The following is a 57,671-nucleotide window of genomic DNA, read 5'->3' on the forward strand; positions in this document are numbered from 1 at the left end:
CTTCCGGAATGAAAGCCGCTACTGGCGAAAATCCGAAAAAGTATCACGGAGACAAAGGAAGGATGCCGGTGACCCGGATGGGCGTTGCGGCATTGATACGCGAGAAATTGATAGAAGCGCAGAATTACATAAATGGAGAAAAAAAAGAACGGAAGCTGGACATGGAAAACTTGGCGAAAGTGCTGAACAAAGAAATTCCATTGCGGGTCCACGCTCACCGGGCGGATGACATTCTTACTGTTCTTCGCATCAAGCGTGAATTTGATATCGATGTTACGATTGAACATTGCACTGAAGGACATCATATCGCCGACTATATTGCAAAACACGATGTGCGGGTTTCGGTTGGTCCGACAATGTCGACTCGCTCAAAAGTGGAACTGAAAGATAAAAATTGGACGACGATCAAAACATTGATAGATGCTGGCGTGCCTTGCTCGTTAACGACGGATCATCCTGTCGTCGGCATTGAATATCTAGTGACGAGTGCCATTCATGCGATCAACCACGGCATCACCGAGCAACAGGCGCTGACCGCCTTGACTTCTGATGCTGCAAAGCACTTGGGAGTGGAAGATCGGGTCGGTTCCATTGAACCGGCTAAAGATGCGGATTTCGTCATTTGGAGCGGCAACCCGTTTGAACTTTCAAGCAAAGTGGAGAGCGTCTATATCAACGGCGAAGCAGTCCATTGAACGAATAAAAGCAGCCTCTCATTCTCAAGAGGCTGCTTTTATTATTTATGAGGGCCTTTAAGGAGCCAGATCCGAATTATTCAGGGCACTTTTCGAATTGAGTGCTTCCATTAAAATCCGCAGACCGATTTCGTGGCCGTCCATGACATGTGGCAGCTCTTCAGGTTCAACCCAAATGCGGCATGAGGATTCATTTTCTCTCAAAAACGGCAAACTCTCTTCAACGTCTACTCGATAAAACAATTGATAGCCAATCCTCGGGTACGGACCGGATTCCCAAAAATCAGGGTTGTCTGTGTGATCCACTTCAATGGCTCCTATGTAGCTGGCCCTCCCCTTAATATAAGCTTCTTCATATATTTCCCTATGCAGCGCCCCTTAACATGGACCAGCAACACTTTTCCTCCACTGAAACAATCGGCATGGACACTTGTGATAATATCTGCTGCGCTGATTTTCGTTGCAGCATGCCACCGCAGGCAAACTTTTTGCCCTCCCCAATTCCCATAGATATCATTGGCCATTTCTCTTCTCTTCAATCCAGTGCCCGTTTTTCTGTTGGAATGTATATACATCCCCACCCTCGATGGACGCCAGTTGTTCGTCTTCAAAATACATGCCGGCTTCATCATCTATTCCATAGCCGGCTGCAGCACCTGTTTTGGCAATGGCTGCTTTCAAATTTTCTTTTTCTTCCCAATAGGTGTAATGGACGCTAACGACACAGTCCTTTAAAAGCCCCAGCCCCTCCAAAAATAAATGTTCGTTTCTTGCATTGTCAATCGGCGGAATAACGCAAACTTCCGGGCTGATCAAAGCCCCAGCCGAAAAGCCGGCAACCGGAACTCCCTGTCCGTACCGTTCTTTTATAACGGCCCCAAGCACCGTACCAGCGATATAATCCCGGTAACGTTCTGTGTCGCCTCCGCCGATAATGATACCGGTACATGTCTGCAGCTCTTCTATATCTTCCTTGGATGGCTGAGGGGTCAACAGCAAACAAAAAAAGTCCTTTATTCCATTCTCCTTCAAAACATCAGTGTATTGGGGCAAGTAATTCTTCCATCCTTCACGTTCTACAAGCAGAATGGCCACTTTTCCCCTGTCTTTCAAAGACAGTTCAGCAAACTTTGCGCCAAATTGCGCTTCAAACGGCGGGTTGCCGCCTTGCAGGAATAAATGTTTCCCCCCCATGCCCTCTTCCCCTTTCCATTGTTATTCCAGGATATATTCAAGCACTTCGTCTATATAACTGCTGAGCGGTTTGCCTGAATCGATCACCAAGTGTTCAACATTAAGCGGCTTTTCGCTGCTATCGACGGCTACAGAAAATACTTTTTCCGATAAAACTTCTTGGATCTGGCTGGTTTTTCGGCTCCGATTTTTCAGGCGCTCGTTTATTTTCTGGAAATCATTCAAATAACATTCAACATATTTATATTTCACGTTATACTTTTCCGCTAGCCTCATGCCGTTGCCAAGCATTTCGGCATACAGGCAGGGGCTGTCAAAAATAACGGCATGGCCAAGTGAAAGATGGAAATCTATCAAGGACCAGTCGACTCCATAAGATATTTTGCCGGCTGTTTTGGCATCCATTGTCTGCACTTCCATGAATTCCATCAACGCTGACTTCACCACATCATGATCAACAATGACCGCGCCGGTCCTTCTTGCGAGCATGTGGGCCAACGTCGATTTTCCGGAGCCCGGAAATCCGGACATTTGAAGAAAAAACATAGCAGCAGCCTCGCTTTTTTAAGTTATTTAGGAGGATTTTCTCCTATTTTATCTTTTTCGAATATTTTAACGTGTTCTTTACTTTGCGGCGATATACTAGGTGGAAAGAAGACGATTCCATTCAGAAACAGAAAAAATTGGCAATGCCCGCTTAAACTAAAGGAGATGGACTATGCAAAAATTCATGCCTTACATGTTCTTTATAGCTTTGTGCCTTGTCGTAAGCACAGCTTCTCATATAACCTACCTTTATGAATGGACGCAAGGCCGGTTCATGGCAGGAAATAATGATGGCTTGTCCCAAATGCTGCCGTTCAAAAACCATTTATACCATCAATACACTTCCGGCGAGTTTTTCTATTCGACGCAATTGGGGTTGGGAAGCGGAACTCTAGGCTGGCTTTCCTATTATTTCGCGACATCGATTTTTTTCATCCTGACCGTCTGCCTGTTCTACTTGCTGGAATTGGGCGGCGTTATACCAGAACCCGACATCCTATTCTGGGGCCGGGCGGCTGTTTTCATTAGTATCATCCGCCTTGCAGCAGTCTTGGCTATTGCCTCCGCCGTTTTTCGCTATATGAAATTCAAGCCGATTCCAGCTTTTCTTGGCTCCTGTGTTTATGGAATATCCGGCATGTATTTTAGCCATACCGCATATTGGGAATTTTTTGCTGATTCTTATTTATGGCTTCCCCTGCTGCTGTTCGGGGTTGAAAAGATTTTTCGGGAACGGCGTTCTGGCTGGTTCTTGTTTGCTGTCGCGCTGTCCATGTTCGACAACTTCTATTTTGCTTATATCAATCTATTAGTAACAGGCATTTATACAGCTTTCCGCTTTGTTATGCCGCTCGAAAAAAATGAAACGCCCAAAAGCTCTGCGATCAAACAGTTTTTGATCGCAGGGTTGGTTGGAGCCGGCATCAGCGCCGTCTCTTTTGTTCCGGCAGCCTACTCCTTTTTCAATAATTACCGTCCGCCCTATGCACATGAAATCAGCTGGTTTGACTGGATCGACAATATTCTATTCACCAGCAGTTACCTTGTTTTGCCAGCTGCTTTTGTCTTGATGGTGTTTGCACTTCCCCTTTACAAGAGCGCCCGGTTCCGCTTTTTTTCCTTGCTTGTGCTGCTAGGGGTAGTGCTTCACTATAGTCCGTTGATGGCAAGTGCCTTCAACGGCTTTTCCGCTCCTCAATACCGCTGGGAGTATTTCGTTTCTTTTGCGGCGGGAGGAGCGGTGGCGGCTGGGTTCAGCAAGTTGCCGCAGCTGAAAGCAAATCATATTGCAATCGCCGGAGTACTTGGATTGGCAGCTTATTTCTGTTTCGCAATCCTGGATCCTGAACGCGATGTTTCTATCCCTTTCCTTACAGTGATTTTTGGAATTGCGTTGTCCATTTTCTTTTTGTATACCCGCGCTGTCCAGAAAAATTCTATGACAGGGCAACTCATGGTCTTAATCATTATAATAATGGTAATTTCAGTAAGCGGTTTTCGGTTTATCAAGGCAATAATGGAAAACAATTTTGATGTCCGCCTTCCACTATACATCGGCGTTATAGGGGTCGCCCTTATTACTTTCATGCTGTTTACACGAGCTGTGAGGGATAGCGCAAAAGTGGCGCAGCTGGTTGTGTTTGTAGTATTTGCGTTGATTTTGGCAGCCAACGGCTTTCAATATGTCATGCTTGTCACTAGCGGAAACACGCATAAAGTTTCAGAAGAGCTTATTACTGGCCCGGATTATGACGATCCTGAAATAGTGAATCTTCTAACCGCTATAGAAGAGCGCGCAACCGATTCCGTCTACCGGGTCGAATGGATGGAAAGCCAGCGGAACAATACGCCTCTCGTCCAAAACTTCAGGGGATTGAGCGCTTATTCTAGTATCTTGAATGATGAAGTGGTGCACTTTTATTTGAACGACCTCGAGATCGATATGGCGCGCGAAAGCGTGAGCCGTATAACGACACTTGGCAAACGTACAAATCTGCATAGTCTGCTGAAGGCCAACTATGTGATTTTACGCCCAAACAACAAGAATATACCTGCCGGTTTTGAACAGGTGCTGGCCGGCGAAAATTTTGCGGTTTTTGAAAACCGTTATCCGCTTCCGTTTGTCCGGGCCTCGCCACTTGCCTACAGTGAAAAGGAATTGGAGCAGGAACCGATTCTTCTGCGGGAGCATGCAATGCTCAAGGGTATCGTTTTAAACAATCCCAAAACCCCTGCCCCGCTTCCTCCTGCGCCTAAAAAGCTGGCGTACACTGCCGTAGAAAACAACGCAAGTTTTGATGGAAGCATCCTTGACGTGACCGGCGACTCGGGCGGTCTGGATTTGGCATTGGATGAACCTGTACCGGAAGGAAGCGATCTGTATATATCGTTTCATTTGATCAACCAAAAGCCGGATGACGGGTTTACGCTTGAAGTCAATTCCTATAAAACTTCACGGAAATGGAGCGGCTCCGTCTATAAAACATACATTGACGATTTGACCATCCGCATTCCAGCCGATGATACAATCCGTATTCAAGTGCCCCGAGGAGTTTATGAATTGACGGAGTTGGAAATCTATGAAGAACCGTATGAGGTGCTGCGCCAAGAAGTTGAACAGGCAACGCAAGAAACGAAAGCAGAATGGAATGGCAGCCGCCTCCATGCTGAGTATGCAGCCGCTGAGGAAGGCGATTTCCTTGTAATGCCGGTTCCCTATGAAATTGGATGGAGTGCGAAAGTGAACGGCAAGAACACAGATGTTCTGGAAGCAAATTACGCCTTCTCGGCAGTCGCAGCTGAGGAGGGCTTCAACACAATCGAACTTACTTATCGGCCGCCTTATTTTTACCGTTCCCTTTTCGTTTCTCTCCTCTCGCTGGCAGCCGCGTTTTTCTGCATCCGAAAAGAAAAAAGGATTAGAAGGAAAAAAACTGGGTAAACCGTTACTAGCAACTTCAGCAACTATCTTAAACCAGGAGGGAATCGCATGGCAAAACAACTGGCTATCCATGAAACACTTGAAGTCCATGAGGTGCTTATTTTCAAAACAGCATGCCTCGCAAAAAACAAACTATTTGTTGACATGGTGCAAGACAAAAAACTGAAGGAAATTATCGAAGAAGATACCGAGTTATCCACAAAAGCGGTCAAAGACTTGCGTAAAATCCTAGCTGATGCCAGCAAACAATCGAGCGGGGAGGAAGCGTAATATGACAAAAAAAGAAGAAGAAAAACAGTTGGAAAACGAACTGCAAAATGTGCCTGACGGTTTGATCGATGATATGGTCATTGCGACCGACCTGCTGGTGTCCGCAAAAGCCGGTGTCCGCAATCTTGCCGTGGCCATCACGGAAACCGCAACTCCAAGTGTAAAGAAGGTTTTGCGCCGTGAATTGGACAACGCAATCGAGCTTCATGACAAGCTTGCCCAATACATGATCAAAAACGAAATGTACCATGCTTATGATATAGACGAGCAGCTCGAACACGATCTTAAAAAAGCGGATACCGCACTTAAACTCAGCAAATAATCGTTAATCGAAAGAAGGCACCGGCAAATCTTCTTATTTGCCGGTGCCTTCTTTGGTTGAAGAAGTTTGGTGAATCCAGCTTCCTTTAAAATTCCGCACTTTCCAGCAGCTTCCCTTGCGACTCATAGTCTTTCATGTACTTGATCCGCCGCTGCGCAGATGTCTCGCTGACCTGTTCGTCAGCGTGGTAAGAAGAACGCACCATGGGGCCGGCTTCACAATGCTTGAAACCTTTTTCAAGAGCAATTTTCTTCAGTTCCGCGAACTCATCCGGGTGGTAATACCGGACGACATCCAAATGTTTTTTTGTCGGCTGCAAGTACTGGCCGATTGCCATGATGTCCACGTTATGTGCAAGCAAATCGTCCATCGCTTCCAAAATTTCCTCTTTCGTTTCTCCGAGGCCCACCATGATACTTGATTTTGTCGGAACATGAGGGGCAATTTCTTTTACGCGTTCCAGCAGCTTCAGCGACCGGTCATACATTGCGACAGCCCGCACACGCTTCGTCAGGCGGCGGACGGTTTCAATATTGTGGTTGAAAATATCAGGCTCACTGCCCATTAATGTATGTAAGCTTTCGTAATCGCCTTTCATATCGGAAGGCAAGATTTCCACGGTGCAGCCGGGTACTCTCCGGCGGATGGCCCGGACAGTTTCAGCAAAAACGGCGGCACCGCCATCTTTCAAGTCATCTCTCGCCACGGCAGTAACCACCACATGCTTCAATCCCATAATTTCAGCAGATTCGGCGACGCGTTCCGGCTCCCCCCAGTCAAGTTCGTTCGGCAATCCCGTTTTGACCGCGCAAAAGCGGCATGCCCGTGTGCATGTGTCGCCTAATATCATGAACGTCGCTGTTTTCCGCACGCTCCAGCATTCATGGATATTCGGACATCTGGCTTCTTCGCAGACAGTATTCAATTTTTTCTCCCGCATCAGCTTTTTCAGTTCAGTATAGGATTCGTTGGTGTTCAACTTGACTTTGAGCCATTCAGGTTTGCGCACGTATTCCTTGTTCCTTGTCATGATTGCCGCACTTCCTTTCTTCCTCTTGAATAGTTCCACTCTTCGCTTTTATACTTCTCTTCCAATTCCTGTGCCTCCGCCAGTAAAAGAGATGGCAGTTCAAACGGAATCAATTCAACATCCAGCCCTTGCTCAAAACCTTTCTTGAAGGCCGCTTTTGCCTCATCAAAACTGATGGGATGCGGCAAAACGTCATTTATGGCAACTGCACGGTTGCCGAATGCCTCCCTTGCCCGTTGTTTCACTTCTTCATTTGGGTATAAGAACAAATCAAACAATTTGTTTTCATCTATTTCGAGCGGGATTGACCCATGCTGAAGAATAACACCACTTTTGCGTGTCTGGGCGCTTCCTGCCGCTTTCTTTCCATCGATCACCAATTCGTACCAAGAAGGTTCTTCAAAACAAACCGCCGACCCTTTTTTCGCCATTTCGCTTTTCGGCATTGCAAATTCCGCTTTGATCCCAAGTTCCTTATAGCCTTCGAATAACCCTTTGGATAATACCAGATAAGCCTCCTTAACGGTTTTCGGCATATCCGGATGCTCTTCCGAAACTATGACGCTATACGTCAATTCGGAATCATGCAGCACCGCTTTGCCGCCAGTCTGTCTGCGCACAAGTTCAACTCCGTAGTTCCTGGCCCCTTCCAAATCGATCTGCCCATCCACTTTTTGAAAAAAACCGATTGAAATGCCGGCCGGCTTCCAACCATAAAAACGTAAAACCGGCGGTATCTTGCCCGCGCTGTGCCAATTCAGCAAAGCTTCATCAAGCGCCATATTAAATGCCGGCGAGCAATGGCCGGAATCCACCAAAAACCATGTATCTTTCATTTTTTCCCTCCTTTTTGAAAATAAAAAGCGCCGCTTCCCATGGGGGAAGCGGCGCATGCAGTCGCAAAAAGAAGCATTCGCACACTACTTCCCTCCGCTGGCATGGTCCAGATCAGGTTCAAAGGGTCCGAGCAATGCCCGTCTCAGCCAATATGCGGCTCCCCTAGTAGTCAACTTTTATTTTCAATTGTTAAAATCTTATCACACTCTCCATATGAGAACAATAAACAGTAAGAAAATTGCTCCTTTTTATTCCATTTTACTTCCACACAACTCTTATCCTATTTTCGCAGGATTTCTTCGATCTCATCCATCAGCTCGGATTCAATCCGTATTTCCGCAGCCGCTATATTTGACTGCACCTGCTCCGGCCTTTTGCCTCCCGGAATGACGGCATCGATGCCAGGCTGTTCAAGCAGCCAGGCAAGCGCCAGATTGGAGACGCCTGTCCCTTTCTTGTCCGCGATCTTTTTCAACTGCTCCACTTTTTCGATGTAATCCCTGAAATTCCCTGACTGAAATAACGGCGAACTATTGCGCCAGTCCCCTTCTTCCAGCTGAAAATCTTTTGAGTATTCTCCACCAAGAATACCATATGCCAGCGGCCCGTATGCAACGACCGAAATATTGTTTTGAACGCAATACGGAAGCAAATCCGCTTCAATCTCCCTTTGGAACATATTGTATTGCAGCTGGACAGCAGAAATTTCAAGGCTGCTATTGGCTTCTTTCAACTGTTCGAGCGAAACGTTCGAAACACCGATCGCCTTGATCTTCCCTTCCTGTTTTAAACCGGACAGCTCGGCCACCGCTTCTCCAAGAGGCGTTTTTCCGTCTGGCCAGTGAATATAGTATAAATCCACATAATCCAGCTGAAGGCGCTTCAAGCTTTCTTCCAAGGCACCGCGCAGATAGGCCGGACTATTATCTTTTGTCCCGTTCCGCCAATCGCTTCCGCCTTTTGTGGCTATAACATACTGGTCCCGCCGATACTCCTTCAATACTTCACCGACCAATTCTTCCGAACGGCCTTCGCCGTAAACATCAGCCGTATCGACAAACGTGATGCCCTGATCCAATGCAGCGCGCACAAGATTTTTCCCATCTTCTTCGTTCAAATCCTGATAAAGGTTGTGTCCTCCTACTGCATTCGTTCCGAGACCCAAGACAGAAATTTGAAAATCGGTTTTTTTCATTGTTGAAAATTTCATCTAAACACCCTTTCTTGTGGATTGAAGCGTTCAGGTAAGCCGGCCTGCTCCATCATCTCCCAAGAAAAACCGCCCGCTTATCCTATCAGTAGTCTCTTTACCCTTTCCCCCCAAGTTTATGTCCACCCTCTAAAAATGATTAACTTCCTGATAAAGGGGAAATGCAGAAGAAATACCTTTTTTGAATGGAGGAAATGGAATGGACAAATACACGACCCTGAACATCCTATACGCCGGAATTGCGGCGACCAGCATTTACCTATTGCTGCAAAATTACAAAAAACAAAAAAATACGTATTGGATCTATAAAGACCATGATATTCGAAATAGCGCAGAAGTCGACCGCCGGGAAAGTCCAAATGCTGCCTATGACGACGCGGAAATCGGACTTACGGAACTTGATGCCGCGTATCGCGCTGAATGGACGTCTATGGGCTATCCTCTCACCCACCGCGAACTTGAGGAAAATGACAATAAATACAGCTGAAAGAGGAGCCGACACCGCTCCTCTTTCAGCTGTTCTGCTTTTACCAGGTATCTCCGCCTGAAGGAGGCGGCCAGGCTCCAGACATTCTCCGGACCATGGCAACTTGGCCCGCATGATAAGTATTGTGGAGAGCGATTCCCATCAGCCATTCCGCTCGTGTTCTCCCTTTGCCAGCCGGACATTTTTCCATCAAATCTTTTGCCCCTTCCTGTTCGGCTTCCTGCAAGCTTTTCAAAAACCGTGAGACTGCGCCTTCCCATTCTTCCTGACTGGCTGGAGCCGATGAATCAGGCCATGATTCCATGGCATGTTCCGGGCTTTCGGGCACTTCCCCCTTTAAGTAGGCCAACATGAAATCCTGCCAGTAAAGCATATGGTTCAGAAGCTCCCACACCGAATGCGGGCAGTGCTCCCTCTTTTCACCAGCCAGCTGCCAGGCCAGGCCATCAAACACAGTTGCTGTATCAACATGCGCTCCTTTGCCATGCAAACCATTTTGAAAAAAGTTCTTGTCCATAGCAATCCTCCTCAGGCTTCCGGTTTTATCAAGCTGTTTCCAACGGAATCCGCTGAAAATGGTTCTCTGACCCTTCCCGACAGCCAGTCAATAACCAGCGGATTCTTTCCTATTACCATTCAACGCACGTGCAAAAAAGCCTGCTTAGAAATCGCTCGATTTCTTAGGCAGGCTTTTTCTGTTCAATTGTATGACTGATTTGTTTTCCATCCGTTTGTTGGCATGTGCACGGGAGTAATATTCCTGGACCAAGTAAACGGGTCTGCCTTTTGTTTCTTGAAAAACTTTTCCCAAGTATTCGCCGATAATGCCCAGCGACAACAATTGGATGCCCCCAAGAAATAAAATGACCGCCATCAATGATGGATAGCCAGGAACAGAATCATTGAAAAGAAGAGTCCGGACTAATATGAACAGCATATAAAGAAATGCGCAAAGCGAAACCGCCATTCCCATGAATGAGGATACGCGCAGCGGTGCAATTGTCGATGCCGTGATGCCATCGATAGCCAAATTGAACAATTTCGGATAGTTCCATTTTGTTTTCCCGGCCACCCTCGCCTCCCTGTCGAATAATATCTCTTTCTTGTTATAGCCGATCCAGCTGAACATCGCTTTCGTGTAGCGCTGCGTTTCCCGAATCTGGTTCAGCGCTTCAATACATTTGCGGTCAAGCAGCCGGAAATCGCCAGTATTGCTTTGGACAGGAATGGATGACAATTTCCCCAGCAAATTGTAATAGGATTCGGATGACCATTTTTTGAACCATGTCTCTCCCGCCCTGCTTCTCCGTCTCGCAAAAACATCATCATAGCCTTGTTCCCAGTAATGGAGCATCTGCGGGATCAATTCCGGAGGATCCTGCAGGTCCGCATCCAGAATGATGACCGCATCTCCACGTACATGGTCAAAACCGGCGAGCATGGCAATCTCCTTTCCGAAATTCCGGGACAAGTTGATGTAAGAAATTTCCGGATGGAACATCGACATCCCTTTCAGCATTTCCAGTGTACGGTCAGTACTCCCATCATTGACGAACAAATACTCGAAGCGATATTGCGGAATTTGGGATGTCACTTGTTTCAACCGCTCCAAAAGGACCGAAAGCACCTCCTCTTCATTATACGCGGGAATAAGTATGGTTATTAGCTTCATTCTCCGTCACACCTTTCACGTCATCATGTCTTCTCTAGGTGGAATCATGGTTTAGGGGCTTGCTTTGAAATCAGGGGTGGCTATGCTATACTTTCGATAGTTTTTCCCCTTATACCAAGTGAAATTTACAAGGAAGGAGCAGCCCATGCCAGAACAGTTACTATCCAAATGGATTCAACACATCAAACCCCACTGGAAAACGGCTTTTCTTTCCACAGTGGTTATCGGTTTCTTGACGCATATGTATATATTTACGAATGCGATTCCAAACCACGACAGCCTGATCAATATATACACTCCTCAATTCAATTTTAATCTTGGCCGCTTTTATCTATCCCCGTTCAGCGGAATCAGCTCTTATTTCGATTTGCCATGGATCAACGGGCTTCTGTCTATTTTCTACTTGGCAGTATTTGCTGCCATGATTGCCGAACTGCTGGATTTGAAAAAGGCCCTTTCCATCATTTTAACTTCGGGCCTAATTGTCGCTTTCCCGGCAATAAGTGCCATTTTTTCGTATATGTTCACAGCAGACGGCTATATGGCAGGTTTTTTGCTTACCGCATCCGCTTTGCTTCTTACAAAAAAATACAGTTACGGCTTTTTGCCCGGCTCGCTGCTGTTTTATTTCGCGGTAGGAATCTACCAAGTCAATTTACCGTTGCTTTTAACATTGACTACCCTTTTCTTGATTAGTGAAATCCTTTATAAAGGGATATCACTAAGAAAATTTTTTACATACGCCTTTCGTTTTTTTGCATTAACTGCCATCGGCATGGCGCTTTACGCCATTACTTTCACGCTTTACCGGAATTTCTTCGCAGGCGAGGTGAGAGATTATCAAGGGCTGAATGAAGTAGGCAGCGCATTCAGTTTATGGGACCCCATCATCCGGGTCCGAAATGCCTTTTCACACTTTTTCTTCCGCGGCTTTGCCCCGGACATGCCGGCCAATTTGTTTGAAGTTGCCAACGTAGCCGTTTTTGCGCTGCTCCTGCTGGGATTTGCGATGTTCATCAGGCAGCGCAACCAAGCTGTAGCAAAACCGATGGCTGCCATTGCAGCTGTTTTAATCTTAAGCCTGCCTTTTTCTGCTTACAGCCTTTATTTTGTTTCGCCTGGCGTGAATTATCATATGCTGATGATGCTGCCGCTCGTTCCAATCTATTTGCTGCCTGTTCTTTTCTATGACAATCTCGCAGCTGCAACCCCGAAAACAAAGCTGTTTTCCTGGGCGACCGTACTGGCAACAGCACTTGTTGTCTTCAATTTCGCCTTGATTGCGAATATCTCGTATTTCAATATGAATTTGAAATACGAAAAATCGGTTGCGGCAGTCAATCGCATCGCCAATCGCATGGAACAGACAAGCGGCTACGAAAACGCCAGTAAGCTGGCAGTATTCGGGGAAATCTCCATGGAATCCAAAATGGCAACTGAGTATGTGCCTGAAAGCATTCCCCGTATGACAGGAGCGCTTGGAGATACGTTCTTGAGGTTCCCGAGCCATTATCAGTACATGATGGAAAATTTGTATGGCATCTCATTCGAGTTGGTGACTCCCCAGGAATACGAAAGCATCCTGGAAAGCAGTGCCTATGCAGATATGGACAGCTGGCCCGCCGCTGACTCGGTCCGGATAATCGACGATACGGTCATCATCAAGTTAAGTGAAGAACCCGAATAATCCATTTGTCAGCTTTTTTCGCCGGCGCCTAACTCCAGTGTTCCACTGATTTCGATTCCGTTCAATGCTTGGGTCGCCAGCCGGTCCGCTTCCCCATTCGATTTCCTCGGCACCAGTTCGTACTCCGGCTGGATGCCGAGGTTTTTCAGTTTTTCGTCAATCCGATCAGCCCATCGCGACAAATCAGCTTCAAGCGCCGGCCATTCTCCGGCCATTTGGTTGATCACCACTTTGGAATCCCCGATAAACCGCACCGGCATATGGTGCACATCCAACAGTTCCAATTCCTGGACGGCTAAATATAGTGCGGCGTACTCCGCTTCGTTGTTTGAAGTGAGTTCGGAAGAAGGCGCGTTTTGGCGCAAACGGTATGACTTGCCATTCTGCTCATAGTAAATGGCACATCCAAGCCCTGAATGCTTGGTCGCCACATCAAACCCTCCATCAAAAAAGACTTCAATATTATGCGGTTCTGTTTCAATTCCTTTTATATATCCTCTCAGTTCTTTTAATGTCCACGTGCTGTCGAACCGGTCAACAAACTGCAAACTTCTAACCCGACCTGTACGTTCGATATCTTCAGCCAGCAATACCGCTTGTGCAGCCGGCATTTCTCCTGAACGAAAAAAAGTTTCCGTCCCTTTCGGCGTCCGGTAAGCCCATTCGATTCGGATATTCATCGCTGCTCCCCCTTCTTCTGTCCGTATACTTGTCTTATTTCCTTTTCAGCGTTCCATAAACTCCTTGCTGCCAGCCGCCTTGTTAACTTACATCACAAAAATTTTTAAGGGGAATTATATTTTGGCGGACTTTATTTTATAATGAAACAAAACGCTTTTTCTTAAAGGGGAATGAAGAATGCAGCAGCCAGCAGTTGAAAAGCCCAAAAATCAGTTGCTGCCTTGGTTTGTTTTAATCGTCGGCGGATTGTTTATGATTCCTACATTGCCGTTCACTTTGCTTCTGGTACTCATGCCATTATGGAAACCGGATGAAGTCAGTTTTTTTTCAATGCTATTCACTTCGATTCTCGCAGGCTTATGCATATTGGCAATTAGGGCAATGCGGCGTGCTTTCAAAAGCCTTCGGCCATCCAAAACAGCCGATGAGAAAATTGCAATTCCGCACCCGGAGGCACCTGTCCATAACGCCGCACCGGCACAGCCCACAGCAAAAAAGCCTTTATGGCCCTGGATGATTATCGTTCCTGGTGCTTTGCTGTTGATCGCCTCAGGTCCCGGAGCTATGATGCTGCCCATCATGCCGTTGTATTTGGCGGCTATGTCCACTGATTCCGGAACAACGCCCGATCACGTGCCAGCGCTCATCATCGGCATTGGTTACGCACTCCTTTCCGGATACATCTTGCTGCTCGTAAAAGCGGTGAACGCGCTGCGGGGGAAATAACAAGAAAAACAGGATCCTTTTTCAAGCAGCTGCTTGAGAAAGGATCCTGTTTTTTGTCTATTTATCGTTTATTCGATTACTACAACTGTCTCCCAGCCATCGTATTCTCCCTGGTACCTCGCTGAAATTTCCACCAGGAAGTCCGTCAATTCATCGATGGCATTGTAGGTGACAAAATCGACTCGTGATATGCACATAACGTAATTGCCTTCATCATCTTTTTCGAAAGAACCTTCCTCAATCGTGAAGCCTTCCTGTTGAATGCTGTCCGCAAACCGCTTCATTGTTTTTTCACTTTGAAACAAGACAAAATGCTCTACCCGCCGCGGCGCTTCCAGATCATCGCCCGACATCGCAAGCGTTTCCAGCACTTCGTGGTTGCCCATATGCTGAAATTGGAAAGAATCCGGATAAAGGAATTCAAAATAAAAATCCCAGCTCTGGGTTTCCTCCAGCTTGAAAACTTCCACTTCGTAGCCGGCTAAGAAATACAGCCGGTTCGCAATCAGCGCAAGTTCTTCCTCTTCTTCATGCGGCGAATAGAAAAAGATATCCCGATTGCCGTCGGTCGTCAGTTTTCCGACGTTGGCGTATCCCTTAAGTTCGGCGGCTTCAAGAAGCTCTTCTTCGACAATCGTCAGCCGATCTGCTTCCGCTCCCGCATGCAAGCCGTCTTCGTTGGGCTTTTTCAGCGGCAGCCGCACCGCAAAGGCATTCTTATACTCTTCCATATCAAGTTCTTGCGAAACCTCCATATCCAAAACGATTGATGCCGGTTTGCCATCAATTAAATCCACATACGCATTCCAGTATTCCGACATTTCAATCCCTCCACTCTATGGATAATTTCTCGGCCGCTAGAGGCCGCTCATTTTCAACTCTAATAGTAAGAGTTGAATTTATTATACTTTTTTTCAAAGGAAATGAAATAAAAATTTTCTGACTTCTGAAGTTTTTTGATATTCTTCTGTTGTATAATCAGAAAAAAAGGAGTGGTGTATCCGTGAAGATGGTTCAATCAGGAACCGTTTACCAACTGACATTCATGCCGCGCTTTTTCCCTGTGAGCTGCTATTTGGTCGAAGAAGAAACCGAATTGACTTTGGTCGATGCCGCGCTTCCCTTCAGTTGCAAGGGCATTTTGAAAGCGGCCAGGAAAATCGGCAAGCCCATTACCAATATTATTTTGACGCATGCCCACAGCGACCATATCGGTTCGCTCGATTCTTTGAAGGCGAAGCTGCCGGAGGCCATGATATCAATCTCATCGCGGGATGCGCGCTTATTGGCCGGCGACAAAAGCCTGCTCCCGGAAGAAGCTGGGCATCCGATAAAAGGCGGAGTTCCAAAAAACATCAAATCCAAGCCGGATATCCTTCTTGCTGAGGGTGATATCATCGGTTCTCTGGAAGTGATTTTTTCACCCGGCCACACACCAGGCTCCATCTCGCTTCTCGACCGGCGCACCAATAGCCTGATTGCGGGGGATGCACTCCATACAAGAGGCGGAGTTGCTGTTTCAGGCACTTTCAAACCGCTGTTTCCTTTTCCTGCACTTGCCACTTGGAACAAACAGGCCGCGCTTGCAAGCGCTAAAAAGCTGCAAAATTTCCAACCGCGATTATTGGCAGTCGGACATGGAAGAATGATTGAAAATCCTGCGAAAGCATTTCAAAAAGCTATAAAGGAAAGTGAAAAAAACTTAAGATGAAAAGCAAAGCCGCTTTCCCGGAATTTCGTATTTTTCGGAAAGCGGCTTTTCATATAAAACAAAGTGAAGTATCAAATCCATTTTTTGGATTCCGGCCCAATGGCGTTCAACCCTTTCCGCAGGAAACTCCTGATTGCAAAATACCAGTAAATCCACTCCACTTTTCTGGCTTCAAGCAAGTTCCCGACAAGCCTTTTTTCAAAATTTCCTGCCGCAAAATAATGCAGTTGCTCGTTCACGCGTCCATCCCACATGATTTTCAATATATGTTTTTTTATTTGGCGTGAAGATAAGGTGCTGCGGGGATGGAAAAGATTCGAAAAACAGGCTATGATTCGGGTCGTATAAGACTCTTCGACCAAGTCGGCATTCCTTCCAGCATAAGCATGATTTCGCCATAGGAATTCCCTTGTCCGCTGAAAAAGCAGCTGCTGGTTCTCAAACAGGTCGGGACGGAAAGTGCTGGTGATTGATCCGCTGTTTGATGTCATATAATTGTAGAAGGGATTTTCAATAATTTTCACATGGCTGCATTTTTCCAAATAGCCAAGATTGAATAGCATGTCTTCTCCGCGGATTACATCGCAGTCAAACCGCAAGCCGTTTTCTCTGATGATTTCCGATATATAAATTTTGTTCCAGTTGAAATGGATATAATAGTCCCGATAAAGTTCGCCAAAGAAGCCCAGCAACTCTTCTTTTTCAAAACTGCCGGTCTTATAAAAACAAAAAATTTCATCGCTGATCACTTGATCACTGCATTCGAGCATGTTCTTGAACCCGCAAATGACCAGCTGATGCGCTTCTCCGAGCGCATTCACCATACTTTTAGTCATATGCGGTTCAATCGTATCATCGCCATCGACAAACTGGATATACGTTCCTTTCGCGGCATCAATCCCTCTATTCCTGGCCGCTGATGGTCCGGCATTTTCCTGATGCAGCACTCTTATCCGGCCATCCCTTTGGGCGTATGCTTCGCATACTTTGCCACTTCCATCCGCAGAACCGTCATTTATAAGAAGCAGCTCAATATTTCCATAAGTTTGCTGCAAAATGCTTGTTATGCAATTGCCGATAAAGGTCTCCGAATTATAGACAGGGACAATGATGCTGACCAACTTTTCCCCCTTCAAAGTTTCCCCTCCTTTTCGCTATGCGTCCAGGCCACTCGCCCTTCCTTTAATCGTTTTATTCTCTAAAGAATGTACTATCTCCTTCTCGGCAGTCTCCCACAGGAATCCATGCACCGGCTGATGCCATATCGGGTCAAAAGCGCAGAATAAGAAGGTCCCTCTCTTGGCTGGAGAGGGACCTTCTTATTTTATTCATCTATATAACTGGCATACACAAGCAACCTTTCCTCGCGTGTGCCAAGGGAATGGTTGTATGTGCCGGAACATGTGATCAGAACCAATTCCGGCGAAGAAGTATAGCCGAAAATTGCAGATATATCGGCTATTTCAAGCTGTACCGACTCCATTGCACGCACTTGGAACGCCAGTTTCTCCCCTCCTCCTTCCACTATTATCCGATCTCCTTGCCTCAATTGCGACAGGTCCCAAAACACGGCCGGTCCGTCCATTCCATCCACATGCCCCGCAATAACGGCACGCCCATTCTGTCCTGGCCGATACCCCGGTTCAAACCAGCTAACCTCTTCGATATTGTCCGGTACAGCCATTGTCCCGTCTTTTGCAATGCCCAGGTGTTGGACAACCGCTTCGACTCCTATGGCCGGAATGGATATTTTTTCTGGATTAATGCTTTCCCGTTTGATGGCGTTGACTGGATTTTCTCCGGCAGACTGATGTGAAAGCGAAACTGCCGGCGGGTTTTTTACAGTAAAATCGACATCTTCACTCCGGATGCTTACTTCATCTTCTGCACTGCTGCATCCAGCTAAGAAAACGATTGACAGGAAAATCAGCTTCTTAGTTTTGAACGCGTTTTTTCCAAACAAAGCCGCTCGCTCCAACTACTAAAATAAGCCCCCCCATTACTAATAACCAAGAATTTTGAAGCGGATCAGGAGTGCCTAGGCCGGTAGTCGGCATACCATTCGGAGAACCTGCACTTTCATAATCCACTAATGCCAGCACTTCAAGCTCATCCGCACTGTTCACGGCAAAAATGCTATAGACTGTGCCTGCTGCCAGTTCCGTTCCTCCAAGCGGCAGGACTTGCGTACCATCAGGCAAACGAATCTCAAGATCATATGTGCCGGCGTCCAATTCTGCATAATCTGTAATACCAGGGAACTCAGCTCCGCTGAAGAGTGCGTCTCCGCCTACCAAACCGACATCAACTGCCGGGGCATCCGGCGATAAATGGCCGACACGGACTTTTGCTTTTCCTTCTGATACTTCCATCGAATCTTCGGCAACCACAAATTCCAGTGCGTCAACAGTATTGGCTGCAGCCACTGTATAGGCTTTTCCTGCTTCAACTGCCAAATCGGCTTGCAGCACCCCTTCGCCTTCGGCATATTCAGAACCGTTCGCAAAAACTTCCACGTCATGCGTCCCGGCTGGAACATCCAAATACCCGGAATTCGCTTTAAAGGCCACGTTTTCTAAGGCTAATTCGCCATTGACGTAAACATCGACTGCCGGTGCATCGGGTGAAGCATGGACGACCCTGACTTTTCCTGCATCCGCTGCATAGACTCCTGAAACAGTTGTAAAGCCCAAAGCGAAAGCAAAAGCCAGCGAAGCAAATACCTTCTTCATTTTAACCTCTCCTTTTGTATAATTTTTATATAATTGTTATGCAATTTATTTATACTACTTTTTTGACTATATGGCAACTTTTTATTCTGATAATTCAAAAAACACTCATGGGATTATGATTCCTTCCAGACTCCTGAAATTTATGAAGTTAAATCATTCGGCTTACGGGTAAACAGAAAATTAGAAGGCGAAGACAAGAAGATTGCTGTGCTTTAAACGCAAAAAAAGATGCTGCCTCCGGTTAAGCGGGACAACATCCAACAGATTTTATACAAAACTTATATTCGGTTATAGTTTTCTGCTGTCCAAACGCATGATCCATCTCCGCATTGTGCGGCGCTGGCGTTTTTCCTGCGGCAGTATTTCTTTTGCTTTGCTTAATAAAGCTTCGATCTTTTCTTCGATGGCGTTATCTTCGTGCCAGCTGTATTCGTATAAAAAATAGTGGAGCAACCGGATAGCCTCTATGCAGCTAGACTTATCATGAGGGTTCAAGAGGCTGATATCATCCAATATGATCGAGGCCTCATCGTCCTCCTCCAAGTCTTCCTTCTTAGGTCCATATTCATCACAGTATTTCAGCATCTCTTCGTAGAGCTTTTGCAGTTCCTCCGGGATTGCAGCGGACATAAAAGATTCGTATGGATTGATCAACATCTTCTTTCCCCCTCTTTATTCTGCAATTTTAATACAGCTTAACTATTTTTCTTTTGGTGACTTCTTTCTTCTGCCTGATTTTTTAAATTCGACAAAACCTTTATAAAATCCTGCATATTTATTTGTAATACCGAATATTTTTTACAGCACAATTCTATCGGTGCCAGATAAATCATGTTACTTATGCTTACCTGTTTTAAATTTTTTCAAACTTGCATATTTCTTATGCAATATTAAGGAGCGATTCAAGATGAAGCAAAAAGTATTGGTCATCGGAGCTGGCATAGGCGGGCTGACAGCTGGCGCTTTGCTTGCAAAGCATGGATTTGAAGTCACCCTGCTTGAAGCTTCTTCAGAATTCGGAGGCAGTGCAGGAAAGTTCAAGCGAAAATCGTTTTTGTTTCCAGCAGGAGCTACGCTTGGCATGGGGCTGGAGCCTGGCGGCATCCATGAGCGCGTCTTCCGTTATTTAGAGAAACCTATGCCGCTCAAGCCGCTTGAAACTGTCATGGAGATGGTTCATCCGGGAAAAACATTTGTTTTCCTGAGAGACCGGGATCACCATATCAGCCAAATTTTCCGTTATTTTCCTGAACACGAAAAAAGTTTGCGAGATTTCTATCAGGAAATCTATAAAACCGCCTTCCTAGTCCGAACGCTAATGGGACCGCTGCCAGCCTTGCCGCCTGCCAATATCAAAGAGTGGACTGGCTTGTTGCGCTCGCTTCGGTTAAAGCATGGCCGCCTCTTGCCTTTATTCAACAAAACGCTCGGCCAAAGGCTGAAAGTCCATCGCTTGGACGGGCTTGCCCCTTTCCGCAAAATGCTTGATGGCTTATTGATTGACAGCATGCAAACGGACAGTGAACATGTGTCTTTTTTGCTTGCAGCTGTCGCACTCGATATCTATCATGAAGGGGCTTATTATGTTCCGGGAGGTTTATATCAGTTCGCTGAATTGATGGCAGAGAGCATTCAGGAAAACGGCGGCATGTTAAAAAAGCGCCGGACCATCACTAAACTTGAACAAAACGGAAGCCAATGGCTGGCAACGGACCAGCGCGGAAATTCTTATGAGGCGACAGATGTTGTATTGAATGTACCGATTCAACAATTCTCCTCTCTTATGGCGCCTGATTTGATTGCCGGATTAAAAAAGCCGCTCCGCACCGGGATGCAGACGCCAACTTGGACAACTTTGACGCTTTATATCGCAGTGGACGCAAATAAACTGCTGGCCCCTTTACCGCCGTTTCGGCAAATCTCCACCGGTTCAGGTGATTCCCTTACAGAAGGGGAGCATTTCTTCATGTCCGCTTCTCGTATCGGGGATCTTCTTCGGGCTCCGGAAGGATATCAAACCGTAACAGTTTCCACCCATTCTAAAGCACAGCTCTGGGATACAAAGGAAAAATATGATGCCATGCGCGAAATATTGACAAATCGAATGCTGCTGGCGATTGAGCAAGTGATTCCCTATTTCCGGGATGCTATTGTCCACTTGGAAACAGGAGCCCCTAAAGGCTGGGAACGCTATACCGGCCGGCCAAACGGCTATGTCGGCGGATTTCCGCAAACGCTGGATAATGCATTGTTCCGTTCCATTTCCCATCATTCGGGATTGCCCGGTCTTTACGTTTGCGGCGACCATATTTTCCCTGGCGGCGGCACTATCGGCGCAGCGGCGAGCGGGATCCACGCTGCCCGCTCCGTATCAGGGAACCGGCTTGTTTAATGGGCCATTCAAAAACAGGAATCCACACATATCGTATACCAATATAATTATAATTTTTTCTTTTATACAGGCTTTAGGAAACTTCACTTAAAAAACCTTCTTTTGTGAGTAATATAAAATAACTCCCATTGAGTTTAGTAGTTTAAATGAATGGGTAAATCTATTTTTATATAATTTATAAGAGGAGGACCCAAGATGGATCAATATTCAACGGGAGCTGATAAACCAGACAGCCCCAAAAAATCTGTTAGAAAAATCGCTATAATATCCACGTTCGGCGGGCTGCTCTTCGGATACGATACAGGAGTCATAAATGGCGCTTTGCCATTCATGTCCAGAGAAGACCAACTCAATCTTACCCCTTTTACTGAAGGCCTCGTTACAAGCTCGCTTTTGTTCGGAGCGGCGTTCGGCGCTATGTTCACCGGAAGGCTGGCTGACCGGTTCGGACGCAGGAAAGCCCTCCTTTTTCTTGCTATCTTCTTTTTGATAACAACGCTCGGCTGCACGTTTGCGCCGAACGTGCCAATAATGATTGCGTTTCGCTTCTTGCTCGGCCTTGCGGTTGGTGGAGCTTCAGTAACAGTTCCAACTTTCCTTGCTGAAATGGCGCCAGTTGAGCGCAGGGGGCAAATTGTTACCCAAAACGAACTGATGATTGTCTCCGGCCAATTATTGGCTTATGTAACCAACGCTATCCTTGCCAATGTCTTTGAAGATTCCGGGCATGTGTGGCGATATATGCTTGTTCTAGCAACCCTTCCGGCAATTGCGTTATGGATCGGAATGTTTATCGTTCCTGAAAGTCCACGCTGGTATGCAACCAAAGGCAAATTCGGCGAAGCACTGAATGTTTTGCGCAAAATACGGAGTGAACATCATGCACAGTCAGAAATAGAAGAAATCAAGGATTCGCTCGGCGAAGAATCGAAAGTCCAAAAAGCTTCATTCAAAGATTTGACCATTCCCTGGATCCGGCGCATTGTTATTCTAGGAATCGGGCTTGGGGTCGTTCAGCAAATTACCGGTGTCAATTCCATCATGTATTATGGAACCCAAATTCTTGAACAGTCCGGCTTTTCGACGAAAGCAGCCTTGACGGCGAACATTGCCAACGGAGTCATTTCTGTGCTCGCTACCTTTGTCGGCATTTGGCTTCTCGGCCGTGTTGGCCGCCGCCCGCTGTTGCTTGGCGGACTGATCGGCACCACTGCCACCTTATTGCTGATCGGGATTTTCTCGAATGTTCTTGAAGGGTCGGCTATTTTGCCTTACGTCGTACTGTCATTGACGGTCACATTCCTAGCGTTCCAGCAAGGCGCAATTTCCCCGGTTACTTGGCTTGTTTTGTCCGCCATTTTCCCTCTTAAACTGCGCGGCATCGGCATGGGAGTGGCAGTGTTCTGGAGCTGGATTACAAATTTCGCAATCGGCTTTGCATTTCCGATTTTGCTTGATGCAATCGGCTTGTCAAGCACGTTCTGCTTCTTTGCAATTTTCGGTGTAGGTGCCATTGCCTTTATCTACAAATTCATGCCGGAAATCAAAGGCCACACTTTGGAGGAAATCGAACATCATTTCCATAGCCATAGCAGAAGTACAAAAATCAAGAAAAATCCGGCCAACACCCTTTCCAGCACTTAAATTGAAATACTCCTGTCCCGCCTTCCTGGCTGGCGCAGGAGTATTTTCTTTTATCCTGGATATGCTTTTTCTTCTGTCATGCTTTCACTGCATTCCCTTCTGACAAACCTCAGTATTTGATAATAAAACTGCATTCTTGCATATTTAGGCTTATAATAGTACTAATGAAAGTTTTTTAATTATTCAAAAATCTTTTCGCTCTGTTGATATTCCTATCATTTTCATATTTGAGCAGAACTTTTATATTTATGCGTCCAATTTGCCGAGGAGGGGTCATGTTGAAAAAGTATGTACTGGATTTCCAAGATATCGAAAAAGAAGATTTATCGCTTGTAGGCGGAAAAGGGGTGAATCTTGGGGAAATGGCAAAGATCCCGAGAGTGCGGGTGCCCATAGGTTTTTGTGTGACAACCGAGGCCTATAAAAAAATGTTGGAACAATATCCCGAAATCAACGAACTGCTCGAGCATCTCACTCCTTTGACTGCCGAAGACATCGAACAGATCCGGGAACTGTCGCAAGCCATAAGGGAGACAATTGAAAAAACGGTCATTCCTCCTGATGTGCTGGAAGATATACTTCGGTTGTTCCTGAATTTCGGAGAAAATTTCTTTTACGCAGTCCGCTCGAGTGCAACGGCAGAAGACTTGCCTGCCGCTTCATTTGCCGGGCAGCACGATACGTACTTGAATGTCCATGGCCAGCGGGCCATCTTGCACCATATCCGGAAGTGCTGGGCTTCCCTCTTTTCGGAACGGGCTATTGTGTATCGGATTCAGAATGGTTTTGACCACCGTAAAGTTTACTTGTCAGTAGTCATTCAGCAGATGGTCTATCCTGAAGCTTCAGGAATTCTTTTCACTGCAGATCCCATCACCTCAAACCGCCACGTGCTGTCCATCGACGCCAGTTTCGGTCTTGGCGAAGCCTTAGTGGCAGGTATTGTGACCGCAGATAATTACAAAGTCCGCGAAGGGAAAATACTTGAAAAAACACTGGCTGAAAAAAAAGTGGCGATTGTTCCGTTGAATAATGGCGGAATTGACAAACGGGAAATTGCCACTTCCCAGCAAAAAAACCAAACCCTCACTGATGAACAAATTTTGCACTTGGAAAACTTGGCAAGGAAGATTGAAGGGCATTTCCGTTCACCGCAGGACATTGAATGGTGCCTGGCCGATGGTGTTTTTTACTTTGTCCAAAGCCGCCCTATCACGACTTTGTATCCGCTGCCGGACAAAATGGACGGCAACCTTCGGGTTTACCTGTCGTTTGCCCACCAACAAATGATGACCGACCCTATCCGTCCGCTCGGTATATCTTTTATCGAGCTTCTTCATGCCCATAACCTGAATCGCGCAGGAGGGCGAATATATATTGATGTGACACATGACTTGGCTTCTCCCCTTTCCCGAAGAGCTTTACTTGGTTCGTTCCGTAAAAATGATCCCTTGACACATAACGCTTTAGTTGCCTTTCGGGAGCGTAAAATACCATTGCCTAAGGGAAAACGAATGTTTTCAATGGGCGGCGGCAGGTTTTCTTGGGGTCTGCCCGCTGAGCTGATCAAATTGTACCGGAATAACGACATGCTGCTGGCCCAGCAATTGATCGCAGAAAACGAAGCATCACTCAAACGACTGGAAAGTGAAATCCAGAAGTTCTCAGGCGATGAACTGTTTGCTTTTATCGAGCAGGACCAAACCGAACTCCTTAAACTTCTGAGCAACAAAAAAAGCATGGCTGCCATCTTCCTTGGTTTATATGCCGCTTCCTGGCTTAACGATAAAATGGATAAATGGCTGGGGGAAAAAAACGCAGCTGATGTACTGAGCCAATCGGTTCCAAACAATGTTACTTCGGAAATGGGCTATGCTTTGCTTGACGTCTCGGATGTTGTAAGGCAATCTCCAGAGGCAGTGGCGTATTTGGAAACTGCGGAAGATGAAAAATTTTTAGAAGCTCTTGAAGGATATGAAGGCGGAAAAGCCACGAGCAAGTCCATCCGGAATTTCCTGAAAAAGTACGGCGTGCGCTGTTCCGGTGAAATCGACATCACTAACCCCCGGTGGATTGAACAGCCTTCCGCTCTCGTCCCAATGATTTTAAGCAATATCAAGAATTTCGAACCTAATGCCCGGCGCACCAAATTTGAAAAAGGGCGGAAGGAAGCGAAAGAAAAAGAACAGGAATTATTGCGGCGATTGGAACGGCTGCCCCAGGGCAAGAAAAAAGCGAATGCAACAAAAAAACAAATCGACCGTCTCCGGAATTTCATCGGATACCGGGAATATCCGAAATTCGCCATGATCCAGCGCTATTTCCTATACAAACAGGCTCTGATGAAAGAAGCAGCTATTCTCGCGGAAAAAGGGATCCTGCAAAAGAAAGAAGATGTTTTCTTCTTGAACTTTGACGAGTTCCGGAAAGCTGTGAGGACTGAAAAAGTGAATCTACGCCTTATAGAGGACCGGAAGGCGGACCATATCCATTTTGAAAAACTGGATCCTCCCCGTGTGATGACGTCTGAAGGCGAAATCATTTCCGGCCGTCCCATTGCCGAAAATCTTCCGGCTGATGCATTGCCTGGCATCGCCGTCTCTTCTGGAATTGCGGAAGGCAGGGCTCGGGTCATCTTGAAAATGGAAGATGCCGTCTTGGAAAAAGACGATATTCTCGTTACCGTTTTTACCGATCCAAGCTGGACACCATTATTTGTTGCAATCAATGGATTGGTCACGGAAGTCGGCGGTTTGATGACGCACGGCGCTGTTATCGCCAGGGAGTATGGCCTGCCTGCCGTCGTCGGTGTCGAAAATGCCACTAAACACATCAAAGACGGCCAGCGAATCCGGATCAACGGCACAGAAGGATATGTGGAAATTTTGGAGGAAGAGACACAAAAAGGGCCCATCTGAGGCTCTTTTCTTCTATATTCAAATGTTTTGAAATGCGGCCATCCCTCATTCCGCCTTTTAAAGTCCATTGATAGAGCCGGCGTCTCTTTCAGTATTCAAAAAAGTTGCAGAAAATGCGCTTGCTGCGCTTTCTGCAACTTTTCTTTAGGAAGACATCAGCATGCCGCCGTTGACATGAATGCATTGTCCGGTAATATAAGCCCCTTCATCTGAAGCCAACAATACATAGGCTCCGGCATGGTCCGCGGGCTGTCCCGGCCGGCCAAGCGGCGTGGATGTCCCGAATTCTTCAACAGTTTCTTCGTCCATAGTAGCAGGAATAAGCGGCGTCCAAATAGGGCCTGGTGCAACCATGTTCACGCGAATTCCTTTTTTTGCCAAGCTTTGAGCCAAGCTCCGGACGAATCCAACGATGGCGCCTTTTGTTGCCGTATAGTCCATCAATTGAGGGTTCCCCTTATACGGATTGATCGATGTTGTACTGATGATGGCATCGCCTTGCTTCAGGTGCGGAACCGCATGCTTGCTCATGAAAAAGTGCGAGTACATATTCGTGCGGAAAGTTTTATCCCATTGCTCTTCTGTAATCCCTTGAATATCTTCCGTCGGAAATTGGATTGCGGCGTTATTGACCAGTATATTCAGCTGCCCAAGTTCCGATACGGTTTTTTCAACCATTTCCCGGCATGTATCTTCCTTGGATACATCTCCCGGAAGCAGCAGGCAACGTACGCCTTCCGCTTCGATCAAGCGCTTGGTTTCTTCCGCATCATTATGTTCCTCCAAATAATTCACCGCGACGTGCGCCCCTTCTTTGGCATAGGCAATGGCCACTGCGCGGCCGATCCCGCTGTCTCCGCCAGTGATCAAAGCCACTCGGCCCTTCAATTTGCCGCTTCCTTTGTAGTCATAAGGCTGGACCGGTTTTGGATCCATTTCCGATTCCAGCCCCGGCTGATTTTCCTGAGTTTGGGCAGGCTGCCCTTCTTTTTGCCGATCGTAAATGTTCATCGGTATTTTCCTCCTCGTCCAATTTTTCTCACGCTACTCTTTTAGCCTTTCTGTTTATGGATTAAACGCAGTAGCCAAAATCTTGCTAGCGCTTTCACCATTTACAAAATCGTCATAAAATCTTTACATGAAAATCACATTGGATTAGTACTATAGTATTATTATTAAATATACTCGTAAGTATTAAGCATTAAAAAGGAGTTCAGTCCATGCAGCTAGATTTATTGATGACTCGCACAAGCAATCCTTTATGGTATTTTTCGTATTTACTCCGAAAAAGGAGAAAAAACCTGCTGGAATATAAGCAACTGAAAGAATTGCAAGCCATTTTGAAAACACGATCGGTAGACACCTACTTCCAGCCGTTAGTATCTTTAGAAAACGGGGATACAATAGGCTATGAGGTTTTTAACCGGCCGGTTGTTTCCTCTTTGTTCCCGACCACCGAAATGTTCTATGACTTTGTCGGACAGACGGATTTGATATTTTCCCTCGAAAACACTTTTCGGGAAATTTCGTTAAACCGCTTTTCCCAGTGCGTTCAGCTTCAGCCAAGCGAAAAAAATTCGCTGATTTTTTTAAATGTTCATCCGCACATACTGATGGATCCCCATTACCGTACTGGAGAAACATTAAAACTGTTGAAAAGTTATGGATTTTCGCCAGAACAGATCATTTTTGAGATATCGGAAAAAGCTGCCATAGAGAACTACTCCCACTTCGAGGAAATTCTGACCAATTACCGTTCGCAAGGATTCAGGATCGCTTTGGATGACGCAGGGTCTGGTTACAACAGTCTAAAAACGCTTGTTTACTTGAAGCCTGAATTTCTGAAATTGGACAAGACAGTCATCCAAAATATCGACCAAGACCAAACAAAGCAACAATTGGTTAAATTGCTTCTGAATTTTTCTAACGAGTCGAATACTCACTTGATAGCAGAAGGAATTGAAAGCGCTGAAGAACTCCGTTATTTGAGAGAGAATGGCATACATATTGGACAAGGCTACGCTCTTGGGAAACCGAAGCAAGAATTAGTTAAAGGCTCCATGCGTTGAATACCTGCATGGCAATTTAAGTTTTGGGGGAAAATGAGATGTTCACATCTATTGGGGAAATCTATGAGGAAGTGCCATGTGTAGGCCCGGATACAAAAAGCCGTGAAATCGATAAAATATTCAAAGACTTGCCGCACGTGCAAGGCATCATTGTCAAAACAGATGGCCGCCATTTTGCGCTTGTAATGAAAACATCTTTTTATCAAGTGATCGGCAACCAATACGGATACAACCTGTACATGGGCCGGCCCATCGATTTGATCATGAACAAATCTCCGTTGATGGTGGACCACATGCGGCCAATTTTGGAAGTGAGCCAGCTTGCTATGGAAAGGCCGATTAAGGAGCTTTACGACTATGTGATTGTGACAAAAGAAGACCAATGCATGGGCGCAGTCAGTGTCCAAAGTTTACTGCTGGCCTTTGCAAAAATCCAAAAAGAGACCGCTCTGTTGATGAATCCCCTTACCGGACTCCCAGGGAACAATTCAATCAATCATGAATTGGCAAGAATTCTCGAAGCAAAGAATTTCAGCGTCTTGTATATAGACTTGGATAATTTTAAAACTTACAACGATACGTATGGTTTTAAAAAAGGGGACGATTTTCTTTTGGCAACCGCTGAAATTATCACTAGAAATGTTGCCAATAATTTTTTCGGCCACATTGGCGGCGATGATTTCATAGCCATACTGCACCACCATAACTATAAAGAACTGGCCGACAGGATCATCAAGGATTTTGACCGGACCGTCAAAAATTTTTATTCCGAATCCGACTGGACACAGCAATACGTTATCGCCGAAAACCGAGCCGGGACTACTGAGAAAATCCCTCTCGTAAGCATCTCCATCGCCATCGTGACTAATGAAGAGCAAACATTCGACAGCATCCAGCATATTGTAGATGAAGCGGCAATCATAAAGAAACTGTGCAAACAAAGACCATGCAGCTGTTTCATAACCAATTCTTCCAGCCATTGGTCAGGCAATTCATTTGAGATGACAGCAATGGACAGTTAAGCACATAAAAAAAGGGTCCTTTTAGAGGACCCTTTTTTGCACCATCCATTTATTCGATCATGATACGGTGCGATTTTTCTTGTTTTTCTTGTTCCTTAGGACGCGGAACTTGAAGCATCAAGACACCTTCTTTGAACGATCCAGCAATATTTTCCTGTTCAATTTCACCAATATAGAAGCTGCGCCGGAACGAACCGTAAGAGCGTTCTTTGCGGATAAAGCGGCCATCCTGTTCTTCCGCTTCTTTCTTCTGTTCTTTTTTGCCCCGGATTTCCAAATAACCGTCTTTATATTCAACATCAATATCTTCTTTTGTAAATCCAGGCAGATCCACCATAAATTCATAGTGGTTTTCTTTTTCCTTGATGTCTACCTGCGGAAAATGAGTTTCCCCAAAAAATTTATTAAAAAAGTCAGTTTCCAATCCACTTCCTAAAAGGCTTGGGAATAACTCAGTCCGTCTTCTCGGAAATAATGTGTTCATGGTAACCGCTCCTTTGAATTTGATTTTTTGGTGTTCAGCAATTTCCTAAAACTCGATGCAACAGAGAATCAGGTGCACGCAAAAAAGCAACGTGATGGCTGTCCCCTTAGGGTTCTGCCTTCCCACTCCATCACCTTCTTGGCCCACATTGCCAAACTGCTCCTTTCTATTGAAATTTACTGCATACAAAGGTTAATAACTTCCCGAAAATTATTCGACTATTCCGTTTTTTCTATTCCCAATAAAAATTATATTTATTTTTAATGAAATGTCAATTGATTTACTATCTAAAAAATAGATTTCATTATAGATTCGGCAATGTGGCTAACAGCCCAAGAGGCACTGAAAGCCTTTCATTTTCGATAAACCATTCGACTGAATTCTCTTCTTCTTCAGCCGATGCTTTCAGTTTGCTCATTTCTTTGTGAAGCCGTTCCATCTTCTGATCTAACTGGGCCGCAGTAATGGCGGCATCTTTCAATTCCCCGATCAACTTAGCCGGGACTGCACGGTTGTATTTATAAAAAATTTTATGCTCCAAACTTGCCCAGAAATCCATTGCGATTGTTCTGATCTGCACTTCGATGCAGACATGCTCAATGCGGTCAGACATAAATACCGGTATTTGCAAGACCAAGTGCAGGCTTTGATAGCCATTTGATTTCGGATTCTGGATATAATCCTTAATGTCCAATATTTGAATGTCCTTCTGGTTTTGCAGCATTTCACTGATCTGATAGATATCAGAAATGAATGAGCAAGTGATCCGTATCCCCGCAATGTCGCGAATATTTTCTTTGATCGAAGCCAAGGAAAGTTCATACTTTTTCCGATTGATTTTCTCCAGTATGCTTTCGAAAGACTTTAACCGGGATTCAACATGTTCAATCGGATTGTATTCGTGTATGTACTGAAATTCTTGTTTTAAAATGTCGATTTTCGTATTCACTTCATCCAATGCAAACTTATAAGCCATCATAAAACGCGTGACTTCCGTCTTCATGAGCTTGATTTTCTGTGAATTCATTATTGTTTTTTGCGCCATTTTTTCTGCCCCTTCTCTTCACGGCATCCGCAGCTATCCTTTAAGCCTCTTGCATACTTCGGCATGGATGCCTTTGCTTCTCAACGCTTCTACAATTTGAAGTGACGTTTTTCTGTTCATCATGTTCCCTTCCTCCTCCACCGCTAATGAAACCAGGAAGGCTTTTCCCTTTGCTGTTTTGCAACGCGCCTTATCCATATTTCATCAACCTCCCAATCCGCTTCATAGTTGTTTATACTTCCAGTCTAAAAGAAAAATATGAACAAAGTATTAACAGCGAGTGACAATAAGGTGAAGTTGCATTTCAAGGATTTCTAGAAGGGGCCAGTAATCCAATTGAGGGTAAAGCGCTCTTTCCGCTTCAAGCGGAAAGAGCGCTGCAGAAATTCCCGGCAGCTCCAAGCTGTATCAAGCACAGCAGTACCAGGAGTATAAAATTATCCAGCACCGCTCCTTAAACCGCCTATTCATGGCATGGAAAAAGTTTTATAGTCCGCAGAAAACCTCCAAGGAATCACCGGTTCCAAGGAGGCTTGTTAACTTCGCTTATTTGCTTTGCAACATTCTCTTGATATCTTTTTCGAACGATTCCGGCTTGTCTTTCGGGCCATACCTGCCAACCACATTTCCTTCTTGGTCAACCAGAAACTTTGTAAAGTTCCATTTGATCCTGCTGCCCAAAAAGCCTTTGCTGTTGTCCGTCAGGTACCGGAACAACGGATGCGCGGCTTTGCCGTTCACATCAACTATGCCGTGCATGGGAAATGTAACGCCATAACTCATACGGCAAGCTTCGGCGGCTTCTTCTGCGTTTTTCAATTCCTGGCGGAACTGGTCAGAAGGAAAGCCTAGAACAACAAGGCCATCTTCTTTATAGTCCTGATATAACTTTTCCAAACTGTCAAATTGATTGCTGAGCCCGCATTTTGTCGCGGTGTTCACAATCAGCATCGGCTTGCCTTTGTATTCGCTCAACGAATACTCTTCCCCAGTCGCTTTGGGTACTTTGATGCCATAAACATTCATGCTATTCTGCCCCTTTAGTTGAACCGGCGCAGCCTTATAAATCCATTTCTGCAAACGCCGTATTCAATTGTTTTAAATTCCGCATCAATTCAAGTGCACCCATACCGATAAAGTTGCAGCTTATGACTTTGTCGTATATAGCCTGTTCGATCGGCTCCCTTTCACCCTGGGCTTTTTGCGTCAAAGAAATCACATAGGCCCGTCTGTCTTCAGCCGACTGTTGTTTCGTCAAACGCCCCTGGGCAATCATCCGGCCGATAATCGGATTCAACGTACCGATTCCCAGTCCCAGCCGTTCCCCAATATCTTTTGTCAGCACATGATCTTCCTCCCATAATACAAGCAGAACCAAGTATTGGGGAAACGTCAAATTGAACGGCTCGAGTGTCCGTGCATATAATTTCGTGAAATTGCTCGATGCCTTATAAAGTTCAAAGCACAATTGCTGGTCGAGTTTTGTTGGCTGTGCCATGGGAATCACACCTATACAATAGTTTATAAAACGACGATTTCAACTTCGATTGAATCTTTGACTGCCTTGGAGTACGGGCAATGCTGATGCGCTTTATGCACATACTCTTTCTTTTTCCCATCGTCCAAGCCCCAAATACGGACTTCGAGTTTGGCTGACAGTTTCACGCCTCCATGATCTTTGTCTCCAACCAAAGCGATCGTCGCTTTGACTTCGCTTTTTTCCACTACGACTCCATCCTGTTCCAGCACCATTTCCAATGCACTGTTAAAGCAGGCACTGTAACCAGCTGCAAACAATTGTTCCGGATTGGTGGCTGTAGTCGCATCGCCGCCAAGTGCTTTCGGCTTTGCCACATCCAAGTAGAAAATATTGTCCTCCGAATAGACCGCTCCCTGTCTTCCTCCAGTATTGATGACCGTTGTTTCATAAAGTGATTTCATAAGTAACTTCCTTCCGAATAATTATATCGTGCACGATGCAAACTTTATCCTATATCCCACCCGATGTAAAGAATAGTGCTTAGTTCATTTTCAAACAAAAAAACTGCCATAAGGGCAGCTTTTTCAAAAAACAAGCTATATCGCACAGTAAAAAGAGGCTGCCCAAAAACCTTTGGAGCCGTTCATTTCAACTGTACTCGTTTTTTCGTTTGATAGATTGGAGTCAAGAAATACAGTTCTCTATGGCAAACAGCGGAGACTCTCAGCAGTTCGAGAAAAATGTTTTCCGATATCAAGTACGTATGCATACTATTGTGCATCCCTTGAAGTTTCCCGCTCGCTTGCTCCCACTTCACTTCCTCGATTTCCACCCAGGTAGTCTTTGTCTTAGCGGCAGTTTTGACGAGCAGTCTCGCAAATAAAGTGATATATACCGTGCCTTCTTCTACATAGGTGTCTTTTACCCGAGTGAAATAATAAGATCTTCCTTTTACAAATAAGGACATCTGGCTGTTCTCCTCCCAGTCTGCAGTTTTTCCTGAAACAGCAATCCAAAGGGGCCTGCCGGCTTAGCCGCTGCCTTTATGCTATGCAGACCTGGACAACAGAGAAGGCAGTGATTGTGAAAACGATTTCTTCTATGTATTAAGAATAACGGTACACGTGCCCTTCTTTACCATTGACGCAAAATGGTCCCGGTTAATTGGTTTGTTCTTCTTGCTGGTTCTCTGCTCCTTCAACTAAAGCATTATTAGGTTTCAATATAAATACGATATACCCTAAATCATCATCAAAGTCCCAGTCCAAAAAAGTTTCAGATATGAGCCGGTTTAAAACAGGTTCAAATTCAATCTCCCCCAGTACTTTTTGTTCCAATTGCCATTTTGCTTGTTTCAATTCTTCTGTATGGCCATGCCTGATCAATTCCTTCTCGATCGGCAGCAGGAAATTGGAGCGGCGGACAAGTATTGTACGGTTGTCCAGCCAATATGTTTCTTGTTCTTCAGGAGCTTTTTCGGAAAGAATACTGGCTTTGATCAATTGTTCCTGAAATTTCTTCTCGTTAAATCCATCGGGCCATTTGAATTTGCTTTTATCAACTTCTTCATCGATAACACCTATGACAATGCCGGTTTTCTTCTGCAGGTTCCAATCCGAGTAAACCTCATTCAATTCCAGTTCACCAATGCTTTTAAGTTCCTGGATAACTTCTTCTTTCATATTGTCCATTAACATATCCCGGGTTTCCAAGACACGCCGCTCCTCATTTTGCTGAAGGAGAAACTTTTCCATCGGTGTAATGAAGCCGCGAAAGTGGATGGTGATAAACGGGCGGCTGATGGTGACATGGACTGAAGTAGGGCCTTTGCCGAAATAAGTGCGCATCAAAGCTGAAATATAAGAGCCTACTTCTTTTTGCGGTTTCTTTTCCAGTTTCATCTGAGACCTCCCTTCCTTGCTGAAATCTTCTGTTCAATTGCGTTTTTCCCCCACGAGCCGTTCCAAGAAAGCAAAAAAAGCCGAAAAGAGCCCCCTTTCCGGGAATTCTTTTCGGCTTTGTTAGCAGCTCTATAGTCTGTAACACTTCACCATTTATCGTGTAATGTATTTCCATATAGGTTATTGTGCGTAAGGAAACGCAGATTGAAGATTCATTGATAGACCAATTTGGAAACTCTATTGTTTTCCAAGTAAGTTCATTATACATGACTGGATTACAGAAGGGCAAGCTAGAAAAATCTCTTTGAGCATGCCAAGGAATAGCCTTTCGGCAGCCCATAGCGTACCACTCAGGGCACTTCCACTTCGCTTCCGCTTTCCAGATGCAGCTCTTCACCGTTATGGGAGATGGTCAGCCCTTCTCCTTCGACAACTGTATAAACGGTCGCTTCTCTGGTTTTGTGGATTTTCAGCAGACGCCCTTGGTAGAGCAAGCGGAATTCCAGTGAATTCCATTCTGCCGGCAGGTCGGGTGCCAGGGACAATCCGCTTTCTTTCAAGCGCAAGCCTGCAAATCCATAGACGATGCCAAGCCAAGTGCCCCCCATATTAGCCATATGCAAACCATCTTTTGTGTTTTTATGGGTGTTGTCCAAGTCAAGACGGGCTGTTTCATTGAAATAATCATAAGCTTTTTCTTGATAACCGAGTTTTGAAGCCATGATGCTATGGACACAGGACGACAGCGAAGAATCATGCGTCGTGATTTGTTCATAATAATCATAGGAATTTTTGATGGTTTCAAAATCCTGTTCATCTTCCAGGAGAAAATGGGCGAGCACTGTGTCCGCCTGTTTTAATACTTGATACCGATATAAAGTCAGTGGGTGGTAATTCAATAACAATGGGAATTTGGAAGAAGGCGTGTTTTTCAAATCCCAGCGGGCCTTTTGCAAAAAGCTGTCGTCTTGGGCGTTGATGCCGAGCGTTTCGTCATATGGCAAATACATGCTGTCTCCTGCGCTTTGCCAAATGCCCACTTCGGTTTCTGCCAGCTTCAGGCGGCTTGCCAACTGATGCAGGCGGTCGCTGTCCGCTTCTTTCAGCAATTCATAAACTTTCGCCGCCCACAGCAGATTGTGCTTAGCCATCGCATTCGTGTAGTAGTTATTATTGACGATGCAGGTATATTCGTCCGGTCCTGTAACCGAGTCGATCCGGAACCGGCCATTGTGCATGTGGCCGGCATCCGCCCATAAGCGGGCCGTTTCGAACAGCACTTCCGCCATATAGTCCTTCACGAACTCTACATCTTTTGTCGCCAAATAATACTGGATATAGCTATATGCGATGTCCGCACTGATATGGTATTGAGCCGTCCCGGCCGGAAAAAATGCGGAGCTTTCCGAACCCGTAATGGTCCGCCAGGGAAATAACGCCCCTTGCCCATGCCCCATTTCTTTCGCCCGCTGCTTTGCACTGCCTAAAATCGAATGCCGGTGCAGCAGCAGGTTTTTGGCGATTTCCGGATTGGTCATCAAAAAGACCGGAAAAATATAAATTTCTGTGTCCCAGAAATAGTGGCCTTCATAGCCTTCACCTGATAATCCTTTGGCAGAGATATTGCTGGCTGTATCTTTCCCCACTGATTGTAAAAGCTGGTACAAGTTGAATCGGATTCCTTCTTGGACCCGCTCATCACCATCAATTGCTATGTCCGAAACCTTCCAGTAGTTGTCCAAGTAAACCCTTTGTTCATCAAGGAGCTCCTCGAAGCTTCGGCTTTGCACTTGTTGAAGAATTCCGAGCGCTGCCTCTACTACGTTCTCCCCGTGCCGCAAAGTATCGGTGTAGACATTGAATTTGGTAAAGCGGACAGGCTCCGCGCCTTCGCAATCATAAATTTCTTCTATGCTTGAATCAGTGAGCTTGCTGTCGTATGTATACTTTTCCGCTTTGACGGCAGAGGAAGAAATACAGGCCACCTCAAGGTTTGTCGTGTAAGTTGTATCTTTCACGATACTGAAGCGGTCCTCTTGCCGAACTTCTGTAACATGAAGGCGTTTTGCATGTCCTGATGCAAGTCGGGGATCTTCTTTATCGACATAGTTCGAAACGTCGCCATCGACTGCGGAAACGAACCTTATTTGCCCGACAGGAGTAATCGCTTCAACTTTAATGTCCATAGCAAACAACTCTCTTGTCGTGAACGAAACAAGCCGCTTGAAAAGAATCTTCACCTCTTTGCCTTGCGGGGATTTCCAATGGACGATGCGCTCCGCAAAACCGGAATCCATGTGCAAGCTGCGTTCACAGAAAAGGACTTCTCCTTCAAACAGCGAAAAAAGCTCCCCATCCAGGTAAATCCGTACCGTCTGCGCATCAATGACATTCAATATTTTTTGCTGCGTTCCTGGAAATCCGTAAAGCTTTTCTCCATAGGAGATGTCCGTTTCATCATGAAAAGCGTTAATATAGGCGCCTCGAATGGATTTAAAGCCTTCCTTATATCCTTCTTCAAAATTCCCTCTGATTCCCAGATAGCCGTTTCCTAAAGACAAGAGGCTTTCGTTTACCAGCAGGTTTTGATTGTCCAGTTCAAACTTCGTCAATTTCCAGGACATTTTCCTTCAACTCCTTTCCTGTTTCAAATCCCCTTTGTCCAAGCATCCGGCCACTCGGCAAAGTTTTTACGCTTTCCCTCGCCATCAATTGGTGGTTGACCCAAATATGCTGGCGTTCCAATCTGCTTTCTTTTATGTCTTGAAGCAAACGGGCGGCCACTCTCCCGATTTCGACGAAATCCTGTTTGATGGTCGTAAGAGGGGGCTGGATAAAGCTGCTGAAGATCAAATCGTCAAACCCGGTTACGGATATATCTTCAGGTATGCGATGGCCTGCTTCTTTTATCGCTTTTACAGCGCCAAAAGCCATCAAATCACTGAAGCAGAAAAAAGCCGTCGGCTGTTTTTTCTTCAAAAATGATTTGCATATCTTGTATGCCGCCTCTTCGGAAAAATCGGCATCCAAAACATCCACATCACCCAATTTCATGCCATAAGCATGCAAAGCCTCTTCCAAACCTTTCATCCGTTCCTTATTCACATATGTTTCTTTCGTTCCGCTGACCACAACAAGTTTCCGGTGATTCTGCTCCAGCAAGTAAAGCGCCATTTCTTTGCTGGCTTGGGCGTTATTGATGGAGACGCTGCCGATCAAGCCGTTTTCCGTTTCCGTCATGATATCGAGTACAACACATGGAATATCGGTATCGATCAATTCTTTGTAATATTGATCATCCGTCCGGATCCCTTGCAGGATCGCCCCCCCGATATTGCGCTCCCGGCAATACTGGACATAGCTTTGCTGCTTCTGCTTTTGTGAATCTATAAGATTGATGGACAATTCAAAGCGGCTTTCCGAAATCTCCCGGTATACCCCTTTGAATATGTCGAACGCATTATTGTCTTTTTCGTTATCATTCAAAACACCCGACGATATCAACCCAAACGTCATCTGTTTTTTTGAAGATAAATTTTTCGCTACGATATTAGGCGTGTAATTCAATTCTTTTGCGACAGCAAAAATGCGCTGGCGTGTTTCTTCGCTTACATCCACATAATTGTTATATGTTTTTGAAACTACACTGATGGATACACCGGCTTTTTTGGCAACATCTTTAATAGTGGCCATAGTCTACTTCACATCCTGAAAAATGATAACTACAAAAAACATTTACCGATAAATATCGCTTGGCTCATTGCGGGCAAATCATATTTCTTTGCTGTCCAATGCTTTTTTCTCCACTTTCAAAGTGAATCGATAAAAAGCCAAAAAAGAAAGAAAAGCGCTGATCGTGCCTGCAAAAAGCGGCAATAAAAACAAAAGCTCAGTAGCACTTACATAAAAAAGCGAGAAGTTGCTGAACAGGATGAAGAGACTTAGCAATGGATTTCCTACTGTGATGAAAAAAGCATTCCTCATTAGCGCTTTGTTTTGCATTTGGTAATGGGCGCCCAAAGAAAGGAAGTTGATGGTAAAAACGAACAGGATCAATCCGATGACGGCAAATGCTGTACGCAATAAGTCGATTCCGTTCTTAACAAAAGTGAAATCCACAATCCAAACTAACCAGATGGCCATCAATACCAGCCCTGAAGCAAAGCTTTTTCTATAGTTGTCTTTTAAATGCGAGAAATACGCTTTCGTCAGGGAAGATTGATCTTTTTTCAGGATCCATTCCCGGACAGTCGCAAACATTGCAGCTGTGCTGGGAAAAAACAAACCCGGCAGTAAAATCACAAGCGGCAGCAAATAAATCAATGCGCCGCTTTCTGAATCCCCAAGAAAAATACTGCTGATCGTAAAGAAAACTGGAATATTGAGGACAAACCAAAAAATATTGATGACAGAAAAACGCATGATCCATTCAGTGGCAATGTATAAAGTTTCCGTTAGGCCTGATGCGTCACGCATATCGTTCCCTCCTGCAAGAATCGGTTCACTTGACCGCTCCTTCTCCAATTCCTTTAATGATGTGTTTTTGTGCAAGTGCATAGAAGATAATCACCGGAATAATCGTCAAAGTCAGGCCGGCCATTGCGAGATTCCATTGAATCGAGAATTCGCCAAAGAAATAGAACGTTGATAACGGAATTGTTCTTAGGTCCACATCGATAAGCGTCAAAGAAGGCAGCAGGAAGTCATTCCATATGCTGATAACATTCAAGATCATCACTGTCGCAGTAATCGGTTTCAACATCGGGAATATGATTCTCCAGAAGACGCCAAACTTTGAAGCGCCGTCAATTGTTGCAGCTTCCTCAAGCGTTATGGGAATCGATTTGATGAAGCCGTGGTAAAGGAATACCGAAAGGCTGGCATGGAAGCCGACATTCATGAAAATAAGCCCTTCGCGTGTGTTGTACATCGGAATATTCAAATTGCTCGTTATCGAGCTCATAAATTGCATAAGCGGCATCATGAGGGTCTGGAAAGGAATCAGCATCGTTGCGATAAAAGTCATGAAAATGATGGTGCTCCATTTGCCTCCGGTCCGCACGAGCATCCAGGCGGTCATGGAAGACAAAACCACGATGATAATGACGGAAAGGATGGTTACGTAAAGCGAATTGGCGATAGCGCTAAGGAAATTCATTTTTTCCATCGCTTCCATGTAATATTGGAGACTAAAAGAAGATGGCAGTGACAGGGCATTATCATATAGTTCCTGACGGTCTTTGAAGGAGTTGACAAAAATGATGTAGATAGGAGACAAAAAGACAATTGCAAGAAGGACGAGCAAAATCTCCTTTGAATACCCAAATAGCTTCCGCATCACATTTCCACCTCCCGTTTCTTCGTAATGTAGACCTGGGTCAACGTAATAGCAGCTACAAGGAAAAAGAAGACAATCGCTTTGGCTTGCCCGAGCCCGTAATTTCCGCTGCCGAAAATTTCGTTGTAAATATTCATCGCGAACATTTCAGTAGAGTTTGCGGGGCCTCCGCCTGTCAACGACAAGTTGACGTCATAAATCTTAAATGCGGATGAAAGCGTCAAAAACAATGAAATGGTAAGGGCTGGCATCAAAAGCGGCAAAGTGACCCTAAAGAAACGCTGCCAAGGAGAAGCGCCATCTATTTTTGAAGCCTCGACCACTTCGTTCGGAATTCCTTGAAGCCCGGCAATGTAAATGATCATAACGTATCCCGCCATTTGCCATGTGAACACGAACACCAAACCATACATAGCGAATTGAGGATCTATCAGCCAGTTGAAGAAGACTTGATCCAATCCGGTCACTTCACCGAACAAGGAGAAAACATCCAAAAAGACGAACTGCCAGATATATCCTAAGATCAATCCGCCGATCAAGTAAGGCATGAACAGCATCGTACGTGCAAGGTTTGATGTACGCAGCTTAGAGGTCACCAACAGCGCAAATGCAAGTCCCACGATATTGATGGCTATCACTGATAGTACAGTGAACAAAACTGTGATCCAGGCGGATTCCAGAAACCGTTCATCCTGCAGGAGGCTTGTGAAATTTTCAATCCCCACAAATACTTTCGGGTTGGCCGCAATGCCGTCCCATTCAAAAAATGCATAATAAATTCCGATTAAAAAAGGGATGATAACTACAGTGATGAAAATAAGCAGCAAAGGTACAGTGAACAGCGCATACCACATTTTTTTGTTCTTGCTTGCCATGTCCGCCCCTTCTTTCCAGTGGATTCTTTAGTCGCTCTTTAAATCAAGGATCGGACACGCCGATAAAGGCATGTCCCCAATCCCCGATCCCATTGTTCCGTTATGGATTTTTTTACTGGGCGTTTTGCCATGCATTATCAAATTCTTCAACAAACTGTTCGCCTGTCATATCTTCAGAGAAGAATTGCTGCGCAAAAGGCGTCAAGTCGTTTGGAACAATGTTCGCAGGGTAAGCATTCTGCGCCCATGGAATCGTGTCTCCGCTGTTTGAAGCTTCAGAAACCGCTTGCGATAAAGGATCCAATTCACCCGGCTCGATTGTAGTAAGAGCTGGAACAAATTTGAATTCTTCTACGATATAGCGCTTCCCTGCCTCGCTTGTGTGCATCCAGTTCAGAAAATCTTTTGCTGCTTGAATCTCGCCTTCTTCTTTTTGGCTGTTGACAGCCCAGTTGTTTCCTGTCCCTACAGCCAATTTGTCATTTCCCATCAGCGGGAATGGCAGCATGCCGTATTCAAAGCCTAAATCAAATTCCTGGAGCATCCCTGCAGCCCAGTTTCCTTGGTGGATCATAGCGGTTTTGCCTGATGCAAAATCACCGATCTGCTGGTCATAGGTAACGCTCAAAGGAGTTGGCGTATTCACTTTGATCGCTTCCATGAATTGGCCGAATTCCTGGAACTCGGGGGTTTGTGCCATTGCCACTTCGCCAGCGTTCAGTTTGCTGATGAAATCCGCTGGATCCGGCTGCAGAGAGAAGGGGTAGTTGCTGATATGGCCAATCAGGAAATAAGCATCTTGGGCAAGTCCGAATCCATTGATGCCCTGGGCTTTGAATTCTTCCAGCGTGCTTCTGAACGAAGCCAAGTCTTGCACATCTTCAGGTTTGACAAGGTCTTTATTGTAAATGATTCCGAATCCTTCAACCCCGTACGGGATGCCGACCACTTTGTCTTCAAGCTTGAGTTCCATGTTTGGCGCAATGTCTTTGACGTATTCTTCAGCGCTTAAATCCGCAACATAGGATTTTAATTTTTCAGCTTCCATCGCATGCTGAAGGCTGAAAATAGAAGGCCCCTGGTTGCTGTTCAGACGGATTTGCAGCTGCTGGAAATAGTCGTCCCCAGTTGTCCCTAATACTTCTACTTCCACTCCCGTTTCTTCCGTGTATTCTTTAGCCAATGCTTCGAGCTGATCGGAAATTTCGACTTTGCTTTGGAAAATCGTGATTTTATTTGCTGAGCCTTCTTCCCCGCTGCTCGTCGAGCCCTCTTCCTGTCCTCCGCCTCCGCATGCTGCCAGCAAAAGCAACACTAACACCAATACCAGACTGCCTAACGACTTTCGTTGAAACTTCATGTGAATGCCCCCTTTATTTGATTTGGAGTACTATAGTAAATAAAATGAAAACCTCATTTTATAACTACCAACTTGGTATTTCCGTGCCGGAATGATTTCCCGCTTTTCCTAATTAAGAGGAACTTCGATAAAGCCTGTGCATTCATAAACAGCGTTATTTGTTTCAAATTCAAGTGCCTCTTCGCTTTGCAAGTTCACCGACAACCTGGTTGGTGTAACGGTGATACCAACTGGCTGCCCCTGCCACTGGATGGTGAATGCCATACTGCGCCAATGCTTCGGCAGTTTCGGATCGATTCGGAGCCGACCGTCTATCAGCCGTACGCCAGCGAATCCGAAAACCGCGGCTTTCCAAATGCCGCCAATCGAGGCCGCATGGATCCCCTCATCCGATGTGTTCATCAATGGCCCCAAGTCAATCTCTGCCGACTTTCGGAAAAGCGAATACGCCAGATCGGTTTCACCGATATCACTGGCCAAAATAGCGTGCGTGACTAGACTGAGCGATGAATCATGCAATGTCTTCGGTTCGTAGTAACGGAAACTGGCTCTTTTAACAGCCGTTGAAATCCGCGGATCCTCGTGCAGAAATGTCTGTTCCAGCAAATACAGCAAAATTAGCGCATCTGCTTGTTTGGTCACTTGGAAAAGATTGATTTGTTCCGAATTGTAATCCCGGTAAATGGTGCGCACTTTTCCTTGGTTCTTGTATTTGGCGAGGTCAATTTCTTCAAGCTGCAAATACGTATCATCCTGCGGAATAACCTGGTCTTCATTGCGCGGTTTTGGCAAGAACAGTTTTTCCGCTTTCTCCACCCAATCCGGATAAGCGGCAGCGAGCTCCAATGGTCCTGCAAGTTTTTCAAATAGCTCCCGGTTTTCCTTCATCAGCTTTTCGCAGTAGCGGACGGCCAGTTTCAAATTGAAATAGGCCATGTAATTCGTGAAGGCATTGTTGGCAACATGTTCCTTGTATTCATCCGGGCCAATAACACCGGTAATTTCATAACAGCCCTTTTTCCCGTTCCATTCCAAGCGGCTCGCCCAGAACACAGCGGTATCAAAAACGATTTCATATCCGTATTGGTCCAGAAATTGCTGGTCCTTTGTCACTTCGTGATACTGATAAACAGCGAAGGCGATGTCCGCTGAAATATGCTGTTCGATTGCGCCAGACCAAATCCGGGACTGCTTGCCGGTAACGATGTCGATATCTCCCCAGACCGGCGTCACTTCCCCGTCAGCCGGCCAGGCCATTTCCCATGGATACATCGCACCGCTATAGCCATTAGCAGCAGCTTTCGCCCTTGCGCCAGCCAATCCCAGGTAGCGGTAAACCAGCAGCGATTTGGCCGCCTCAGGATTGGAATAAATGAAAAACGGCAAGATGAACACTTCCGTATCCCAGAACGAATGGCCTTTATAGCCTTCCCCGCTCAGGCCTTTGGCGCCGATTCCCATACGCGCGTCATGCACCGGTGCCATAACGGTCAAGTGGTAAAGCGCAAAACGTACGGCAAGCTGGTCAAAAGCATTGGCACTGTCTATCTCAAGTTTGCAGGCATCCCAGACTTTCTGTTTCCACGCCTGTCGGTGCGCTTCAAAAAGTGGAGCGTATCCATGAAGTGCATGCAGTTTCAAATCACCTAAAGAAGACTCGCGCAGCTGCTGCAAATCATACTCCGCTTCCATTGCCTCCAAATCGCGGCTCGTATGGACAGAGGTGATCTTTTCTATTTCCAGCCGGTCGCTTGGCTGTAGGGTGAACTCGCAACTTAGCCATACTTTTCGGCGGGCCATATCCATTTCCGGATCTGCGGCCGGCTCTTCTCCATTGAGCTTGATATTATGAGTCGTGTTTATGACGACATCTACGTTCGATTCATTTGTCGTCTGGACGAGCTGAATCATCTTTTTATCAATTACTCTGCGTTCACCTTCCAGGAAATGCTGGATCCCGGAATTGGTCATCTGTGCGTTGATTCCGGAGCTGAAAGAAATTTCAACTGGATGGGACAAACTTTCAATTTCCACCCTTGCAGCTGTCAAATGCCGTTCTGCCAAAGACACGAAACGTTTGAAGTGAAACCGGATTTTTTTCCCTCGAGGTGAAATCCAATCGAAACTTCTGGATAATTCGGCTGTTTTCAGATTCAACTGGCGTACATAATTTTCAGTTTCTCCATATTCTAAGCTGAAACGTTCCCCATCAATATGGATGCCGATTTGGGTAATGTCAGCCAGATTCGGCAATTCCGCCACTTCATTTGGTTGTGCTTTATTGAACGTGCCATTTACAAACCAATTTCTTTGTTCCTTTATGTAAGGTTCCTCAGTTGCCGACCGCATTCCCATATAGCCGTTGCCTAACGACATGATGGCTTCGCATTTCCCTAGATGGCCGGATGAAAATGCCGTTTCTGATACAATCCAATTTTCGAACTCTCCAGTGCCTTGTCCGTACTCCATCATGTTGAGAGTCTCCCTTCTGACAATAGCCCTAAAACATACGAAAACGTTTTTGTATAAATTAAAAAAATATGCTTTGTTCGAAACATCATTTAGAAGCGTCCAACAAAACATAAAAGCCCAGCAAAACTAAAGCGCTTTCAGGGGCAAGTATACGACTTTCTTATTAAATAGTCAATAAATTCCCAAAATTTAAATAATAATTTACTACAGGCTTTTTTTGCTGATTTTCCTATAAGAGCGAGTATTGAACCCTTTTCTCATCTAATATTTGAATATCTAAAAGCGCCTGGATTAAAAAAAAGGCCGCAAAGAGCAACTTGCTCTTTGCGGCCTTTCCCATTTCTATTCTTCTGCTACTTGGACCATTCCGTACGAAGTGATCATGTTCCACATCGATTCAGGGATATCCAGTTTGCCTACTCTCTTTTTCGGAACAGTGGTGAATATTTCATCTTCGTTTCCTGCTTTCACTTTCTCCGTCCATTCGGGATCGATGAGCACTTGACGCGCCATTGCCACAACATCGGCCCCTTCCTGCAAAGCTTCCAAAGCATCTTGCGGCGTTTTCACACTGCCCACGACAACGAGAGGCACGCGGCCATCGATATGATCAGACAAAATGCTGACAATGCTGCCTTCCTGGGCCATGCCTGCTGGCGGTGTTTTAAAATCAAACAATGATGTGTGAATATAATGCACGCCGTTTTCAATCAATAAATCGACAAGCACTTTTGTTTCCGCCAGCGTGTAACCGACTGTTTCTCCATGGATTTCTTCCGGAGACACCCGGTAACCGATGATAAAGCTGTCATCCGCGTATTTCGCGGCCGTTTCTTGAACTTCCTTCAACACCGCAAGCGAAAACTTCAACCGATTTTGAAGCGTACCGCCCCATTCGTCCTGGCGCTGGTTGAAATAAGAAGAAACGAATTGCTGCAGCAAATAATGATTGGCACCGTGAATTTCCACGCCGTCAAATCCCGCTTCGATGACTCTTCTTGTAGTTTCTCCGAAATCGCGGATAATTGCCTGGATTTCTTCGTTTGTCAATTCCCGCGGCGCTACTGGACTGTTTGGTGTCGTAACGGCACTTGGCGCAACAGTTTCATTTGCCGGGATCAATTCCGGCTGGCCATGCCGGCCTCCGTGCTGCATTTGGACGATGGCCTTGCTGCCGTTCGCTTTCATTTGCGAAGCCAGCTGTTTCAAACTTGGCATGACCCGGTCGTCGAATCCGATAAATTGGTTCGGAAATGCAATGCCGTTCTCCGAGATGGCGATGCATGCGGAAATATAAAGATCGCCAATAGTCGAGCGGCGCTTGTAATACGCAAGTTCCGCGTCTGAAACCGTACCATCCGGATTTCCTGAATAAGTAGTCATTGGCGCAACGCCTAAACGATCTGTCAAAGTGACGCCGTTAGGCAAAGTGATTGGCTGGAACAAAGGATTGTATAGGGAGTTAATGTTATTTCCTCTTTTCTATAGCAGATTTTTATTGCATCTTAAACAAATTCATATATCAAAATAACATATAAAAATCTCGAATCCAAGGAATTGAACTTGCTTCCCAATGCAAAGAAAAGCCGTCAGCGAAAAGATCTTCACTGACAGCCTTTCTTCATTTTCCGTTTTCTTTATCCATCTGCCTTGGATAGCGTCGGCTGGCTTTTCATCAACAATGGATTCTTGTAGTAATCGCAGTTTTCCCATTTCAGTTCCTCGGATAAAATATCAAACGTCGTATTGAAAAAGCGCTGGACATGGCTGCTGGTGTCAGATGATGCCAGAACCGCTTCCATATCCAAAAAGTATTCACTGACTTCTTCATCATAATAGGCTTCCTTAGGTTCTAACGAAGGGGCATTCAAGTCCTTGTAAAGAAACGGATAAGGCAGGACAAAGAAACTTGGCACATCCGCCTTGTCATCTCCCAGCCAAAATCCATATTCGATAAACTGTTCATCAAAAGCCGCTTTCTCGATCACTTTGTCCATTGGAAAAGGTTCGGAAATGTTCTGGATGATAATCGCCGATACATCAAAAGTCCCCCAGAAAAGCCCCGGTTTAACTTTTCGGCATCGCAATGGCCCGACGAACTTCAGTTCTTCCCGCAAAGCGAAATGGAAAAGTTCGAGTCCACGCAGCGCATCTTCCTGAACATAGGCAGTATGTTCAGTGTCTTGGTCGAGCGGAACTTTGATGTCCATTTCCTGCGGTTTCGGATAAATGCTGACCGGAGTTCCAAGCTTTTTTAGCGTTTGAAAGATAAAATCATAATATGCTTTGACCGGCGTTCCATTTTCCAGTTTCATGGACTGTTTATGCCCATCAACTTGAACATGTATAGCGCTGTTTCGTATATCCGCCTCCACTTGGAACATGTGATCATCCCCGTAAAGAAGGCCTGTCGAAAATCCGTCCGCTGTCAGGGGCAGCATAACATGGGCCCATTGCGGTTCTTGATTCGCAACTTCCAGCCGGATCTTCCCCAATATTTGGGACAGCAAATGCAACGTTATCTTCGTGTCTTTCCACTCGGAATACTTGATCAAATCCATGCGGTGTTCCCCTTTCGCTCAATATGCTTAAGATGTGACGGCTCTCCCATGTCCGATTCAATTTCTTTGCGGCTCCCGATCCCCCATTCCATTTCAGATTCCATACACAATGCAGCAATCCCTATTAGTTCTGCAAGGCTGGCTTGTTTCCCTTTTTCTATCCCTTTTCGTTTGCAGGATTTTTTTCAGAGGACAGAGAAATTTCCAAAACAAAAAGAGCCTTTTCAGGCCCTTCTTGTTTACTGCTTGTTTATTCTGAAACCACTTTTTTCGATTGCGTCGATTTGATGAAAAATGCAAAGATAAAGCCCGCCACGGCTAAGACCAATCCGAAAATAAAAGCGTCTTGAACGCCTGCCGTTAATGATTCACTGATAAGTGAAGCAGATGCAGGCGCAGTCGCCCCTTCCATATAAGCGGTCTGGCCCGTCGACATGATGGTGATTGCCACAGCAGTGCCGATTGCTCCGGAAACTTGCTGCAGTGTGTTCATTGCAGCGGTACCGGACGGATAAAGATTTCTTGGCAACTGGTTAAGCCCGTTTGTCTGGGCAGGCATCATGACCATGGAGACCCCGACCATCAATAAGGTATGCATCACAATAATCATAGCCATCGATGTTTCAACAGTAACATTCGACAACATCCAAAGCATAAAGGCCATTATGATAAAGCCGGGAAGAACAAGGCCGCGCGGTCCATATTTGTCAAAGATGCGGCCCGTTATCGGGGACATGATGCCGTTAAGAATGCCGCCGGGCAATAACACAAGTCCAGCTGTAAAGGCTGTCAGCGCCAAACTTGACTGCAGATACATCGGCAATAGAATCATCGAAGACATGATAATCATGAATGTCAAAAACACCATGAGCAATCCGAGGGTGAACATCGGATACCGGAATACCCGCAAATCGATCATCGGTTCTTCCATTTTGAATTGCTTTATCGAAAACAGTGCAAGGGCGATAAAACCGACGACAATTGAAAGGATTACCGAGGCGCTGCCCCAGCCATTTTCACCTGCCACGCTGAAACCATAAACAATTCCACCAAAACCGATGGAAGAAAAAACAATGGAAGGAATATCGATTTTCGGTCTAGTCAAAGCGGAAACATTTTGCATATACAAAATTCCCGCCAATAAAGCAATGACCAAAAACGGCAGCGAAATCCAGAAAATCCAGTGCCAGCTTAGGTTTTCCAGGATCAAACCTGAAATAGTCGGTCCGATTGCCGGCGCAAACATGATGACCAGTCCGATCAGCCCCATCGTCGCGCCTCTTTTATGTACAGGGTAAATGACTAAAATCGTATTGAACATAAGAGGCAATAACAATGCGGTCCCTACCGCCTGGAAAATACGTGCAGCCAAGAGAATCTCAAAACTCGGTGCAAGAGCTGCAATCAACGTGCCAATAATCGAAAAAACCAAAGAAGCCAAAAACAATTGGCGGGTCGTGAACCATTGAATGAGCAAGCCGGAAACAGGGACCAAAATCCCCATTGTCAATAAATATCCCGTCGTCAGCCACTGAATGTCGGCTGGAGTAACCTGAAAAATTTCTATCAGCTGATTGAGCGCCATATTCAACGCTGTCTCACTGAATAAGCCGATAAAACCGGCGATTAAAAATGAAATCAAGATCGGTGCTGTCTTAATGTTTTCTTCAATTTTCGAATTTGCTAATGTAGACACTTTCGTTCCTCCCGCTTATTCCACTGCCATTTCTTTCCCAGCGTGAAAATTTCATTCTTTTTTTATCAATAAGGGTATTTGGCCGGCGATGCGGCTCAGCGCTTCGCCTGATTTTGAAGTGATGCTCAACAGGATTCCGCCTTCCACAAGGGCAATCAGCACGAGTGCATAATCCGCCGCTTGTTTTTCGCTATAGCCGGATTGTGACAGCTTTTCCTGATATAAGCCTTGCCATTCACTAAAAACCGCTTGGCATGCCAGACGGATCGGTTCATTCGTCAAGTAAGTCTCACCGGCTATAGTGCCGATGGGCATGCCGAACACAGAATCCTTGCTTAGCTCTTCAGCAAGTTTCTGGATATGTCCCTGAATAGCTTGGATAGGATCCGCCGCTTCCGCCAAATCTTCCTGGACTTTATCTGAAACAAAGTTTTTCGTATGCTCGATAGCCGCTATTGCCAACTGTTCTTTTCCTTCAGGGAAATAGTGATAAAGAGAACCTTTGGCAGTTCCGCTTTCTTCTATGATTTCCTTAAGGCCGACCCCGTGATAGCCGCGCAAGCGAAAAAGCCTGGAAGCTGTTTCAATCAATTGGTCCTTAGCGCTTTTTTTACTGGACACGATTCTTGCCTCCTCTTTGAATTATAACGACCGGTCAACTTATATTAGATCAGTGTCAGTGAATTGTCCAATGTTCCTTCTTGAAGGAAAGAACCCTTTTCCCTTTGCTTTTCCCTAGACATTATACTGAAATTGTTTTACACTACCGACTTATGTTATTTAAATCAGCAAAGGGGTGACCGTATGGCCCAATTCCTGACATCAAGAAAAGTAGTATTGCTTGTTTTCATGATTTCAACATTCGCAATCGGCATGACCGAATATGTCGTGACCGGTCTGCTGACCCAGTTCGCGAAAGACTTGGATGTGGAAGTCGCAACCACCGGACTGCTATTGAGCGTCTATGCAATCAGTGTAGCGCTATTTGGCCCAATCCTTAGGATCGCGACAATCAGAATCCCGCCCAGACCTTTATTGATTGCTTTTATGGCTTTGTTTGTCGCAAGCAACATTATTGCAGCAACCGCTCCAAATTTCACAGTATTATTGTTGTCTCGGCTTTTTTCGGCCATTATGCATGCGCCGTTTTTCGGGCTGAGCATGTCTGTCGCCTTCTCCATAACCGAGCCGCATAAACGGCCTGGCGCCATTGCTGCAGTGCAAGGCGGGCTAACCATTGCGATAATGCTTGGCGTTCCGCTCGGTTCCTATATCGGCGGCATTCTCGATTGGCGCCTGGTTTTCTGGTTTATCGCCGCACTTGGCATTGTGGCTTTGGCTGGCATCGTCGTGAGTGTGCCCAACGAAAAATATACAGTCATCCCCCAATTGCGCGATGAACTGCGGATCTTTAAAAACAAAAACGTCATGCTTGTCCTGGCCATCATTGTCTTTGGTTTTTCAGGTGTTTTCACAGCTTACACGTTCCTTGAGCCGATGCTTCGGGACTATGCCGGCTTTGGTGTCGGCGGCGTGACAATCGGCCTCTTTTTGTTCGGCGTCGGTGCGGTGGCCGGCAATTTCACATCAGGCCGCATCCGGCCGCATCTTTTGACACAGCGGCTCATTTGGGCACTGGCAATCTTAGCTGCCGTTTTGGCATTATTCACGTTCCTGCTGCAGTCCACTTTGCTCGCTTTTATCATGTGCTTTTTGTTTGGCGCAGGAACTTTTGGGACCACACCGATTCTGAATGCTAAAATCATTTTGGCTGCCACTGAAGCTCCTTCATTGTCCGGTACCATTGCGGCTTCTGTTTTCAATCTGGCAAACTGTATCGGCGCTTTGCTTGGTTCGATATTGCTGGACCATGGCTCCAGTTTCACACTGATTACCCTTGTTGCGTCAGCAATGATATTGTTCGGCTTGATTTTGGCGGCTGTTACAAACAAAGTTGAAGATAAAGCATTGTTTTCATAAGAAAAAGCCGGATCACACGATGACCCGGCTTTTTTGCAGTTCTATTGTTTGTTATTTTTCGGTTTCCGCAAATCAGCCAGAATAAGGGCGGCTATAAGAATCAGCCCCATATAGCCGACTGCGGGGTAAAACCAGTTGACAAGTTTCGTGAATCCGACAAAACTCAAGCCGAAGGCGATGACTCCAGCGACCGTGACAAAGATTCTGAAACGCGGGGTCCCGATGCCAGCAAAACGCGCGGAGAAAGATAGAAGCATACTAACAGCAGTGTTGTAGATCATCAGAAAAATGACAAGCGCCATAATCAGGCCGACTACCGGCGAAAGATTGTCCGCTATTCTCAGCATTGGCAAGTCCGCTCCGCCGACCACATCCACTTTAGCGAAAATAGCTACAGAACTCAAGAAAAGCAAAAAGCCGAATCCTAGGCCTCCGATAAGGCCTCCGCGTCTTGCAACTTTAACATTTTTTTCAGCTCCGCCCATGACAAGCGCCATGGAAGTACAGAGTGCAATGGACAGAGAAACGTAATTAAGGGCGGACAAAAACCAGTTCGGCGCTGCAGACAATTGGGATTTAGCGATCGGTTCAAGCGCCGCAAAGCTTAAATCCTTTGTTGCAATGCTGTAGATAACAATACTAATGATCATCAATATCAAAAAAGGCGTGATGCTGCCAATAATCATGATTACTTTTTTCACATTCATCATGATTGTGATAATAACCAAAATTGTCAGAAGCGCACGTCCGAAAGCTCCTGGCAAGCCAAACTGCTGGGAGAAAATCGATCCCGCACCGGCAATCATGACAACCAGGACTCCAAACAATGTTAAGATCAAAGTATAATCGATTATTTTCCCGATGACTTTTCCGCTGATTGAGTAAACAACGTCTTCATGAGAAACCGTCTGCATACGGCTTCCTAGTCCGGTCAACACCATCCCCAGATAACCGAACAACAGCATCGCCAGCAAAGCTCCGCCCATTCCCCAGTATCCAAAGCTGGTAAAATATTGTAAAACTTCCTGTCCTGAAGCAAAACCTGCTCCAACAACAATCCCTATAAAAGCACTTCCCATTTTTAGACTTCTGTTCATTTTTCCCTCCATTCTTGATGTTCCAGCAACAAAACAAAACAATTCTTTCAAAAAATCTCATTACAGCCCTCATATAAGGGTAACATACTCGCCTGTTACTACAACCTGACATCCCTAATGTCCCGGCTATACACAAGCAGAAAAAGATTTTCATGAATGGAATTGGACGAAAAAAAAGCCTGAAAGATGGGTCAGTTTTCCATACTCTACCTTCTACAAGGAGTATTTTACCCTTTCAAAAAAGGGACAGTTTGCCCTTTCACTTTAAACCTTCTGCATGCCTTCATTCAGCAATAGCTGCAGAAAAAACCTCTTTCTGCAATTATTAGCGGGAAGCTGTTCCCGCTTCCATGCCGCTTGCCTGTCAATGTTCCAGTTGTTCAAATGTTGCAGCCACCACTCGCGCCAGTATTTCAACACCGGTTATTAAGCTGCCTTTATTGAAAGCCATTTTCGGATGATGCAGGCCCGGAGACAAATCACACCCAAGCCCAAGCATCGTCGCTTTAACGGTCGGACGTTTCAATGTGTAATAATGAAAATCCTCTCCTCCTGGCGTTACGACAGGTGCCGCCAAAAATTCCCCGCCGACCGTTTCCTTTATGGCAGAGGCCATCAACTCCACTGCTGTTTCATCCACTTGTGCAGCCGCAATTTCCGCGGTCACTTCCAAGGTGATTTGAACACCAGCCAATCCAGCCACCGATTCTGCCGCTTTTTGCACTTGAACCATCAGCTTTTCAATCACTTCGTTGGTCTGAGCCCGTACGTCAATGCTGAAAACGCCTGTCCCTGGAATGATGTTCGCAGATTCCCCTCCTGCTTGAAACATTGTCATTTTCGCCGAATGGGGAACCATCGGGTCAACATGGATCGACCTGATTGCATGAACAAGAAGCGCCATTACTTCAATGGCATTCTGTCCTTGATGCGGCCTTGCTCCATGGGCATCTGTCCCTTGGATCACGCCTTTCAACATGCGAGCTGCCCCGTTCATGATAGCGGGAGTGGAGTATCCATGGCCGATTTCCTGAATCGGGCGAAGGTGTACGCCGTATAAAAAGTCGATATCATCGACAACCCCTTTTTCGATGAATGACAAAGCCCCGTTCCCTTTTTCTTCCGCTGGCTGAAACAACACTTTCAATCGCCCCGACTTCGGCTCACCGATTTTCTTCAACACAAGCACCGCACCGACCACCATCGCCATATGCGCATCATGGCCGCAGGAATGATTTGCCTGGAAAGTGCCGTCCACTTCTTGCCATAAAGCATCAATATCGGTACGAAGCCCTACGCACGGTTTTCCGCTTCCAACAGTTGCTACAAGGCCTGTCGAATCGTCAAACACTTCAACAGCAAAGCCTTCCTTTTCCAACAATTCTTTAAGGTACCTAGTCGTCTCGATCTCCTGCCAGCTGATTTCTGGGTGGTTATGTAAATGTGCATACACTTCTTGAATGATCGGTTCGATTTCCTCCAACGCTGCTTTCATATTTTCCCTCCTGCTATATGGTCGTTACCATTCATTTATCGTTCCATTTTATCACAATAATCTGAAATATATATTTACTTTTCAATTAAGAAAAAGTATATTTTATATATCAATAAGATATATATCTTATTGATATGAGAGGTGATTTTATCAGTAAAGGAAACAATACCCAATATGCCTTGCTTGGACTCTTAACAGTAGGCTGCGATACAGGATATTCCATGAAACAAAGAATTGACGGCAGCTTGAACCATTTTTGGAAAATCAGCTACGGCCAAATCTATCCGGCATTGAAGCTTCTTGTTGATCAGGGGTATGCACGAGTCAAGGATACAGCGCAGGAAGGGAAGCCGGACAAAAAAGAATACGAGATCACCCCTGAAGGAATTGAGGCGCTAAAGCGTTGGCTTGCCCAACCGATAACAGAACTTCCTGTCGAGAAAAACGAGCTGTTGTTGAAACTTTTTTTAGCCGACATCAAGATTTGGAATCGACGCTCCACCATTTGGAGAGCTATCATGAAAAACTCTGTGAACGCCATGATACGTATGAAGCGATCAAAGAGATGATTTCCACCCGGCTGGCAGACGAACAAGACGCTCCGTTTTGGCTGATCACTCTGGATTATGGTTTGCGCACTACTCGAGCGGCAATTGACTGGTGTGACGAGACAAAGGAACTTTTACTTCAAAGGGAGGGCTGACGATGGGCACTCAAGTATTTCCGGGCAGACATACGGTTGAAACCCATGAAGGCTTTGTTGTATTTATCATCGGAACACGCATCAATAAATGGTGGGCTATCCATAAATGGTGGCCGGTATTCACCGCAATGCCGCCAATGATCAAAGAACTGTACGGCAACAAGAATTTAGGCTGCTTGTCCATGGAAAATTTTTTCGGATTGCGCACCACTCTTATGGTCCAATATTGGAGGTCAGAAGAAGATCTGTTGGCTTACGCGAAAGGGCAAGAGCATCTAACGGCCTGGAAAAATTTCAATAAAAAAGTCGGGGATAATGACGCGGTTGGCATCTATCATGAAACTTACGTTATTCGTCCAGGACAATCCGAGTCAATCTACGGCAATATGCCGGTATTCGGCCTGGCAAAGGCTTTGGGCATGCAGCCGATCAATTCCGCCACCAACTCCGCCCAAAAGCGGCTGAGAAAATACTAGCGCTTATAGGAGGACAAGGTGAAGTGATAGCCTTTCATTTACTTTTGAAAAAAGAAACAGCCATCCTCATTTTGAGGATGGCTGTTTCTTTATCCCATTTCTATAACTTCGACGGAGCCGTCTTCTCCATTATGGACAGAAATCGCATGGGTGCTTCTATACCAAATGTTTTCCCCTTGTTTTGTGAAATTGTCCGGAAAATTCGTCATCATACGGTTCAACATATCAGGATGCACTAATATGGAGGCATTTTCCCCATATTCTTTTAGCGCCGAATCGACCGATTCGATATCCGCTGTTGCCAGCAATTGGTCCTCATTCATCATTGTTTCCTCCTTTGCCCTTATGCTTTCTTATTACTAAACTACCCTGCACCCTTGAGATGAAACTAACAAATATTATTTTCACGCTTTCCCCCCGGTTGTTGACAGCACCGGAGATCTTTTTTGAAATAGCAATCGGCTAAATAAGCGAGCCGCCAAAATATTCTGCAGAAAAGCACCGTAAGTCCTCTCCTTAGATTTCCTTGTTTCCAATTGCTATACTCGTATATGTAGATTATCGATTTTAAAGGAGTGGATCTAATGCAAGATCTAAAAGGCAAAACTGCATTAATTACCGGAGCCGGCAAAGGGATCGGCCGTGCAACAGCTGTCGCTTTTGCACAAGAAGGCATCAATGTAGGACTTCTTGGAAGAACCGGGGCTAACCTTGAAGAAGTGGCAAAAGAACTTCAACAATATGGAGTCAATGTCACAATGGCTGTGGCTGATGTCGCGAACAACGATTCTGTCATTGCGGCAGTTGACCATATCAAGTCTGAACTTGGACCTATCGATATCCTGATCAACAATGCAGGAATCGGCAAGTTTGGCAAGTTCCTTGAACTTTCTCCCGAAGAGTTCAAGAACATCATCGATGTGAATTTGATGGGGCTCTATAATGTTACGCGAGCCGTCCTTCCGGAAATGATCGAACGGCAATCCGGAGACATCATCAACATTTCTTCTACGTCCGGACAAAAAGGAGCTCCTGTCACAAGCGCATACAGTGCTTCTAAATTCGGGGTTCTTGGCTTGACAGAATCTTTGATGCTCGAAGTCAGAAAGCATAACATCCGGGTCAGCGCCTTGACGCCCAGCACAGTAGTGACGGATTTGGCCTATTCCGAAAACTTGATCACCGGCAATCCGGACAACGTCATGCATCCGGAAGACTTGGCGGAAGTTATGGTGGCTCAATTGAAGCTGCACCCCCGCATCCTTATGAAATCGGCTGCTTTATGGTCGACTAATCCATAAATCCCCCTTCTTTCAAAAGACGGACCGTTCGGTAGAACAGTCCGTCTGCTGAAAAAGGAATGCTGTCACCAAAAGTCTGTTACCGGGACTTTTGGCGACAGCTTTTTTTATGGATTATTTATTTGCTGAATCTGATATATATTGGCGAAAGAGGGTAACAAATTAGAAGAGCGACTCAGCTATTTACGGCAAAGGGGGAATTTCCATGTTCGTGCCAAGCTTACTGGTAATCATCGGGTTCATGATTGTCCACATTTATACACATTATATAAAGTTTTTGAATAACCCACAAAAAAACGTCCTGTTATCTTTAGTTTCCGGTGGCTCAATCGCCTATGTTTTTCTTCATCTGGTACCTGAACTGGCCCATTACGAAGAAGTTGTGAAAAAGGCGCATTTGCCCAGTATGTTCGAACACCTTCATTATTTCGCTTATTTGCTTGCCTTGCTCGGAATCGCAATTTTTTATGGAATTGATAAACTGAACGAACAGTCCCAGCAGAAAAACGAAGATGAAAACAATCTGACACGCCCTGAAAAACGTATTTTCATCCTTCATATCACCGCCTTTGCTTTATACAACGGGCTTCTGGGGTACTTGCTTCCTTATTTGAGCGGAGATAACATTGCCGCTTATGCCGTTTACTTTATTGTGTTCTCTTTCCATTTTATCGCCAATAACCGGGTTCTCCATTTGACCCATGAAGATTTATACACAACGGCCGGCCGCTGGATCCTTGCCCTTTCCGTGTTAGCAGGCTGGCTGATCAACGAGCTGACAAATGCCAGCGAATTTACGATTGCCATCCTTTCTTCGTTTCTGACGGGCGGCATTATTTTAAACATCATGAACGATGAGCTGCCCGAACAAAAAAAGAGCAGCTTTCTTGCCTTCACGATCGGGCTTCTTGCAATCGGAGGACTTCTTCAGCTCATCATTTAAAAAAGCCGGCTCCTTCACTGTGGAGACTGAAAGATCTGGCTTTTCTTTTTAGTTTTCATACCGAAACATAAGATCCTTTTTCGGCGTCGGCAGTTGGCTTCAATAGAATCCGAGATTCTGTAATACCAAGAAACTCCAATGCCTTTGCATTGCTTTTTTCAACGTCTTCGCTGTAGATATGTTTTGAAAAACAGCCGATGCCGCTCCTTTTCGCCAGCCGGTCAAGCTGGTTTCTCATGAAGGTGGAGTTGCACAGCACAACGACTTGATCGATGTAAGGGCATAGCCATTCTTGAAGTTCTTCCCATACGTCATAAACTTCAGGCGCAAAAACAAAGGGCTGGCCATCAATCATCATTGACCGGTTATCAATCAATAATTTGATTTCTCCTTTTCGCAGCAACATGGCCAAGCTTTTGATTTTTTTCGAAATCTCCTTTACATCCTGTTCATTGAGGGGACCGGCAACACGCCAAGCAATGACTTGTTCATCCTTGTCAATATTACAAAGAAATCTATTTTCCAACGGTTTTTTCAGTTCTTTTCTTAAAATGGAGGAGCGTGGAGCAAAACTTTCGTGCTCGAATAAGTACGGCAAATCGACATCAAGAGCGTTTGCCAGTTTTTCTATATTCAGCAGCGATAGATTTTTCACGCCTCTTTCGATTGCCCCTACATAAGAGCGGTCCAGTTCTGCGCGTATCGCCAGCGATTCTTGAGTTATCCCGGCTTTTAAACGAAGTTCTTTTACCCGTTTTCCAAAATCCCTTAAAATCTCCATAAAAGCACCCCTCATTTCCGCCAAATTATATATTTCATTATAGATTGATTCTATTCTGAAAACTATAACTTTTTAGCAGCAGAAGCACCTCTCCATGAAATCCAGTGCTCAGCTTCTCATAGACATGCAGTCCGCTGACTGCATATCTTTGCTTTTTGTTGAGTTTTCGCTTCTGAAGATGGCAAAAGTTTCTGGCACACCGGATGGTGCTGGTCCGCTTGGCATTCCTTGGCACGAAGCATTCTTCCGTTTTTCTTATCTTCAACCATGTCAATATGCCTATTCCGTCGTCTATTGCATCATGTAGCAATAGGAAAAGTTCCGAATGATAAACCTCTTTTCTTTTTTATAGAAAAAACTGAAAACGCTACTCCTTCAAAGATTATGAAGGCTCCTGAATATAGCAGAACCTCTTTTAATTTTGACTCTATTTGCTCAAATGATTAAAATAAGAATATGTATTACTTTCTATGAAAATTTAACTACAAAGGAGCAGCAAAAATGGCAGAGGCAATACAAAATTCTGTAGATATTAAATCTTTCTTCGAGAAATACCAAGAAGCATTTGATGAAAAATTATTAGCTGAAGCGGTTAATGTAAAAGACCGTATCGATGAAATCCTTGCTATCGGCAATATTGATTTGGTGGCAAATGCCCATAAATTGGTTGTATATATCATTGATGGCAATGAAGAAGACTTGGGTCTGTTCGCAAAACAAGAGGGAATTGCGTGGGCGACCCATTCCATGGAGCTGTCATTCAAATTGGAATGGGTCCAGGCTATCCGCCGTACTCTATGGACATTCATCCAACAGTATAACGATGCCAAAGAAAACAGAGTGGGATTTGACTTTTTCCGCATGGAAAAGGACATCAACTCTCGCGTTGACGCATTT

At 45.4% G+C, this 57,671-nt stretch carries 57 protein-coding genes and 1 riboswitch (2 of these 58 cut by a window edge); of the genes, 20 read left to right on the plus strand and 37 right to left on the minus strand.

The features are described from left to right. A protein-coding gene (locus FQV30_RS12160) for an amidohydrolase (protein ID WP_146500427.1) crosses the window boundary here: on the plus strand, positions 1-695 show its 3' portion. Its footprint begins 430 nt before the window's first position; 695 of the gene's 1,125 nt are visible here — the last part of the coding sequence; the start codon falls outside the window, past its left edge; the stop codon is at positions 693-695. 57 nt (positions 696-752) lie between these two features. On the opposite strand, the gene FQV30_RS18220 is transcribed toward FQV30_RS12160, so the two are convergent. From FQV30_RS18220 to FQV30_RS12175, 3 genes are all read right to left on the minus strand, one after another. After that, complete coding sequence (locus tag FQV30_RS18220) at positions 753-1,001, minus strand: hypothetical protein (protein ID WP_255473434.1); 249 nt, start codon at positions 999-1,001, stop codon at positions 753-755. A gap of 207 nt (positions 1,002-1,208) precedes the next feature. Then, complete coding sequence (locus FQV30_RS12170; protein ID WP_146500428.1) at positions 1,209-1,889, minus strand: Type 1 glutamine amidotransferase-like domain-containing protein; 681 nt, start codon at positions 1,887-1,889, stop codon at positions 1,209-1,211. 21 nt (positions 1,890-1,910) lie between these two features. Continuing rightward, the gene (locus FQV30_RS12175; RefSeq protein ID WP_146500429.1) at positions 1,911-2,435 is read right to left on the minus strand and encodes a P-loop nucleotide/nucleoside kinase family protein; all 525 of its coding nucleotides are present in this window, start codon (positions 2,433-2,435) and stop codon (positions 1,911-1,913) included. Positions 2,436-2,607: 172 nt separating this feature from the next. On the opposite strand from FQV30_RS12175, the gene FQV30_RS12180 reads away from it, so the two are divergent. From FQV30_RS12180 to FQV30_RS12190, 3 genes are read left to right on the plus strand one after another with little or no spacing between them, the layout of a single operon-like run. Beyond that, positions 2,608-5,376, plus strand: coding sequence for a YfhO family protein (locus tag FQV30_RS12180; protein WP_146500430.1), 2,769 nt, complete (start codon positions 2,608-2,610; stop codon positions 5,374-5,376). A 48-nt stretch (positions 5,377-5,424) separates the two neighbouring features. After that, on the plus strand, positions 5,425-5,646 hold the full coding sequence (locus tag FQV30_RS12185; RefSeq protein ID WP_146500431.1) for a spore coat protein: 222 nt from the start codon (positions 5,425-5,427) through the stop codon (positions 5,644-5,646). A gap of 1 nt (position 5,647) precedes the next feature. After that, entirely contained in the window at positions 5,648-5,968 is a 321-nt protein-coding gene (locus FQV30_RS12190; protein WP_146500432.1) for a spore coat protein, read from the plus strand. A gap of 85 nt (positions 5,969-6,053) precedes the next feature. On the opposite strand, the gene lipA is transcribed toward FQV30_RS12190, so the two are convergent. The 3 genes from lipA to FQV30_RS12205 form a co-directional block, all read right to left on the minus strand. Next, positions 6,054-6,998: a lipoyl synthase gene (gene lipA / locus FQV30_RS12195; RefSeq protein WP_146500433.1), complete on the minus strand. Its 945-nt coding sequence runs from the start codon at positions 6,996-6,998 to the stop codon at positions 6,054-6,056. Then, complete coding sequence (locus tag FQV30_RS12200; protein WP_146500434.1) at positions 6,995-7,834, minus strand: lipoate--protein ligase family protein; 840 nt, start codon at positions 7,832-7,834, stop codon at positions 6,995-6,997. The genes lipA and FQV30_RS12200 overlap by 4 nt, the downstream gene beginning before the upstream one ends. A 72-nt stretch (positions 7,835-7,906) precedes the next feature. Beyond that, positions 7,907-8,009, minus strand: a riboswitch (TPP riboswitch). A gap of 106 nt (positions 8,010-8,115) precedes the next feature. Then, positions 8,116-9,045, minus strand: a complete 930-nt coding sequence (locus FQV30_RS12205; protein WP_146500435.1) for an aldo/keto reductase — start codon at positions 9,043-9,045, stop codon at positions 8,116-8,118. A gap of 199 nt (positions 9,046-9,244) precedes the next feature. Between FQV30_RS12205 and FQV30_RS12210 the strand changes: the two genes are divergently transcribed. Continuing rightward, on the plus strand, positions 9,245-9,532 hold the full coding sequence (locus FQV30_RS12210) for a hypothetical protein (protein ID WP_146500436.1): 288 nt from the start codon (positions 9,245-9,247) through the stop codon (positions 9,530-9,532). A gap of 40 nt (positions 9,533-9,572) precedes the next feature. Here FQV30_RS12210 and FQV30_RS12215 read toward each other — a convergent pair whose 3' ends face one another. Together FQV30_RS12215 and FQV30_RS12220 are read right to left on the minus strand one after the other, a co-directional pair. Continuing rightward, positions 9,573-10,049: a DinB family protein gene (locus FQV30_RS12215; RefSeq protein ID WP_146500437.1), complete on the minus strand. Its 477-nt coding sequence runs from the start codon at positions 10,047-10,049 to the stop codon at positions 9,573-9,575. A gap of 144 nt (positions 10,050-10,193) precedes the next feature. Further along, positions 10,194-11,204 (minus strand): glycosyltransferase family 2 protein, encoded by a 1,011-nt coding sequence (locus FQV30_RS12220; RefSeq protein WP_146500438.1) that lies wholly within the window; start codon positions 11,202-11,204, stop codon positions 10,194-10,196. 145 nt (positions 11,205-11,349) lie between these two features. Here FQV30_RS12220 and FQV30_RS12225 point away from each other — a divergent pair, with 145 nt between their 5' ends. Further along, positions 11,350-12,891 carry a glucosyltransferase domain-containing protein gene (locus tag FQV30_RS12225; RefSeq protein WP_146500439.1) on the plus strand — a complete coding sequence of 514 codons (1,542 nt, stop codon included), beginning with the start codon at positions 11,350-11,352 and terminating at the stop codon, positions 12,889-12,891. 8 nt (positions 12,892-12,899) lie between these two features. Here FQV30_RS12225 and FQV30_RS12230 read toward each other — a convergent pair whose 3' ends face one another. Next, positions 12,900-13,571 carry a ribonuclease H family protein gene (locus FQV30_RS12230; protein WP_146500440.1) on the minus strand — a complete coding sequence of 224 codons (672 nt, stop codon included), beginning with the start codon at positions 13,569-13,571 and terminating at the stop codon, positions 12,900-12,902. Positions 13,572-13,749: 178 nt separating this feature from the next. Here FQV30_RS12230 and FQV30_RS12235 point away from each other — a divergent pair, with 178 nt between their 5' ends. Next, positions 13,750-14,298, plus strand: coding sequence for a hypothetical protein (locus FQV30_RS12235; protein WP_146500441.1), 549 nt, complete (start codon positions 13,750-13,752; stop codon positions 14,296-14,298). A 68-nt stretch (positions 14,299-14,366) separates the two neighbouring features. On the opposite strand, the gene FQV30_RS12240 is transcribed toward FQV30_RS12235, so the two are convergent. After that, positions 14,367-15,119: a DUF695 domain-containing protein gene (locus tag FQV30_RS12240; RefSeq protein WP_146500442.1), complete on the minus strand. Its 753-nt coding sequence runs from the start codon at positions 15,117-15,119 to the stop codon at positions 14,367-14,369. Between the two features lie 182 nt (positions 15,120-15,301). On the opposite strand from FQV30_RS12240, the gene FQV30_RS12245 reads away from it, so the two are divergent. Beyond that, entirely contained in the window at positions 15,302-16,009 is a 708-nt protein-coding gene (locus tag FQV30_RS12245; protein WP_146500443.1) for an MBL fold metallo-hydrolase, read from the plus strand. A gap of 71 nt (positions 16,010-16,080) precedes the next feature. Here the strand turns inward: FQV30_RS12245 and FQV30_RS12250 are convergent, their stop codons facing one another. The 4 genes from FQV30_RS12250 to FQV30_RS12265 all read right to left on the minus strand — a co-directional run bounded on the left by FQV30_RS12250 (position 16,081) and on the right by FQV30_RS12265 (position 19,398). After that, complete coding sequence (locus FQV30_RS12250; protein ID WP_146500444.1) at positions 16,081-17,145, minus strand: glycosyltransferase family 2 protein; 1,065 nt, start codon at positions 17,143-17,145, stop codon at positions 16,081-16,083. Between the two features lie 188 nt (positions 17,146-17,333). Further along, on the minus strand, positions 17,334-17,972 hold the full coding sequence (locus FQV30_RS12255) for a class F sortase (protein WP_255473436.1): 639 nt from the start codon (positions 17,970-17,972) through the stop codon (positions 17,334-17,336). Next, the gene (locus FQV30_RS12260) at positions 17,944-18,741 is read right to left on the minus strand and encodes a DUF4397 domain-containing protein (RefSeq protein ID WP_146500445.1); all 798 of its coding nucleotides are present in this window, start codon (positions 18,739-18,741) and stop codon (positions 17,944-17,946) included. The genes FQV30_RS12255 and FQV30_RS12260 overlap by 29 nt, the downstream gene beginning before the upstream one ends. Before the next feature lie 288 nt (positions 18,742-19,029). Then, positions 19,030-19,398, minus strand: coding sequence for a D-aminoacyl-tRNA deacylase (locus FQV30_RS12265; protein ID WP_146500446.1), 369 nt, complete (start codon positions 19,396-19,398; stop codon positions 19,030-19,032). A gap of 250 nt (positions 19,399-19,648) precedes the next feature. Here FQV30_RS12265 and FQV30_RS12270 point away from each other — a divergent pair, with 250 nt between their 5' ends. From FQV30_RS12270 to ppsA, 3 genes are all read left to right on the plus strand, one after another. Continuing rightward, positions 19,649-21,133: a phytoene desaturase family protein gene (locus FQV30_RS12270; RefSeq protein ID WP_146500447.1), complete on the plus strand. Its 1,485-nt coding sequence runs from the start codon at positions 19,649-19,651 to the stop codon at positions 21,131-21,133. Between the two features lie 195 nt (positions 21,134-21,328). Further along, on the plus strand, positions 21,329-22,777 hold the full coding sequence (locus tag FQV30_RS12275; RefSeq protein WP_146500448.1) for a sugar porter family MFS transporter: 1,449 nt from the start codon (positions 21,329-21,331) through the stop codon (positions 22,775-22,777). Positions 22,778-23,055: 278 nt separating this feature from the next. Continuing rightward, entirely contained in the window at positions 23,056-25,695 is a 2,640-nt protein-coding gene (ppsA, locus tag FQV30_RS12280; RefSeq protein ID WP_146500449.1) for a phosphoenolpyruvate synthase, read from the plus strand. Between the two features lie 144 nt (positions 25,696-25,839). Here the strand turns inward: ppsA and FQV30_RS12285 are convergent, their stop codons facing one another. Beyond that, positions 25,840-26,706, minus strand: coding sequence for an SDR family oxidoreductase (locus tag FQV30_RS12285; protein WP_146500450.1), 867 nt, complete (start codon positions 26,704-26,706; stop codon positions 25,840-25,842). A 209-nt stretch (positions 26,707-26,915) separates the two neighbouring features. Between FQV30_RS12285 and FQV30_RS12290 the strand changes: the two genes are divergently transcribed. Together FQV30_RS12290 and FQV30_RS12295 are read left to right on the plus strand one after the other, a co-directional pair. Next, a complete protein-coding gene (locus FQV30_RS12290; protein WP_146500451.1) occupies positions 26,916-27,764 on the plus strand; it encodes an EAL domain-containing protein in 849 nt (282 codons plus the stop codon). Between the two features lie 38 nt (positions 27,765-27,802). Next, the gene (locus tag FQV30_RS12295) at positions 27,803-28,786 is read left to right on the plus strand and encodes a GGDEF domain-containing protein (RefSeq protein ID WP_146500452.1); all 984 of its coding nucleotides are present in this window, start codon (positions 27,803-27,805) and stop codon (positions 28,784-28,786) included. Between the two features lie 49 nt (positions 28,787-28,835). Here FQV30_RS12295 and FQV30_RS12300 read toward each other — a convergent pair whose 3' ends face one another. The 18 genes from FQV30_RS12300 to FQV30_RS12385 all read right to left on the minus strand — a co-directional run bounded on the left by FQV30_RS12300 (position 28,836) and on the right by FQV30_RS12385 (position 48,619). Continuing rightward, positions 28,836-29,270, minus strand: coding sequence for an Hsp20/alpha crystallin family protein (locus tag FQV30_RS12300; RefSeq protein WP_146500453.1), 435 nt, complete (start codon positions 29,268-29,270; stop codon positions 28,836-28,838). Positions 29,271-29,574: 304 nt separating this feature from the next. Continuing rightward, positions 29,575-30,315, minus strand: a complete 741-nt coding sequence (locus FQV30_RS12305; protein ID WP_146500454.1) for a GTP pyrophosphokinase — start codon at positions 30,313-30,315, stop codon at positions 29,575-29,577. Positions 30,316-30,861: 546 nt separating this feature from the next. Continuing rightward, entirely contained in the window at positions 30,862-31,341 is a 480-nt protein-coding gene (locus tag FQV30_RS12310; protein WP_146500455.1) for a glutathione peroxidase, read from the minus strand. A gap of 34 nt (positions 31,342-31,375) precedes the next feature. After that, entirely contained in the window at positions 31,376-31,813 is a 438-nt protein-coding gene (locus tag FQV30_RS12315) for a MarR family winged helix-turn-helix transcriptional regulator (RefSeq protein ID WP_146500456.1), read from the minus strand. Positions 31,814-31,836: 23 nt separating this feature from the next. Then, complete coding sequence (locus tag FQV30_RS12320; protein WP_146500457.1) at positions 31,837-32,256, minus strand: organic hydroperoxide resistance protein; 420 nt, start codon at positions 32,254-32,256, stop codon at positions 31,837-31,839. Between the two features lie 182 nt (positions 32,257-32,438). Next, positions 32,439-32,762, minus strand: a complete 324-nt coding sequence (locus tag FQV30_RS12325; RefSeq protein WP_146500458.1) for a hypothetical protein — start codon at positions 32,760-32,762, stop codon at positions 32,439-32,441. Positions 32,763-32,955: 193 nt separating this feature from the next. Next, positions 32,956-33,696: a Na-translocating system protein MpsC family protein gene (locus FQV30_RS12330; protein WP_146500459.1), complete on the minus strand. Its 741-nt coding sequence runs from the start codon at positions 33,694-33,696 to the stop codon at positions 32,956-32,958. 350 nt (positions 33,697-34,046) lie between these two features. Continuing rightward, positions 34,047-36,320 carry a glycoside hydrolase family 65 protein gene (locus tag FQV30_RS12335; protein WP_146500460.1) on the minus strand — a complete coding sequence of 758 codons (2,274 nt, stop codon included), beginning with the start codon at positions 36,318-36,320 and terminating at the stop codon, positions 34,047-34,049. Further along, positions 36,295-37,389: a LacI family DNA-binding transcriptional regulator gene (locus FQV30_RS12340; protein ID WP_146500461.1), complete on the minus strand. Its 1,095-nt coding sequence runs from the start codon at positions 37,387-37,389 to the stop codon at positions 36,295-36,297. The genes FQV30_RS12335 and FQV30_RS12340 overlap by 26 nt, the downstream gene beginning before the upstream one ends. 78 nt (positions 37,390-37,467) lie before the next feature. Then, positions 37,468-38,172, minus strand: coding sequence for a YesL family protein (locus tag FQV30_RS12345; protein ID WP_186725642.1), 705 nt, complete (start codon positions 38,170-38,172; stop codon positions 37,468-37,470). A gap of 25 nt (positions 38,173-38,197) precedes the next feature. Beyond that, on the minus strand, positions 38,198-39,034 hold the full coding sequence (locus tag FQV30_RS12350; RefSeq protein WP_146500463.1) for a carbohydrate ABC transporter permease: 837 nt from the start codon (positions 39,032-39,034) through the stop codon (positions 38,198-38,200). Then, positions 39,034-39,909, minus strand: a complete 876-nt coding sequence (locus FQV30_RS12355; protein ID WP_146500464.1) for a carbohydrate ABC transporter permease — start codon at positions 39,907-39,909, stop codon at positions 39,034-39,036. Before FQV30_RS12355 ends, FQV30_RS12350 begins: the two co-directional genes overlap by 1 nt. A 112-nt stretch (positions 39,910-40,021) precedes the next feature. Beyond that, a complete protein-coding gene (locus FQV30_RS12360) occupies positions 40,022-41,269 on the minus strand; it encodes a sugar ABC transporter substrate-binding protein (protein WP_146500465.1) in 1,248 nt (415 codons plus the stop codon). A 108-nt stretch (positions 41,270-41,377) separates the two neighbouring features. Continuing rightward, positions 41,378-43,741, minus strand: a complete 2,364-nt coding sequence (locus tag FQV30_RS12365) for a glycoside hydrolase family 65 protein (RefSeq protein ID WP_146500466.1) — start codon at positions 43,739-43,741, stop codon at positions 41,378-41,380. Between the two features lie 342 nt (positions 43,742-44,083). Next, on the minus strand, positions 44,084-45,187 hold the full coding sequence (locus FQV30_RS12370; RefSeq protein WP_255473445.1) for an NADH-dependent flavin oxidoreductase: 1,104 nt from the start codon (positions 45,185-45,187) through the stop codon (positions 44,084-44,086). A 191-nt stretch (positions 45,188-45,378) separates the two neighbouring features. After that, a complete protein-coding gene (locus FQV30_RS12375) occupies positions 45,379-46,302 on the minus strand; it encodes a DUF5996 family protein (protein WP_146500468.1) in 924 nt (307 codons plus the stop codon). A gap of 250 nt (positions 46,303-46,552) precedes the next feature. Continuing rightward, complete coding sequence (locus FQV30_RS12380; protein ID WP_146500469.1) at positions 46,553-47,998, minus strand: DHA2 family efflux MFS transporter permease subunit; 1,446 nt, start codon at positions 47,996-47,998, stop codon at positions 46,553-46,555. Positions 47,999-48,049: 51 nt separating this feature from the next. Further along, positions 48,050-48,619 (minus strand): TetR/AcrR family transcriptional regulator, encoded by a 570-nt coding sequence (locus FQV30_RS12385; RefSeq protein WP_146500470.1) that lies wholly within the window; start codon positions 48,617-48,619, stop codon positions 48,050-48,052. 195 nt (positions 48,620-48,814) lie between these two features. On the opposite strand from FQV30_RS12385, the gene FQV30_RS12390 reads away from it, so the two are divergent. Then, a complete protein-coding gene (locus FQV30_RS12390) occupies positions 48,815-49,978 on the plus strand; it encodes an MFS transporter (protein ID WP_186725666.1) in 1,164 nt (387 codons plus the stop codon). 41 nt (positions 49,979-50,019) lie between these two features. Here the strand turns inward: FQV30_RS12390 and FQV30_RS12395 are convergent, their stop codons facing one another. Further along, positions 50,020-51,075, minus strand: a complete 1,056-nt coding sequence (locus tag FQV30_RS12395; RefSeq protein WP_146500472.1) for a YkvI family membrane protein — start codon at positions 51,073-51,075, stop codon at positions 50,020-50,022. A gap of 364 nt (positions 51,076-51,439) precedes the next feature. Further along, entirely contained in the window at positions 51,440-52,570 is a 1,131-nt protein-coding gene (locus FQV30_RS12400) for a M20 peptidase aminoacylase family protein (RefSeq protein ID WP_146500473.1), read from the minus strand. A gap of 221 nt (positions 52,571-52,791) precedes the next feature. Between FQV30_RS12400 and FQV30_RS18365 the strand changes: the two genes are divergently transcribed. From FQV30_RS18365 to FQV30_RS12410, 3 genes are read left to right on the plus strand one after another with little or no spacing between them, the layout of a single operon-like run. Continuing rightward, a complete protein-coding gene (locus FQV30_RS18365) occupies positions 52,792-53,139 on the plus strand; it encodes a PadR family transcriptional regulator (protein WP_370512396.1) in 348 nt (115 codons plus the stop codon). Then, positions 53,076-53,273, plus strand: coding sequence for a virulence activator alpha C-terminal domain-containing protein (locus tag FQV30_RS18370; RefSeq protein ID WP_370512397.1), 198 nt, complete (start codon positions 53,076-53,078; stop codon positions 53,271-53,273). Before FQV30_RS18365 ends, FQV30_RS18370 begins: the two co-directional genes overlap by 64 nt. Before the next feature lie 2 nt (positions 53,274-53,275). Then, a complete protein-coding gene (locus FQV30_RS12410; RefSeq protein WP_146500474.1) occupies positions 53,276-53,749 on the plus strand; it encodes a DUF4188 domain-containing protein in 474 nt (157 codons plus the stop codon). Positions 53,750-53,838: 89 nt separating this feature from the next. Here FQV30_RS12410 and FQV30_RS12415 read toward each other — a convergent pair whose 3' ends face one another. Continuing rightward, positions 53,839-54,072 carry a hypothetical protein gene (locus tag FQV30_RS12415; protein ID WP_146500475.1) on the minus strand — a complete coding sequence of 78 codons (234 nt, stop codon included), beginning with the start codon at positions 54,070-54,072 and terminating at the stop codon, positions 53,839-53,841. 261 nt (positions 54,073-54,333) lie between these two features. Between FQV30_RS12415 and FQV30_RS12420 the strand changes: the two genes are divergently transcribed. Together FQV30_RS12420 and FQV30_RS12425 are read left to right on the plus strand one after the other, a co-directional pair. Beyond that, positions 54,334-55,050, plus strand: a complete 717-nt coding sequence (locus tag FQV30_RS12420; protein WP_146500476.1) for a 3-ketoacyl-ACP reductase — start codon at positions 54,334-54,336, stop codon at positions 55,048-55,050. A gap of 205 nt (positions 55,051-55,255) precedes the next feature. Beyond that, positions 55,256-55,993, plus strand: a complete 738-nt coding sequence (locus FQV30_RS12425) for a hypothetical protein (protein ID WP_146500477.1) — start codon at positions 55,256-55,258, stop codon at positions 55,991-55,993. Between the two features lie 55 nt (positions 55,994-56,048). On the opposite strand, the gene FQV30_RS12430 is transcribed toward FQV30_RS12425, so the two are convergent. Then, a complete protein-coding gene (locus FQV30_RS12430; RefSeq protein ID WP_146500478.1) occupies positions 56,049-56,774 on the minus strand; it encodes a helix-turn-helix domain-containing protein in 726 nt (241 codons plus the stop codon). A 501-nt stretch (positions 56,775-57,275) separates the two neighbouring features. On the opposite strand from FQV30_RS12430, the gene FQV30_RS12435 reads away from it, so the two are divergent. Beyond that, positions 57,276-57,671, plus strand: the 5' portion of a protein-coding gene (locus tag FQV30_RS12435) for an STAS domain-containing protein (RefSeq protein ID WP_146500479.1). The gene runs 429 nt beyond the window's last position; only the first 396 of its 825 coding nucleotides appear in the window; its start codon is at positions 57,276-57,278; its stop codon lies beyond the right edge, outside the window.

The organism is Planomicrobium sp. CPCC 101110 (assembly GCF_007859395.1).
GTDB lineage: Bacteria > Bacillota > Bacilli > Bacillales_A > Planococcaceae > Planococcus.

Bases quoted from the DNA above. Each gene is read 5' to 3' on its own strand.
- FQV30_RS12345 (WP_186725642.1), bottom strand. From the start codon at position 38,172: ATGCGTGACGCATCAGGCCTAACGGAAACTTTATACATTGCCACTGAA.
- FQV30_RS12400 (WP_146500473.1), bottom strand. From the start codon at position 52,570: ATGAAAGCAGCGTTGGAGGAAATCGAACCGATCATTCAAGAAGTGTAT.
- FQV30_RS12265 (WP_146500446.1), bottom strand. From the start codon at position 19,398: ATGTTGATCAATCCATACGAATCTTTTATGTCCGCTGCAATCCCGGAG.
- FQV30_RS12325 (WP_146500458.1), bottom strand. From the start codon at position 32,762: ATGTCCTTATTTGTAAAAGGAAGATCTTATTATTTCACTCGGGTAAAA.
- FQV30_RS12375 (WP_146500468.1), bottom strand. From the start codon at position 46,302: ATGGATTTGATCAAGTATTCCGAGTGGAAAGACACGAAGATAACGTTG.
- FQV30_RS12185 (WP_146500431.1), top strand. From the start codon at position 5,425: ATGGCAAAACAACTGGCTATCCATGAAACACTTGAAGTCCATGAGGTG.
- FQV30_RS12340 (WP_146500461.1), bottom strand. From the start codon at position 37,389: ATGGCCACTATTAAAGATGTTGCCAAAAAAGCCGGTGTATCCATCAGT.
- lipA (WP_146500433.1), bottom strand. From the start codon at position 6,998: ATGACAAGGAACAAGGAATACGTGCGCAAACCTGAATGGCTCAAAGTC.
- FQV30_RS12275 (WP_146500448.1), top strand. From the start codon at position 21,329: ATGGATCAATATTCAACGGGAGCTGATAAACCAGACAGCCCCAAAAAA.
- FQV30_RS12410 (WP_146500474.1), top strand. From the start codon at position 53,276: ATGGGCACTCAAGTATTTCCGGGCAGACATACGGTTGAAACCCATGAA.
- FQV30_RS12190 (WP_146500432.1), top strand. From the start codon at position 5,648: ATGACAAAAAAAGAAGAAGAAAAACAGTTGGAAAACGAACTGCAAAAT.
- FQV30_RS12240 (WP_146500442.1), bottom strand. From the start codon at position 15,119: ATGTCGGAATACTGGAATGCGTATGTGGATTTAATTGATGGCAAACCG.
- FQV30_RS12270 (WP_146500447.1), top strand. From the start codon at position 19,649: ATGAAGCAAAAAGTATTGGTCATCGGAGCTGGCATAGGCGGGCTGACA.
- FQV30_RS12350 (WP_146500463.1), bottom strand. From the start codon at position 39,034: ATGCGGAAGCTATTTGGGTATTCAAAGGAGATTTTGCTCGTCCTTCTT.
- FQV30_RS12355 (WP_146500464.1), bottom strand. From the start codon at position 39,909: ATGGCAAGCAAGAACAAAAAAATGTGGTATGCGCTGTTCACTGTACCT.
- FQV30_RS12220 (WP_146500438.1), bottom strand. From the start codon at position 11,204: ATGAAGCTAATAACCATACTTATTCCCGCGTATAATGAAGAGGAGGTG.
- FQV30_RS12315 (WP_146500456.1), bottom strand. From the start codon at position 31,813: ATGGCACAGCCAACAAAACTCGACCAGCAATTGTGCTTTGAACTTTAT.
- FQV30_RS12320 (WP_146500457.1), bottom strand. From the start codon at position 32,256: ATGAAATCACTTTATGAAACAACGGTCATCAATACTGGAGGAAGACAG.
- FQV30_RS18365 (WP_370512396.1), top strand. From the start codon at position 52,792: ATGAAACAAAGAATTGACGGCAGCTTGAACCATTTTTGGAAAATCAGC.
- FQV30_RS12205 (WP_146500435.1), bottom strand. From the start codon at position 9,045: ATGAAATTTTCAACAATGAAAAAAACCGATTTTCAAATTTCTGTCTTG.
- FQV30_RS12290 (WP_146500451.1), top strand. From the start codon at position 26,916: ATGCAGCTAGATTTATTGATGACTCGCACAAGCAATCCTTTATGGTAT.
- FQV30_RS12235 (WP_146500441.1), top strand. From the start codon at position 13,750: ATGCAGCAGCCAGCAGTTGAAAAGCCCAAAAATCAGTTGCTGCCTTGG.
- FQV30_RS12395 (WP_146500472.1), bottom strand. From the start codon at position 51,075: ATGAACAGAAGTCTAAAAATGGGAAGTGCTTTTATAGGGATTGTTGTT.
- FQV30_RS12430 (WP_146500478.1), bottom strand. From the start codon at position 56,774: ATGGAGATTTTAAGGGATTTTGGAAAACGGGTAAAAGAACTTCGTTTA.
- FQV30_RS12215 (WP_146500437.1), bottom strand. From the start codon at position 10,049: ATGGACAAGAACTTTTTTCAAAATGGTTTGCATGGCAAAGGAGCGCAT.
- FQV30_RS12425 (WP_146500477.1), top strand. From the start codon at position 55,256: ATGTTCGTGCCAAGCTTACTGGTAATCATCGGGTTCATGATTGTCCAC.
- FQV30_RS12420 (WP_146500476.1), top strand. From the start codon at position 54,334: ATGCAAGATCTAAAAGGCAAAACTGCATTAATTACCGGAGCCGGCAAA.
- FQV30_RS12210 (WP_146500436.1), top strand. From the start codon at position 9,245: ATGGACAAATACACGACCCTGAACATCCTATACGCCGGAATTGCGGCG.
- FQV30_RS12310 (WP_146500455.1), bottom strand. From the start codon at position 31,341: ATGAATGTTTATGGCATCAAAGTACCCAAAGCGACTGGGGAAGAGTAT.
- FQV30_RS12175 (WP_146500429.1), bottom strand. From the start codon at position 2,435: ATGTTTTTTCTTCAAATGTCCGGATTTCCGGGCTCCGGAAAATCGACG.
- FQV30_RS12230 (WP_146500440.1), bottom strand. From the start codon at position 13,571: ATGAATATCCGAATCGAATGGGCTTACCGGACGCCGAAAGGGACGGAA.
- FQV30_RS12170 (WP_146500428.1), bottom strand. From the start codon at position 1,889: ATGGGGGGGAAACATTTATTCCTGCAAGGCGGCAACCCGCCGTTTGAA.
- FQV30_RS12260 (WP_146500445.1), bottom strand. From the start codon at position 18,741: ATGAAGAAGGTATTTGCTTCGCTGGCTTTTGCTTTCGCTTTGGGCTTT.
- FQV30_RS12180 (WP_146500430.1), top strand. From the start codon at position 2,608: ATGCAAAAATTCATGCCTTACATGTTCTTTATAGCTTTGTGCCTTGTC.
- FQV30_RS12200 (WP_146500434.1), bottom strand. From the start codon at position 7,834: ATGAAAGATACATGGTTTTTGGTGGATTCCGGCCATTGCTCGCCGGCA.
- FQV30_RS12295 (WP_146500452.1), top strand. From the start codon at position 27,803: ATGTTCACATCTATTGGGGAAATCTATGAGGAAGTGCCATGTGTAGGC.
- FQV30_RS12285 (WP_146500450.1), bottom strand. From the start codon at position 26,706: ATGAACATTTACGATCGGCAAAAAGAAGGGCAGCCTGCCCAAACTCAG.
- FQV30_RS12330 (WP_146500459.1), bottom strand. From the start codon at position 33,696: ATGAAACTGGAAAAGAAACCGCAAAAAGAAGTAGGCTCTTATATTTCA.
- FQV30_RS12300 (WP_146500453.1), bottom strand. From the start codon at position 29,270: ATGAACACATTATTTCCGAGAAGACGGACTGAGTTATTCCCAAGCCTT.
- FQV30_RS12225 (WP_146500439.1), top strand. From the start codon at position 11,350: ATGCCAGAACAGTTACTATCCAAATGGATTCAACACATCAAACCCCAC.
- FQV30_RS12335 (WP_146500460.1), bottom strand. From the start codon at position 36,320: ATGTCCTGGAAATTGACGAAGTTTGAACTGGACAATCAAAACCTGCTG.
- FQV30_RS12365 (WP_146500466.1), bottom strand. From the start codon at position 43,741: ATGATGGAGTACGGACAAGGCACTGGAGAGTTCGAAAATTGGATTGTA.
- FQV30_RS12360 (WP_146500465.1), bottom strand. From the start codon at position 41,269: ATGAAGTTTCAACGAAAGTCGTTAGGCAGTCTGGTATTGGTGTTAGTG.
- FQV30_RS12415 (WP_146500475.1), bottom strand. From the start codon at position 54,072: ATGAATGAGGACCAATTGCTGGCAACAGCGGATATCGAATCGGTCGAT.
- FQV30_RS12305 (WP_146500454.1), bottom strand. From the start codon at position 30,315: ATGGCGCAAAAAACAATAATGAATTCACAGAAAATCAAGCTCATGAAG.